We start from the raw sequence: 55,601 nt of genomic DNA on the forward strand, positions 1-55,601 counted from the left end.
GGAGCGGGGGGTCTGATGTTTGGGGGGTGGCCCCCCCCCCCCCCCCCCCCCCCCCCCCCCCCCCCCCCCCCCCCCCCAGACCAGCCCCCGGCCCGGCCAGGGTGCCGCCTAGGCCAGGGCCGCCCGCCACTGCGCGACCGCCTCCGCGGAGACCGGCCGGTCCCACCCGGAGGGACGGGCCGCGCCGCCGATGTGGAAGGCGTCGACGCCCCCCTCCCGCAGTGCCGGCAGGTGCGCGAGGCTCAGGCCGCCGCCGACCAGGATCCGCGGCCCGTAGCCCGGCTCACCGCGCCGGCCCGCCGCGGCTTCGGCCAGCAGCACCGGGAGCCCGTCCGTGACGCCGGTCGCCGCGCCCGCCGTCAGGTACGTGTCGAGCCCGGGCAGCTCCGCGAGGGCCTTGCGCAGGCCGTCGCGGTCCGCCGCGCGGTCGATGGCCCGGTGGAAGGTCCAGCGGCAGCCGTCCAGCTCCGCGAGCACCGCCTCGACCGCGTCGAGGTCGGGGCTGCCGTCCGGGTGCAGGAAGCCGAGTACGAACTCCTCCGCGCCCTCCGCCCGCAGCCCTCTCGCGGCCTCCACCAGCACGGAGACGTCGCCCGCCGCGAACCCGTCGGACTTGCGGAGCATCACGCGCAGCGGGATGTCGACCGCCGCCCGGATCGCCGCGAAGGTCTCGCGCGGCGGGGTGAGCCCGTCGGCGGCCATGTCGGTGACCAGTTCGAGTCGGTCCGCCCCACCCGCCTGGGCGGCGACCGCGTCCTCCACGTCGAGGGCGATCACCTCCAGGAGCGCACGGTTGCTCATGTGATCCCATCCTTCGAGAAGTGTACGAAAATAGGTCTAGTCCAATGTCCAGGGTACGGGCCCCGACCTGCCCGCAACCAGCAGAATCACCGAATCGGCCGGAAGGCGGTCCGGCCTTTAGGCCCGAGGGGAGGCCTGGGCCCGGTTGAGTCCCTCGTTCGTGGGATCGCCAGAGCCTCTGAACAGGCAGACGAAGCATCTGGCCTACGGTCGCTGCATGGCGACCGCGGAGATGGCCGGGGGTGCCGGGCACGCCCGGAACACCTTCAGGCTGCGCGTGTCGTCCGCAGCGGTCGCGGCACTGCTGGGTGAGTGGGATCGCTCCCGGTGGGTGTGGAACGAGTGTGTGGCCAAGTCCAAGCAGGTCCACGCCTGGAACCAGGCCCGCCCGGAGGGTGCGCAGAAGCGCACGTGTGGTCCGGCAGAGCTGGACAGGATGCTGACCGAAGCCCGTGCCCGTACACCTTGGCTGCGTGAGGGCAGCTCGGTCGCACAGCAGCAGTTGATCCGCGATTTCGGAAACTCGAAGGCCAAGGCGCAGAAAGACATCCGAGACCGAGTACCGATGGCGTGTCGGGCAGGAATGCCGCGGTGGAAGAAGAAGCGCGAAACACCGCCGAGCCTCAACTACACGCGGCGTGGCTTCCGGATCAAGGACGGACGGCTGCACCTGGCCGGGGGCGTCGTACTGACGGTGGTGTGGTCGCGGGAGCTGCAAGCGGCGCCGTCCAGCGTGCGCATCCATCAAGACGCTCTCGGGCATTGGTACGCCAGTTTCGTGGTCCCTGCGCAGGTTGAGCCGCTGTCCGAGACCGGGCGGGTGATCGGGATCGACTGGGGCGTGAAGGAGACCGCGACCACCACCAGCGATGGCCACGACCTCCCGCATGCCGGGCATGGCAGGAAGGCTGCCAAGAACCTGGCTCGCTATCAGCGAATGATGGCCCGCCGGAAGCCGAAGAAGGGGCAGGCCGCCTCGAAGCGCTATCAGGCAGCGAAGAAGAAGGCCGCGAAGCTGCACAAAAAGGTGGCCCGGCAGCGTCAGGACACGGCCCGTAAGTGGGCGAAGGCCGTGGTCCGCGACCACGATGTTCTTGCGGTGGAGGATTTCCGTCCGAAGTTCCTCGCGAAGTCGACCATGGCCAAGAAGGCCGCTGACGCCGCCATCGGCGCCACCAAGAGGGCCCTGATCGAGATGAGCCGCAAGCACGGCCGTGCCGTGCACCTTGTACATCCCGCGCACACCACGATGGACTGCGGGCGGTGCGGAGCGAGAGCCAAGCACGCACTGCCGCTGGGTGAGCGCACCTACACCTGCACCGCGTGCGGAGCTGTGTCCCCCAGGGACAAGAACTCCGCACGCGTCATGCTCGTCCGGGCAGGTCTGAACCCGGCTGGCACTGATCGCACAAGACCTGACCGGGCGCTGCCCGGCCGGGCAGCGTGAGCCAGAAATCCCCGCCCAGCCCGGGAGGGGAGCAGTCAAGTCACCCGCACAATGTCCGCATGGACACGCCCGACACCGCCGCCCAACGCGCCCTCCGCGCCCTCCGCGCCCGCTGGGACGCGACCGCCACCGCCGCCGGTGCCACCCGCGACCCCGCCCCCTACGCCGACCGGCTCCTCGCTGCCTGGGCCGAGCCGCAGCGGCGGTACCACACCACCGCCCACCTGGCCGACGTCCTCGCACGGATCGACGTACTCGCCGGCCACGCCGCCGACCCCGCCGCCGTCGAGCTCGCCGCCTGGTTCCACGACGCCGTCTACCGGCCCGACCGCTCCGAGAACGAGGAGCGCAGCGCCGCCCTCGCCGAGCGCGCCCTGCCCGAGCTCGGCGTCGGCACCGACCGCACCGCCGAGACCGCCCGCCTGGTGCGGCTCACCGTCACCCACGACCCCGCCCCCGGCGACACCAACGGCGAGGTCCTCTGCGACGCCGACCTCGGCGTCCTCGCCGGCACCCCGGACGCGTACGCCGCCTACGCCGCCGCCGTCCGCGCCGAGTACGGCTTCGTCCCCGACGAGGCCTTCCGCACCGGCCGCGCCGCCGTGCTGCGGCAGCTCCTCGCCCTCCCCCGCCTCTTCCGCACCCCGTACGGCACCGCCCACTGGGAGGCCCCGGCCCGCCGCAACCTGGAGGCCGAGCTGGCCGCCCTGACCTGACATACGGGACGGCGGCCGGGAATGCGCCCCACTTCGGGGCGGTTCGGGAAGAACATGCCCGCAGCCTCCGCACGACCCCCGTCCCGCATGCCCGTGGCCGTCTACGTCCTGGGCCTGTCCGTCTTCGCGCTCGGCACGAGCGAATTCATGCTGTCCGGCCTCCTCCCGCCCATCGCCGAGGACATGGGCGTCACCATCCCGCAGGCGGGCCTGCTGATATCCGCCTTCGCGATCGGCATGGTCGTCGGGGCGCCGCTGCTGGCGGTCGCCACCCTGCGCCTGCCGCGCCGCACCACCCTCGTCTCCCTCATCAGCCTCTTCGGCCTCGGCCAGGTGGCGGGCGCGCTGGCCCCCTCGTACGCGTTCCTCTTCGCCTCCCGCGTGGTGTCCGCCCTCGCCTGCGCCGGGTTCTGGGCCGTCGGCGCGGCCGTCGCCATCGCCATGGTCGACAAGGACCAGCGGGCCCGCGCCATGGCCGTCATGATCGGCGGCCTGTCCATCGCCAACGTCCTCGGCGTCCCGGCCGGCGCCTTCCTCGGCGAGCAGCTCGGCTGGCGTTCCGCGTTCTGGTCGGTCGGCGCCGCCTCGGCCGTCGCCCTGGCCGGCATCCTGGCGCTGATCCCGAAGATCCCCCTGCCCGACGAGAAGCCCCGCCTCGGCCGCGAGCTGCGCATCTACCGCGACCGCCAGGTGTGGCTGTCCATCGGCGTCACGGCCCTGGCCGCCGGCGGCGTCTTCTGCGCCTTCAGCTACCTGTCGCCGCTGCTCACGGACGTGGCCGGGCTGGACTCGAAGTGGGTGCCGTGGATCCTCGGCCTGTTCGGCGTCGGCGCGCTGATCGGCACCACCATCGGCGGGCGGATCGCCGACGCGCACCTGTTCGGGGTGATGCTCTGGGGCATCACCGCCTCGACGGTGTTCCTCGGGGCCCTCACCGTGCTGGCCTCCAGCGCCGCCGCCGCGATCGCCCTGTCGTTCCTGCTCGGCGTCTCGGCGTTCTTCACCGCGCCGGCGCTGAACGCCCGGATGTTCAACGTCGCGGGCGCCGCCCCCACCCTCGCCGGAGCCACCACCACCGCCGCGTTCAACCTCGGCAACACCGGCGGCCCCTGGCTCGGCGGCACGGTCATCGACTCCGGGTTCGGCTTCTCCTCCCCGGCATGGGCGGGCGCGGCCATGACCGTCACCGCGATCGCCCTCACGGTCATCGCCCTCCGCCTGGAACGGCGTACGCCGGCGCGCGGGACCCGCGTCGTCGCCGGGTCGGGCCCGCGCGAGGTGTCGGCGGACCCCGTCAGTAGGTGAACGGCATGGAGTGGCCCCGGACCGGATCGACCGTCGCGTTCTGCGTGCGGCCGAGCCCCTCCAGGGTGCCGAGGTGGACCTCGTAGCCGGAGCCGGACTTCAGCAGCCCCGTGTCGATCGGCGCCTCGAACCGCTGGGGGTCGCTGCCGATCTTGACCGACCAGGTCTTCGGCCCGTCGACGGGAAGTACGTATACGCCCTTTGGCCCCACCAGCCAGAGGTTCACCGTCACGTCCTTGGGCAGGGACGTCGACCGGACGATGGCCAGCATGCTGATCCGCCCGCCGTTCCGCACGAAGCAGACCCTGTGCATGACGTCCGCGACAGCGGTCGTGTGCTCGGCTCCGCAGGACTGCCCGGGGACGCTCGCCGGCAGCGGCGCGGCCGCCTTCGGCAGGGCGGACACGGTGCCTGAAGGCGCCGAGGGGGACGGGGACGCCGACGGCGCGGCGATCCCCTGCCCCGGCGCCGCCGCAGCGGTGGCCGTCGGGGCTTCGGGGGCCGCCTTGTCGGCGTCGTCCTGCCCCCGGGACAGGAACATCGCCACGATCGCGACCATCGCCACCAGCGCGAGCACCCCGCCCCCGGCCCACACCCCGGCCGCGCCGGACCGGTCGGCCGGCGCCCGCTTCGCCCGCTTCACCCCCGGAGCGCCGGGGCGCTCCCAGATCTCCACGTCGTCGCCACCGAGCGGCTTGATCACCAGCGTGACGGGGGTCTGCAGCTGCCGGTTGCCCAGGCGGTGACCCGTGAAGTGCTCCTTGACGTGCGCGACCAGCGCGTCGAGGTCCGTGTCCAGCCCCGGCGAGTGCTCCTCCAGCCAGTCCATGACGGCCGTCGAGAAGGCCCCGGTCCGCTGGGCACCGCGCTGCGTCGCCGCCTGTCCGGCCGCCGCGGCGAGCAGCAGGAACTGTTCCACCGCCGCCCGTCCACCCGCCGGCAGGGCGGCGACGTCCGGCCTCCTGTCGCCCGCCTGGACGAAGGTCGCGCAGGCGTCCACGAGGAAGACCTGGCGGCGGCAGCGCGCCACGTCCGGCCTGGTCAGGTAGTCCCGGAGGTCCATCAGGTCCAGGCTGCGCCGCTCGGCCGAGTCGTCCGGGCAGAGCAGCAGCCGGCGGTCACCGCGGTCCAGTACGCCGTGGCCTCCCCAGTAGACGTACAGCACGTCGCCCTCCGGCACGGTGGGCGGCGATGCGAGCCTGTCGATGATCTGGTCGCGGGAGGTGACGGGCTCGATGCCGACACCCAGTTCCCTCGCCCGGGTGTTCAGCTCGGGCCACGAGCCGGGCAGCGGTGCCAGCAGCAGCCTGATGTTCCCGCCCGGGACCCCGCGCCTGCGCAGCCAGCGGGCGAGCCGCATCGCGTCGGCCGCGGCGCCGGGCAGCTGCCCGTCCCCCATGTGCGGGTACTGCTCGATGCCGACCAGCAGCGCGTGCACGCGTTCCGGGTCGGGGGCGGTCATCTCAGCCATGCGTCGACCGCGCTCCAGACGTCGGGGTTGGACCAGTACGTGGTGTGCGCCCAGGGGAAGGGCTGCCGGTTGTCGACGCGGTGGTCGTCGGCCCGGCCCGGGAACACCTCCGAGGCCCGGTACGAGAGCAGGTCGCGGTCGTCGTAGAGGTTCAGCCACCGCGCCGGGAAGCCCGGCGGCAGGCCCTCCGGATGTTCGAGCGAGACCAGGGCGCCGATCTCGTAGAAGTACGGCGCCTGCGAGCCGACGGTGATCAGCTGGTCCACGCGTTCCAGCCGCTCGCGCACCAGCAGGTCGACGCAGGCGACCCCGCCGAGGCTGTGCGCGATCACGGTGACCGCGTCCCCGGGGGCGTTCTCGACCGACCTCTTGATCAGGTCGCGTACGCCCTGGCCGCGCGCCTGGTACCGCAGGATGTCGCCGACCGCCGGCAGGGCGGCGTCACCCCACGCCCCCCGGCGGTGGCGGCCGCGCCAGCCGACGGGCCGGGCGAGCGCCTTGGCGAGGAAGCCGCCGACGGACCTGCCCTCGGCGTACAGCTCGGTGCCGAGCAGGGTCAGCAGTTCGTCGCGCACGACGCCGGAGACCTCGCCGCCCCGGTCGAAGGAGAGCGCGATGGTCATGGCCACCACCGCGCGGGCGAAGGCGCGCCGGTGCTCGGTGCCGTCGGTGTCCGCGGTGGCGGCGGCGGCGTGGAGCTCCGGCGCGGCCACCACGGCCCGCAGGGCCTCGGTGAACTCCTCGGCCAGGCCGCGCGCGGCGAAGGCCGCGACCACCGCGGGCCCCGGCACGTATCCGGTGACCTCGGCAAGGAATTCGTCGGAGGGCGGCAGTCCGAAGCCGAAACCGGTCTCGGGGGCGGGCTGGAGCCCGAGCAGCCGCAGTTCGTGCCAGGGGTCCTCGTACAGGACCTCCCAGACCTCGATCTCGTCGTCCTCCGGCGCGCCGCCGCGCGAACGCCGGTAGTGCGGGACGGAGGCCCCGTCGAGGATCATGGACGCGCCCTGCTCCCTGCCCCAGAAGCAGCCGCGGACCTCCATCCCGGGGCGGATGTCCGCGAGCCGGGCCCGGACCGCGCCGAAGGTCTCCTTGTAGGACGCCTCCCGGACCCCGGTCCCGTGTACGAACAGCACTGACCGACGCACGATCCCCCTCATGCCCAATGCCTATGCGAGTGGCCGAACCGCGGTCATCCTAGTCCAGCAAATCGCCCTGCAAGCAGGAGAGATGACGGGCATTCAGGCCACGGGCGGGCGATGTTTCGGCCGTCTCAGCCCCGCTGCGGTCAGGCGGCGGACCAGCTCCTTGCTGCCGATCTCCACCGCGCCCGCCGCCACGGCGTCCGCGTAGCGGTGCGAGGGCACGTCGTAGTGGTCCCGCTCGAAGGCCCGCGGCGGGCAGCCGATGCCCGCCGCGAAGGCGTGCAGCTCCTCGAACGAGACGTCGCTGACCAGGTGCGACCACAGGCGGCCGTGGCCCGGCCAGACCGGCGGGTCGATGTACACCGTCACCGGCGGCTCACCGGCCCGGGTGGAAGACGGGGCCGAGACCGCCGACCGCCGCCACCCTCACCCCGGCCTCCGAGCACACCCAGTGCGGGTCGGGCCCCAGCTCCGGTTCCACGTCCAGCGCGTGCGGGTCCCCGTGCGCGCAGACGGGGCACAGCGGCCAGCGCCCGTACTTCTCCAGCAGGGCGTCCTTCACGTCCTGCGCGACGAGTCCGGCGAGGTAGTCGACCCCCTCCGGCCACTGCTCCACCCACCACCGGCGGTGCGTGACCGAGTCCTCGACGAGGGAGACGACATCGGCATCGGCGACCTCACCTGCGGCGAGATCGGCGAGAACGAGCGCACGGGCGACATGCAGCGCCTGCTCCAGGGGGGTCGCGTGGTCCATGGGGACATTGTGAACCCCGACCGGGCCCCAGACGAAGGGCCTCTTTACATGTAATTTGCTCGGATTTTCTATTATTTGTCCTCCTGCTTCGGCGCCGTCCCCCGGCCGGGGCGCGGCCGGGGCGTGCCTTCTTGCCCCCGGCCCCGCCGGGAAATACGTTCCAGCCGTGAGCGAGAACCGCACCACCGCCTACGCCGACCTCCGCGCGCAGCTCGACACGCTGACCACGGAGGCCTTCCGGCCCGAGCTGGCGGAGATCGACCGGCTCCCCACGCTGGAGATCGTGCGCGCCATGAACGCCGAGGACGCCACCGTCCCCGCCGCCGTCGCCGCGCAGCTGGAACCGATCGCCGCCGCCGTCGACGCGATCGCCGAGCGGATGGCCCGCGGCGGCCGGCTGGTCTACGCGGGCGCCGGGACCGCCGGCCGGCTCGGGGTGCTGGACGCCAGCGAGTGCCCGCCCACCTTCAACACCGACCCGGCGCAGGTCGTCGGCCTGATCGCGGGCGGCCCCGGGGCCATGGTGCGGGCCGTCGAGGGCGCCGAGGACTCGCGGGAGCTGGCCGCCGCCGACCTGGCCGCCCTCGGCCTGACCCGCGACGACACCGTCGTCGGCGTCTCCGCCTCGGGCCGCACCCCGTACGCGGTCGGCGCGGTCGAGTACGCCCGCGCGCGCGGCGCGCTCACCGTCGGCCTGTCCTGCAACGCCGGATCCGCCCTGGCCGCGGCCGCCGAACACGGCATCGAGGTGGTCGTCGGGCCCGAGCTGCTCACCGGCTCCACCCGGCTGAAGGCCGGCACGGCGCAGAAGCTCGTACTGAACCTGATCTCGACGGTCACGATGATCCGCCTCGGCAAGACGTACGGGAACCTCATGGTCGACGTGCGCGCGACGAACGAGAAGCTGCGCGCCCGCGCCCGCCGCATCGTCGCCCTGGCCACGGGCGCGCCCGACGCGGAGATCGAGGCGGCGCTCGCGGCGACGGGCGGCGAGGTGAAGGACGCCGTCCTCGTCGTGCTCGGCGGGGTCGACGGGCCGGAGGCCGCACGGCTGCTCGCCGAGTCCGGCGGGCACCTCCGCGAAGCCCTCGCCCGGACCCGGTAGGCCCCGGCAGGACCCGGTAGGACCCGGTAGGACCCGGTAGGACCCCGTTCGCCATCCCCCCACGCAAGGCGAGTACATGTCCGCTGAACCCGCTGAACCCACTGACAAGAACCGCGCCACCGCCGCCGCGCTCCTCCCCCTGGTCGGCGGCCCGGACAACATCACCTCCGTCGCGCACTGCATGACCCGCCTGCGGATCGGGCTGCGCGACCGCTCCCTCGTCGACGACGCCGCCCTGCGGGCGGTGCCCGGGGTGCTGGGCGTGGTCGAGGACGACGACACCTACCAGGTCGTGCTGGGGCCGGGCGTCGTCGCCCGGGTCACGCCCGAGTTCGAGGCGCTGGTGGAGGAGGGCCGCCCGGCCGGCCCGCAGCCCGTCACCGCCGGTGGCCTCGCCGAGCGGGGCGCCGCGCTGAAGGAGGCGCGGAAGGCGCGGAACGCCACCCCGTTCAAGCTGTTCCTGCGCCGCATCGCGAACGTGTTCGTCCCGCTGATCCCCGCCCTGATCGGCTGCGGGGTCATCGCGGGCCTGAACGGCCTGCTCACCAACCTCGGCTGGGCTCCGGCCCTGGTGCCGGCCCTCGCGGCGATCGCGTCCGGGTTCATGTCGCTGATCGCGGTGTTCGTCGGCTTCAACACCGCCAAGGAGTTCGGCGGCACCCCCGTGCTCGGCGGGGCCGTCGCCGCCGTCATCGTCTTCCCGGGCGTGGCGAAGATCGACGCCTTCGGCGCGCACCTCTCCCCCGGCCAGGGCGGGGTCCTCGGCGCGCTGGCGGCGGCGCTGCTCGCGGTGCACGTGGAGCGGTGGTGCCGGCGCCGGGTGCCGGAGACGCTGGACGTGCTGGTCACGCCGACCCTCACGGTCCTCGTCACCGGGCTGGTCACCCTCTACGGGCTGATGTTCCTCGCCGGTGAGGCCGCCGCCGCGATCGGCGCCTTCGCGAACTGGCTGCTGGCCGCCGGCGGGGCCTTCGCCGGGCTGGTGCTGGGCGGGCTGTTCCTGCCGCTGGTGATGCTGGGGCTGCACCAGGCGCTGATCCCCATCCACACCACCCTCATCGAGCAGTCCGGCCACACCGTCCTGCTGCCGATCCTCGCCATGGCCGGCGCCGGCCAGGTCGGGGCGGCCCTCGCCGTCTACTGCCGCCTCCCGCGCAACGGCTCCGTCCGCGCCACCGTCAAGTCCGCGCTCCCGGCCGGCCTCCTGGGGGTGGGCGAGCCGCTGATCTACGGGGTCTCGCTGCCGCTGGGCCGCCCGTTCGTCACCGCCTGCGTCGGCGGCGCGGCGGGCGGGGCCTTCGTCGGGCTGTGCAACCAGCTGGGCGTGGCGTTCGGCTCGAAGGCCATCGGCCCGTCGGGCTGGGCGCTGTTCCCGCTGCTGGACGGTACGGCGGGCATGGGCGTGACCGTCGCCGTCTACGCGGGCGGCCTCGCGGTCGGGTACCTGGCCGGCTTCGCCGCGACGTACTTCTTCGGGTTCACGAAGCGGATGCTGGCCGACCTGGACACCGACGCGGGAGCCGGCGCCCCGCCCGCCCCGGCCGGCCCCGCCTCCGCGAAGGAGCCGGTGCCGGCCTGATCAGCCGCCGCGGTGTTCCTGGAGCACGGCGGCCAGCCGCAGCGCGGTGTCGATGTTGCAGCGCCCCAGGTCGACGAGCGGCAGCCCGTACGACCCGGCGGCCGAGACCCGCTCGACGTCCAGGGACGGGAAGACCACCCCCACCCCGTGGAGGGCGTCCTTCAGCTGCCGTACGGCCTCCTCGGCCGCCCGCATCCGCTCCTGCGGGGTGAACGTCATGACGTGCCGCCTTCCACTCCGGGTGTTGGGGTCAGGCACACAGAGTGGCGATCATGGGCGCGGCCTTCAACCGGCCCCCCGACCCGCCCGGGTCGTCCGGGTCGTCCGACGGGCCGGGTCACCAGCCCCAGACGGGCCTGACCTCGAAGGTCGGGAACAGGGCGTCGTCGGCGTCCAGGTTGACGAAGACGTAGAAGCCGGGCGGGCCCGCACGGAACACGAAGCGGCTGCCCAGCGGCATCTCGCGCAGGATCGTCGCCTCCTCCCGGCGCCCGCCGTCGCCCTCGCCGAGCCTGGTCAGGTACGTCCACCAGTGGTCGGAGGTGACCACCGCGACCTCCCCCGGCCCGGCCGCCGCCGCCAGGCCCAGCACCTGCTCCTCCCCGAAACCCCGGTGCCAGGCGCGGCGGCCGTCGGTGAGGGAGTACGCGGACACCCCCGACTTCTTCCCGGCCCCCACCGCGCTGACCAGCAGGCCGCCCGTCACCAGCGGCTCCCCTTGCAGCTCGGCGGCCGCCACCGTGCCCCGCGCACGACCCCCGGCGTCGAAGAGCAGGACGGCGTCCGTTCCCCGCGGGGCGGACTCCTTGACGCGGACCGCGAGCGGCTCGGCCGACAGCACCCGCACCTCGCCGAGCGCGCTCGCCGTCGGCAGGGCGGCCTCCCACGCGCGGGCCCCCGTACGGGCGTCGACGGCGAAGAGCCGCGCCTTCGTCCGGCCCGCGCACTCCTCGACGTACACGGCCCGCTCCCCGGCCCCTCCCACGCCCGCGACCCGGCAGTCGGCGGCGACGGGCAGCCGCCAGCGCTCCCCGCCCCCGCGCAGGTCGAGTCCGGCCACGGAGTCCGGCTGCGTCAGGACGGCGGTGTCACCGACGGCGGCGACCTGCGCCGAGGACGCGTCCCGCGTCCAGAGGCGGCGGCCTTCCTTCAGGTCCACGGCGGCGACCTGCTTCCCGCAGCCCCCCGTGCCCCCGTCGTAGGCCATCAGCCCGATGCCCCGGGAGGTGTCGCGGCTCAGCGCGCACACGGCCGTGCGCTCCGGGGCCGGCAGCCGCCAGCCGTGGCGGCCCTCCCCGTCGAAGGCGACGAGCCCGTCCACCCGGGCCCGTACGAGCATCCCGCCTCCCGAATCCGGCAGCGCCCACACCCCCACCGGCTTCGCCGCGCCCGAGCCGTCGGCCATCTGCCAGCCGGAGACGTACATCTGCGGGCCGCGCATCCACTCATAGGCCCGCCAGCCGGGCCACAGCGCGGCCAGCGCCACGGCACCGGCGACCAGGGTCACCAGGCAGGAGCGCCGCCGCACCCCCTCCGGGACGGCCTTCCACAGCAGCACCGCGGCCGTCCCGAGGGCCGGAGTGAAGAGCATCAGCCAGCCCATGCCACGCGGGCAGGTGTCGGAGCCGCACTCGTTGCCGGGCATGTCGACGAACGACAGCTTCCAGAAGAGCACGAAGTACATCAGCGTCACCACGCCGAACGCCGCGGCGGCACAGATCAGGAGCAGCGCCCAGAGCCGCTCCGACAGTGGTGTCCCCTTGTTTCCCTTGTTTCCCTTGTTTCCCTTGTTCATGATCCCCCCGGCCGCAGCCTAACGACCGGGACCGGGCCGGTACTACGCCCGGTGGACGCGCAGTTGGGACACCTCGTACGACATCTCCGTGAGCCCCGGGCCCGGGGCGGGGTGGTGGCGGCCGGCGCAGACGGACAGGTTGACGATCAGGTACGCGTGCCAGCCGCGGCCGACGCCCCGGCCGTCGGAGTAGACGCGCAGGCCGTTCACCCACCAGATGACGGACCTGCGGCCGAACTCCACCTTCAGGTCGAGCCAGGCGCCGGGGTGCACGGTCGGGTCGCGGAGGTAGCGGTGCGCCTCTCGGACGTGGTTGGACAGTTCCAGCAGGTCGGGGTTGTCGGGGTGGTACTCGAAGACGTCGATCTCCTGGCCGCCGTCCCGCCAGGTCCAGATGGCGGGCCAGGCGCCGATCTCCTCCGGCAGCCGGACGCGGGCCTCCAGCACGTCGCCGGTGCGGACCTCGAAGCCCTCGTCACTGCCCTCGGTGGTGAGCAGCCCGGCGTCCCAGTTCCCGTCGGGGCGCAGGGTCGCGCGGAAGGTGCCGGAGCGGCTGTAGGCGGGGTCGGCGGTGAGGTGGTCGAGCTTGTTGTCGCCGGGATTGACGGGGCCGCCGTCGGGATAGGCCCAGGAGCGGCCGGCCACCCATTGGGTGGTGGAGGTGAAGTCGGCGGTGAAGACGGGGGTGAGGCGCGGGGTGAACACGGGCAGCAGCCCCCCGCCGCCGCCCGCGGGGGCGAGGCGGCGGGTCAGGCGCCGCAGCCAGCCGTGCGTTTCCGGTTCCGGGTCCATGCGGCGGTTGTGCCCGCCCGGCCCGCCCCGAACCCCCCGTTCTCACTCAGAGTAATCATACGATCGCGCGCGCGGCCTCGATGAAGGCGCGGATCAGCTCGGGGGACTTCACCCCGCGTTCCCGCTCGACCCCGCTGGAGACGTCCACGCCCCAGGCGCCGGTGGCACAGACGGCCTCGCGCACATTGGCCGGGCTCAGCCCGCCGGCCAGCAGCCACCGCCCCTCGGGCGCCGTGAACTGCGCGGATCCCCAGTTCCAGGGCTTGCCGGAGCCCGGGTCGGGGGCGTCGATGAGGAGCAGGTCCTCCCCGTACTCCCCGCAGCGCGCGACGTGCTCGGCGGTGGCGCGCAGCAGCGTGCGCCCCGGAGCTCGCAGGCGCGCGTAGTGGTCGGCGGGTTCGTCGCCGTGCAGCTGTACGCCGCGCACGCCGCTCTCCTCGGCGAGCCGGCGCACCTCCTCGACGGGCTGCCCGCGGAACACCCCGACGGTCAGCACCCCGTCGGGCACCCGCGCGGCCAGCTCCCGGGCCAGCGCGGCGTCGACGGTCCGGGGGCTGCCCGGGGCGAAGACGAACCCGACGGCGTCGGCCCCGGCCTCCACGGCCACGTCGACGTCGTGGGGGGTCTTCAGCCCGCAGATCTTGACGAACACGCTCTTCCCGTCGCTCATGCCGTCAAGTCAACCAAACACCGCTCTGCCGCGCCGATACGTCCCACGCTCCGGGCACTCCCCGGGCACTCCCCGGGCACCCGCGCGGCCCCGGGGCTCAAGTCCCGAGAGTCCGAGCCCTTTGTCTGTGGAATGGGTGGTGGGCGGAGCCCACCACCACCCACCGCCCTCCCCAACGCCCGCCCATACCAGGCGGGATGACGATCCGTGACCGGCTTGCCACGCAGGGCCATCAGGGCCTACCTTGCGGCTGGAAACGTAAATCGGCCCCCGCTGGTGCGGCAACACCAAACGAGGGCCTGACCATCGAGATCGAAAGCGCACGATCCTATGGATGTCGTTCAGCTTAGTGCTGCCCCGCACCCCCTGGCCAAGCCCGGCTACGGCAAAATCGCCGCGCCGGAGCAAGCGCCCCGCACCGCCCGCGACTTCGCGCACCTCCCGGCCCGTGAGGCGGCCGTCGCCGGGTACCTCGACCGGCTGCCGGACGGCGCCGACATCAGCGTGAAGACCCTCGCCGCCGTCCTGCCCCTGTGGGGCCAGTGCGCCCTGCGCACCGCCCTCAACCGGCTGGCCACCGCCGGGCACCTGCACCGCGTACGGGAGCGGCTGCCCGGACCGGTCACCCGCTGGGTCACCCGTACGTTCTTCTCCCGCACGGCCCGCGACGGCGCCTGGTGGGCCCGGTTCACCCAGAGGGATTGCCCCGCACCGACGGCCCCGCCACCACCCACACCGGTGCCCCCGGCCCGGACCGATGCCCCGGATGACGCGTACGCCATCCTCTCCTCCCTCGGCCGCACCGCCCCCGCCCTGGCACTGTCCAAGGCCGACTGCACGGCCCTCGCCCCGCTCCTCGTCCCCTGGCTGGCCCAGGGAGCCTCCCCCGACCGGATCCGGCTCGCCCTCACCGCCGGCCTGCCGCCCGTGGTCCACCACCCGGCGGCCCTGGTCCGCAAACGCCTGGAGTCCAAACTCCCCGCCGCACCGGCCCCGGCAGACGCTCCACCCCCACCCCCACCCCGCGCCGAGTGCACCGAATGCCGCGCCCCCGGCCCGCCCGGCGCCTTCACCGAGGGCCGCTGCCGCGCCTGCCGCCCCGAAGCCCCCCGCCCGCCGGTCTTCACCCCGCCCCTCACCCCGGCCGAGGTCCGCGCCCGTGCGGCACTCGTCCGCGAAAGGAACCGCCGATGACCAGTCCGCCCCTCCACCGTCGCCGAACCGGGGCACCATGGTGTCGAGGAGGCAACGCCATGACCCCCAGCACCGCCGCGCACGCCCAGATGTCCCTGACGGACTTCGAGACGCTGGCCCGCCGCGCACCCGAGACAGTGACGCTCGAATTCATCAAAGGAAAGCTGGAGGTCAAGCCGGTGCCCGACGGCGACCACGACGAGATCATCATGTGGGTCGCGGACCAGTGCATGGCGCACCGCCCCGATCTGCGCCTGTACCGCGAGCGTGGGCTCCGCATCGAGCAGTACCGCAACGGTCGCGCCCGGCCGGACGGGGTTCTCGCGCCGAAGCGTCATTTCTCCGGGCACGGCGAATGGTCCGACCCCGCTGGAGTGCTGATGGCCGTCGAGGTGGCCTCGCACGACCACGACACCGAGCGTCGCGACCGGCAGGACAAGCGCGAGGGTTACGCACAGGCGGGCATTCCCGTGTTCTTGCTGATCGATCGCGACAGCGACACGCTCACCGTGCACAGCGAGCCGGAGGGCGGACGCTACCGCCAGGAGAGGTCCTGCGCCTACGGCGGGACCCTCGCCCTCCCCGAGCCGGTCGGATTCTCGCTCGCCACCGAGGAACTCCAGGACTACGCCGCCCACTGACCCCCGCCCCCAACGCCCGAGGGCGGCACCCCTTGCGGGGTACCGCCCTCGTTCGAGAACAGCCGATCAGCCAGGGGCCGATCAGAAGTCCATGTCACCGCCCGGCATGCCGCCCGGAGCGGCGGCGGCCTTCTCCGGCTTGTCGGCGATGACGGCCTCGGTGGTCAGGAAGAGCGCGGCGATGGACGCGGCGTTCTGCAGCGCGGAGCGCGTGACCTTCGCCGGGTCGATGATGCCCTCGGCGATCATGTCGACGTACTCGCCGGTCGCGGCGTTCAGGCCGTGGCCGACGGTCAGGTTGCGCACCTTCTCGACGACGACGCCACCCTCGAGACCACCGTTGACGGCGATCTGCTTCAGCGGGGCCTCCAGCGCGAGCTTCACGGCGTTGGCGCCGGTCGCCTCGTCACCGGTGAGCTCCAGCTTCTCGAAGACCGAGGAGGCCTGCAGCAGGGCCACGCCACCGCCGGCGACGATGCCCTCTTCGACGGCCGCCTTCGCGTTGCGGACGGCGTCCTCGATGCGGTGCTTGCGCTCCTTGAGCTCGACCTCGGTCGCGGCACCGGCCTTGATGACGGCCACGCCGCCGGCCAGCTTCGCGAGGCGCTCCTGGAGCTTCTCGCGGTCGTAGTCCGAGTCGGAGTTCTCGATCTCGGCGCGGATCTGGTTGACGCGGCCCTGGACCTGGTCGCTGTCACCGGCACCGTCGACGATGGTGGTCTCGTCCTTGGTGATGACGACCTTGCGGGCGCGGCCGAGCAGGTCGAGACCGGCGTTCTCCAGCTTGAGGCCGACCTCCTCGGAGATGACCGTGCCGCCCGTGAGGATGGCGATGTCGCCGAGCATGGCCTTGCGGCGGTCGCCGAAGCCCGGGGCCTTGACGGCGACGGACTTGAAGGTGCCGCGGATCTTGTTGACGACCAGGGTCGACAGGGCCTCGCCCTCGACGTCCTCGGCGATGATCAGCAGCGGCTTGCCGGACTGCATGACCTTCTCCAGGAGCGGCAGCAGGTCCTTGACCGAGCCGATCTTGGAGTTGACGATCAGGATGTACGGGTCGTCGAGGGACGCCTCCATACGCTCCATGTCGGTGGCGAAGTACGCCGAGATGTAGCCCTTGTCGAAGCGCATGCCCTCGGTGAGCTCCAGCTCCAGACCGAAGGTCTGGGACTCCTCGACGGTGATGACGCCTTCCTTGCCGACCTTGTCCATGGCCTCGGCGATGAGCTCGCCGATCTGGGTGTCGGCGGCGGAGATGGAGGCCGTGGAAGCGATCTGCTCCTTGGTCTCGACATCCTTGGCCTGGGCCAGCAGGGCGGCGGAGACGGCCTCGACGGCCTTCTCGATACCGCGCTTGAGGGCCATCGGGTTGGCGCCGGCGGCCACGTTGCGCAGACCCTCGCGGACGAGCGCCTGGGCGAGGACGGTCGCGGTGGTCGTACCGTCACCGGCGACGTCGTCCGTCTTCTTGGCGACTTCCTTGACCAGCTCGGCGCCGATCTTCTCGTACGGGTCCTCGAGCTCGATCTCCTTGGCGATGGAGACACCGTCGTTGGTGATCGTGGGGGCGCCCCACTTCTTCTCAAGGACGACGTTGCGACCCTTGGGGCCAAGGGTGACCTTGACGGCGTCGGCGAGCTGGTTCATGCCACGCTCGAGACCGCGCCGGGCCTCCTCGTTGAACGCGATGATCTTGGCCATCTGAAGTGGTCCTCCAGGACTGGGGTTCCCCCTGCGCCGCCAGGCGTGAGGGGAGGGTGGATTGCTCCGGACCGCGCCCGCGCCCGCGACGGACGGCCTGCGGATCCAGCGGTTCCGTCCCGCCGGACCCTGCGGGCCTCACCGACCCGGTCCTCGTTTTGGTAGCACTCTCACCGGGAGAGTGCTAACGCCAATGATTAGCACTCGACCCCCACGAGTGCAAGCGGCTTCAGGCAACACGCGGGCGGCGCGGCGGCGACACGGCAATGACGCGGGGCGACACGCAGGAGGGGCCCACATCCCTGTCCAGGATGTGGGCCCCTCAAGCGTCTGTGCGTGCGTCGGTGGCCGATCGCGTTCGCTCCGACTCAGCCGGCCGCGAGCTTGACCATGTCCGCCTGCGGACCCTTCTGGCCCTGCGAGATCTCGAACTCGACCCGCTGACCCTCTTCAAGGGTGCGGTACCCGTCCATCTGGATGGCGCTGTAGTGGACGAACACATCCGCACCACCGTCGACCGCGATGAAGCCGTAGCCCTTCTCCGCGTTGAACCACTTGACGGTGCCCTGAGCCATGCCTAACTCCCCTATTACTGGCCCTTGCGCAGGACCGCACTTCGCGGTCCCGGGTCAGAACTTGCGCCGGAACGCCTCGACCGCGGCTGAATGTATCCGCACCGGTGCTGTCAGCAACAGGTCAATCCGACGAGAAATCTGGACACACGGAAACCTGGAAATAAGGTGAAATCCTGGCTTATTCCAGGGCAACTCGGGCCAGACAAGCGGCACCAAAGGCCCAAAAGGCACGCTCATGTTGACTCAATGTCAACCATCCGTCCGCCCGCTCATATGCGGCGGGCATGGACAACGGAGGGGACTGCCCCAACTCTACCGCGCCCAATCAAGCAGAATTGCCCCCTCCGCTTTTAGCGGAGGGGGCAATTCTGATCTGAACGCGTCAGCCGCGAACCGGGCCGCGAATCAGCAGCCGCCGGCCACGGCCGGAATGATCGAGACGCCGGCGCCGTCCGGCGTCGCCGTCTGCAGGCCGCCCTCGAAGCGCACGTCGTCGTCGTTGACGTAGACGTTCACGAAGCGGCGCAGCTTGCCCTGGTCATCCAGGACGCGCGCGGCGATGCCCGGGTGGTTCTTCTCCAGGGACTCGATGACCTCGGCGAGGGTCGCGCCCTCGGCCGGGACCTCGGCGACGCCGCCGGTGTAGGTGCGCAGGATGGTGGGGATGCGGACGTTGACGCTCATGGCGCTACCGCCTTTCCGGGTGTGTCAGGGGGAAGCAGGTGGGGGTCAGGCCAGGCCGGCGGCGCGGAACGCGTCCAGGCTCGGGCGGATGGTGGCCGTCTGGCCGCTGTCCGCGGCCACCGCCTCCAGGGTCTTGAGTCCGTCACCGGTGTTCAGGACCACCGTGGTCAGCGCCGGGTCGAGCTGCCCGTTCTCGATCAACTTCTTCGTCACGCCGACGGTCACGCCGCCCGCGGTCTCGGCGAAGATGCCCTCGGTGCGCGCGAGGATCTTGATGGCCTCGACGACCTGCTCGTCGTTGACGTCCTCGACGTAGCCGCCGGTGCGCCGCGCGATGTCCAAGACGTACGGGCCGTCCGCCGGGTTGCCGATGGCCAGCGACTTGGCGATGGTGTTCGGCTTCTGCGGGCGGACCACGTCGTGGCCGGCCTTGAAGGCGGTGGACACCGGGGAGCAGCCCTCGGCCTGGGCGCCGAAGATCTTGTACGGCTTGTCCTCGACGAGGCCGAGCTTGATCAGCTCCTGGAGACCCTTGTCGATCTTCGTCAGCTGGGAGCCGGACGCGATCGGGATGACGATCTGGTCGGGCAGCTGCCAGCCGAGCTGCTCGCAGATCTCGTACGCCAGCGTCTTGGAGCCCTCGCCGTAGTAGGGGCGCAGGTTGACGTTGACGAAGCCCCAGCCCTCGCCCAGCGGGTCGCCGATGAGCTCGGAGCAGAAGCGGTTGACGTCGTCGTAGTTGCCCTCGATGCCGACCAGGTCGCCGCCGTAGACACCGGCCATGACGACCTTGCCCTGCTCCAGGTCGTGCGGGATGAACACGCAGGACCGCAGGCCCGCCCGGGCGGCCGCGGCGCCGACGGCGCCGGCCAGGTTGCCGGTGGAGGAGCAGGACAGGGTGGTGAAGCCGAAGGCACGGGCGGCCTCGACGGCGATGGCCACGACACGGTCCTTGAAGGAGTGCGTCGGGTTGCCGGAGTCGTCCTTGACGTAGAGCTTGCCGGTGACGCCCAGCTCCTTGGCCAGGTTCTCGGCGTCCACCAGCTTGGTGAAGCCGGGGTTCAGGTTCGGCTTGGCGGCCACGTCCGCCGGGACGGGCAGCAGCGGCGCGTAGCGCCAGATGTTGTTCGGACCGGCCTCGATCGCGGCGCGCAGGGCCTCCGGGTCGCCGAGCGGCAGCTCATAGGCGACTTCCAGGGGGCCGAAGCACTCGACGCAGGCGAAGATGGGGCCGAGCTCGAAGCGGGTACCGCACTCGCGACAGGAAAGTCCGGTGGCGGGTCCGAGGTCGACAGAGGTGGCGACAGTCTGTGCAGCCATGATGGCGAGGCCCTTTCTCCTCATCTTCCCCATGGCGCACTTCGCCATGAGACGGAATTGGCACCTTCCCTAGCCGGGGCCTCGCGCTGGCGAGAACCGACTGGAGGGTTGCCGGGGCTTCAACGGGCCGTGTCCCTCTGCCCCTCTGGATGAGCGGTATGGCACCGGACACACGCGCTCTGTGGCGCGCCGGTGCGTTTGTGCGCGGGACCCCCGGCATGCGGTGGTCTCTCGCGTTGTTCAAGACTGTAACCGACGGGACGGGTGGTTGAGACAGCCGTCCGAACCGCGAGATGGATCACAATTCGGCCCAAATAGGCCGAGTGCCACAGAGACCGCGGAACCCGCGGAGAGATGCCCAAGGGGTGCTGAGAGTGCTGGATGAGGTGGAGCGCTGGCTGGCAGACCGCTCCTGGTCCGCCGCCGACCGACCGCTCGACCAGCTGCTCGACCGGAAACGGGCGGCCGGGACGACGGTGAGCGTGGTGCTGCCCGCGCTCGACGAGGAGGCCACCGTCGGGGAGATCGTCGAGACCATCCGGCGCGACCTGATCGAGGCCCCGCCCGTCCCCCTGGTGGACGAGCTGGTGGTCGTCGACTCCGGCTCCACCGACCGTACGGCCGAGGTCGCGGCCAAGGCCGGCGCCCGCGTCGTGCACCGCGACTCGATCCTGCCCCGCATCCCGGCCCTGCCCGGCAAGGGCGAGGTGCTGTGGCGCTCCCTGCTGGCCACCACCGGCGACATCGTCTGCTTCGTCGACGCCGACCTGCGGGACTTCGACTCCGCCTTCGTCTCCGGGATCGTCGGACCGCTGCTCACCGACCCGCAGGTGCAGTTCGTCAAGGCCATGTACGACCGGCCCCTCGGCGACGCGCCCGGCCAGGGCGGGCGCGTCACGGAGCTGGTGGCCCGCCCGCTCCTCAACCTCCACTGGCCCCAGCTGGCCGGCTTCGTCCAGCCGCTGGGCGGCGAGTACGCCGTACGCCGCTCCCTGCTGGAACGCCTCCCCTTCCCCGTCGGGTACGGGGTGGAGCTGGGCCTGCTCGTGGACGCGCTGCACACGGTCGGACTGGACGCGCTCGCCCAGGTGGACGTGGGGGTCCGGCTGCACCGGCACCAGGACGGGCAGGCCCTGGGCCGGATGGCCGCCGCGATCTACCGCACCGCGCAGCTGAGGCTCTCGCGCGGGCACCTCGTACGGCCGGAGCTGACGCAGTTCGAGCGCGGGCCGGACGGGTTCGTGCCGCGCACGTACGCCGTGGACACGGAGGAGCGGCCGCCGATGGCGGAGGTCCAGGAGTACGCGGTCCGGCGCGTGGCGTGACGAACCCGGCGTGACGAAGCGGCGTGACGAACCGGACATTTCCCGGACGTTTGAGCGAGCGGGCCCCGGGCTAGGTTCGCGGCATGGCTTCCCCCGTGGCTCCCCAGGTACTCGTCGCCGCCAACCGCGGCCCGCTCTCGTACACCCTCGACACCGACGGCACCCTCAGCGCCCGGCGCGGCGGCGGCGGCCTCGTCTCCGGCCTGTCCGCGGCGCTCGCGGCCCAGCCGGAGGCCCTGTGGATCTGCGCGGCCCTCTCCGACGCCGACCGGGAGGCGGTCCGCCGCGGCGTCTCCGAGCCGGGCGTCCGGATGCTGGACATCGACCCCGCCGTGTACGACGACGCCTACAACGGCATCGCGAACTCCGTGCTCTGGTTCACCCACCACCACCTCTACGACGTCCCCCGCGAACCCGTCTTCGACGCGGAGTTCCGGCGGCGCTGGGACTCGTACACCGCCTACAACCGGGCCTTCGCCGAAGCCCTCGCCGAGGAGGCCGCCGAGGGCGCCCGCGTCCTCGTCCAGGACTACCACCTCGCCCTGGTCCCGGGGCAGCTGCGCGCACTGCGCCCGGACCTGCGGATCGCGCACTTCACGCACACGCCGTGGGGGTCCCACGAGTTCCTGGGGATGCTCCCGGACGACATCAGGAGCGACCTGGTGTGGGGGATGCTGGGGGCGGACCTGCTGGGGTTCCACACCGAGCTCTGGGCGGTCAGCTTCGTCAGCGGCGCGCACGCCGACGACGAGCGCGGCATCGCGGAACCGTCCATCCCCCGGAACAGCGGCCCCGGGGTCCACCACCGCAGGATGACGGAGACCGGCTGGTACGGGGAGAGGCGGTTCACCCCGGTGAACGCCTACCCCCTCGGCGTCGACGGGGACGACCTGCGGGCACTGGCCCACCGGCCGGAGGTCGACGACAAGCTCGCCGCGCTCCGGGCCGAGGTGGGCGACCGCAAGACGATCGTCCGCGTCGACCGCACGGAACTGTCGAAGAACATCCTGCGCGGCCTCCTCGCCTACCGCGAGCTCCTGACCGCCCACCCCGAGTGGCGCGGCCGCGTCGTCCACCTGGCGTCCGCCTACCCGTCCCGGCAGGACCTCAAGGTGTACCGGGACTACACCGAGTCGGTGCGCGAACTGGCCGAGGAGATCAACGCGGAGTTCGGCACGGACGACTGGCAGCCGGTCCTGGTCTCCGTCCAGGACGACTTCGCCCGCTCCCTCGCCGCCTACCGGCTGGCGGACGTGGCCCTGATCAACCCGGTGCGGGACGGCATGAACCTCGTCGCGAAGGAGATCCCGGTCGTCTCGGAGGCGGGCTGCGCGCTGGTCCTCTCCACGGGGGCGGGAGCGTACGAGGAACTCCACACGAACGCCCTGACGGTCAACCCGTACGACGTCACGGCGACGGCCGAAGCCCTCCACGAGGCCCTCACGATGCCGGCGGACGAGCGGGCGGAACGCACGAAGCGCCTGGCGGCCGCCGCCACGGCCCTCCCCCCGGCGGCCTGGTTCGAAGCCCAGCTGGAGGCGCTGGGGGAGTGAGCACTCCCGCTGGGGGCCCGCTATCTCCCCCTCGACCCCGTGGGGTCGAGGGGGAGATAGCGGGCCCGCACCGTCGGCCCCGCCCCCTCACCCCCGCAGGGCCCCCGCCAGCTGTGCCAGGAATGCCGTTACCGCTGCCGGGCCGGGGAGGACGAGGTCGGCTCGGGCTGCGAGTTCGGGGACTTCCGCCGAGCCGCTGCAGACCAGGAGGCCCGGGAGGCCGTCGGCCCGGCGCTTCTCGACCGCCGAGTACGCCGCGAGGTCGCCCAGGTCGTCGCCCGCGTACAGGACGGCTTCGGCTCCGCGCTCCGTGAGGAACTCGGTCAGTGCGACGCCCTTGTCCATGCCCGGCGGGCGCAGTTCCAGGACGGCGCGGCCCGGCTCGACCATCAGGCCGTGGCGGGCGGCGAGTTCCGCGAGGGGTTCGCGGAGGGCGTCGAAGGCGGCCGCGGGGTCTTCGGCGCGGCGGGTGTGGACGGCGAGGGCCTGGCCCTTCTCCTCGATCCAGGTCCCGCGCCACGCGCCGATGGCGTCGAGGAAGCCCGGCAGTTCGGCCCGTACGGCGGCGACGCCGGGGTGTTCGGCGGGGGCGCGGACGATGCCGGTGACGGCGTCCCAGCGCTCGGCTCCGTAGTGGCCGAGGACGACGAGGTGCTCCAGGCCGGGTATACCGGCGAAGCCGCCGTGGCGTACGGCGACGCCGGCGGGCCGGCCGGTGACGACGGCGACGGCTTCGACCTGGGGCGCGAGCGCGGCGAGCGCGGGGACGGCGTCGGGGTGGGCGCGGGCCTGGTCGGGGTCGGGGACGATCTCGGCGAGGGTGCCGTCGAAGTCGAGGGCGATGACGGCTCTGCGGGGTGCGCGGAGGAGGGCTTCGAGTCCCTCGCGTCCGGCTGCGGTGGCGGGCACGGGCATCGGCTGCGGATCATGCGGCTGGCTCCCCATACGGTCGACCCTACCGGCGGGGCGCGAAGCCCGCCCAGCCTTCGCGGAGGCCGCTCCGGGCGGGCTCCGGCAGGTCCGGCCCGGCCGCCCGCCGGAGCGTCGGCGCCCCCGCCCCCGCCCCCTACCGCCGGGCGCGCTGGGCGGCGCGGATGCGGCGGAGGCGGTTGACGGTGCCGGGGGCGTGGGCGAGGGCGCGGGGGTCGTCCATGAGGGCGTTGAGGAGCTGGTAGTAGCTGACCGGGGTGAGGCCGAGGGCCTCGCGTATCGCGCGCTCCTTGGCGCCGGGGCCGGGCCAGCTGCGGCCTTCGTAGGCGAGTACGGCGGCCTCGGCGGCGGTCAGCGGCCCGGGGGCCCGGTCCGCCGCCGCGCCGCCCGTGTCACCCGCCTGCCCGCCGTCCGTCATACGGCCAGATTAACGCCGCCCACCGACACCGCCCCGGCCCGTGTCCCGCGGGGCTACTTCTCCCCGTCCGCCTTGCGCGCGGCGACGGCGATCTCCTCCAGGACCTTCGCGGGCTGTCCGCCCGGTGCGACGGTCTTGCCGATGTTCTGCTTGACGTCCTCGCTGACCCCGGCCCAGGACTTCTTGCCGACGGGGTAGAGCCGGGCGTTGGGGAGGGCGGCGAGGAAGGTCCTCAGCTGTGTGGCCGAGCCGCCGGTGCTGCCGGCCATGGCCCGGTAGCCGCTGGTGGTGACGGGCAGGAGGTCGTACTGGTTGGTGAAGGTGGTCACGTTCTTCGCGGAGAAGAGGAGGTCCAGGAACTTCCCGGACTCCTTCTTGTGGCCGTTCTTGAACGCCATGACCCAGTCGGCGACGCCCATGGTGGAGTGGTCGGTGCCGTCGATGGTGGGCATGGCGACCATGCCGAACTTCACGCCCTTGCCGGCGGCCTGCTTCAGCAGGGTGGGGTGGCCGTTGAGCATGCCGACCTCGCCGCGCGTGAAGGCGTCGAAGGCGGCCTGGCGGTCGAGCTTGGCCGGTTCGACGGGGCCGGTGAGCTGCTGGCCGACCATCTTGTCGCGGAGGAACTCCAGCGACTTGACGTTCTCCGCGGAGTCGATCGAGTACGCCTCCTCGTTGTCGGTGTAGCCGCCGCCGCCCGCGAGCATCCACATCATCGTCTCGGCCTGGGCCTCTTCGCGGCCGAGCGGCAGTGCGAAGGGGGTGGGGACGTTGGCGGCCTTGAGCTTCTTGGCGGCGGCTTCGATGTCCGCCCAGCTCTTGGGCTGCCAGGGGGTGCTGCCGTCCTTGGGGATGATGCCGGCGTCGCCGAGGAGCTTGGTGTTGTAGAAGAGCAGCCGGGTGCTGGCGACGAACGGCATCCCGTACTGGACCCGCTTGACCTTGCCCGCGTCGGCGAGGGGGGCGAGGAAGTCGGCCTCGGTGGTGACGGAGAGCAGTTCGTCGGCGGTGTAGAGCTTGCCGGCTTCGGCGTAGTCGGCGTAGGCGCCGATCTGGGCGATGTCGGGGGCCTTGCCGGCCTTGACCATCGCGGCGACCTTGGCGTCGACCTCCGACCAGGAGTAGACGCTGACCTCGACGTGGACGCCGGGGTTGTCCTTCTCGAAGGCGGTGGCGAGGTTCTTCCAGTAGCCGGCGGAGGAGTTCTGCGGATTGTCCCCGTAGTCGGCCGCCACGACCCGCAGGGTCACGTCGTTGTCCCCGGTGAGGCCGGACACGGTTCCGCAGCCCGCCAGCGTCGCCAGGGTCAGGGACAGTGCGGCGCCGGTCGCGGCCGGCCTCAGGTAACGGCCCTTCACAGTTCTTGATCCACCCCAGGTTGTACGTACGATCCGACGTAAGGTCTACACCACTTTGGCGGCTCCTCCACATCCGGAACGGGGTCTGCCGCGGACTGTTTCCGGACTGTGTCACTTGGGCGGTCCGAATTTGTATGGCCGGTCAACAATCCCCTCCAATGGACTAGACCTTTCCCCGCCGAGCACGCGAGACTGTCTGCTGTGAAACCCGTGAAACACGTCATCGCCCTCGATGTGGGCGGCACCGGGATCAAGGCCGCCCTGATCGGGGCGGACGGCACCCTGCTGCACGAGGCACGCCGCGCCACCGGCCGCGAGCGGGGCCCCGACGCCGTCGTCGAGACGATCCTGGACTTCGCCGCCGAGCTCCTCGACCTCGGCCGGGAACGCTTCGGCGCGCCCGCCTCCGCCGCCGGCGTCGCCGTCCCCGGCATCGTCGACGCCGAGCGCGGCACCGCCGTGTACGCGGCGAACCTGGGCTGGCGGGACGTACCGATGCGCGACCTGCTCACCGCCCGCCTCGGCGGGATCCCGGTCGCCCTCGGCCACGACGTCCGCACGGGCGGACTCGCCGAGGGCCGCATCGGCGCGGGCCTGGGCGCCCAGCGCTTCCTCTTCGTCCCGCTCGGCACCGGCATCGCCGGCGCCATCGGCATCGCCGGCCGCATCGAGGCCGGCGCCCACGGCTACGCGGGCGAGATCGGGCACATCGTGGTCCGCCCCGGCGGCCCCGCCTGCGGCTGCGGCCAGCACGGCTGCCTGGAGACCCTCGCCTCCGCCTCCGCCGTCAGCCGCGCCTGGGCCACCGCCTCCGGCGACCCCGACGCCGACGCCGCCGACTGCGCCAAGGCCGTCGAGTCCGGCGACCCGGCCGCCCGCGAGGTCTGGCTGGCCGCCATCGGCGCCCTCGCCGACGGCCTGGTCACCGCGATCACCCTGCTGGACCCGAGCACGCTGATCATCGGTGGCGGGCTCGCCGAGGCGGGGGAAACCTTGTTCACACCACTGAGGACGGCCGTCGAGGAGCGCGTGACGTTCCAGCGGCTGCCCGAGATCGTTCCGGCTGCCCTCGGGGACACCGCCGGATGCCTGGGCGCAGGACTCCTCGCCTGGGACCTACTCGCCACGGAGGTACCTGCCTGATGTCCGGAAGCGCACAGAGCACCGTTCTCTCCGGCGCGAGGGTGGTGCTGCCCACCGGGATCGTGGCGGGCGGCCGCGTCATCGTCGAGGGCGCCCGGATCGCGGGCAGCGCCCCCGAGGACGCCACGGTCGTCGACCTGTCCGGGCACTGGATCGTCCCGGGCTTCGTGGACATGCACAACCACGGCGGCGGCGGCGCCTCCTTCACCTCCGGCACCGCCGAGGAGGTCCTCACGGGCGTACGGACCCACCGCGAGCACGGCACCACCACCCTCGTCGCCTCCACCGTCACCGGCGACCTGGACGAACTGGCCCGCCGCGCCGGGCTGCTCGCCGAGCTCACCCAGCAGGGCGAGATCGCCGGCATCCACTTCGAGGGCCCGTTCATCAACCCGTGCCGCAAGGGCGCCCACAAGGCCGACCTGCTGCGCGACCCCGACCCGGCCGAGGTCCGCAAGCTCGTCGACGCCGCGCACGGCGCCGCCCGCATGGTCACCCTCGCCACCGAACTCCCCGGCGGCCTGGACTCCGTACGGCTGCTGGCCGAGCACGGGGTCATCGCCGCGATCGGCCACACCGACTCCACGTACGACCAGACCCGCCAGGCCATCGACGCCGGCGCGACCGTCGCCACCCACCTGTACAACGCCATGCCCGGCTTGGAGCACCGCGCGCCCGGCCCGATCGCGGCACTGCTGGAGGACGAGCGGGTCACCGTCGAGCTGATCAACGACGGCACCCACCTGCACCCGGCGATGCTGGAGCTGGCCTTCCACCACGCGGGCGCGCACCGCGTCGCGCTGATCACCGACGCGATGGACGCGGCCGGCTTCGGCGACGGCACCTACCACCTCGGCCCGCTGGAGGTGGAGGTCAAGGACGGCGTCGCCCGGCTCGTCGAGGGCGGTTCCATCGCCGGCTCGACGCTGACTCTGGACACCGCGTTCAAGCGGTCGGTGACGGTGGACCGGCTGCCCGTCGAGTCCGTGGTCCAGGCGATCTCGGCCAACCCGGCCAAGCTGCTCGGCCTCTACGACGAGGTCGGCTCGCTGGAGCCCGGCAAGTACGCCGACCTGGTGGTCCTCGACGCCGCGTTCGACGTCAAGGGCGTCATGCGGCGCGGCGAATGGATCGTCAGCCCGCTGGACTGAACCGGCCTTTCATACGGCGCAAAGGGGGCGGCCCGCCCACGGGGCTGGGATGGCCGCCCTCGATTTGGCATGATCCCGGCACACACCAAGACCGGGGCTGGCCATGATCCTCACCGTGACGCTCAACACCGCGCTCGACGTCACCCACCGCGTGCCGCGCATGCTGCCGCACACCTCCCACCGGGTCACCGGTGTCACCGAACGCGCCGGCGGCAAGGGCCTGAACGTGGCCCGGGTGCTCGGCGCGCTCGGCGAGGAGGTCACGGCGACGGGCTTCGCGGGCGGCCCCGCCGGGCAGACCGTACGCGAACTCCTCGCCGCCGCACCCGGGGTGACCGACGCCCTCGTCCCCTGCGCGGGCACCACCCGGCGCACCCTGGCCGTCGTCGACGAGAGCACCGGCGACACCACCCAGTTCAACGAGCCCGGCCCGCTGATCTCCGCGGCCGAATGGGCCGCCTTCCTGGAGCGGTACGCCGAACTCCTCACCGGCGCCCGCGCGGTGGCCCTGTGCGGCAGCCTGCCCCCGGGCGTCCCGGTCGGCGCGTACGCGGCCCTCGTGCGGGCGGCCCGCGCGGCCGGGCTCCCCGTGCTGCTCGACACCAGCGGCGAGGCCCTGCGCCGCGGCGTCGCCGCCCGGCCGGACATCATCAAGCCGAACGCGGCCGAACTGGCGGAGCTGACCGGCGCCCGCGACCCGCTCCCCGCGACCCGTGACGCCCGCCGCCGGGGCGCCCAGGCGGTGGTGACCTCCCTGGGCCCCGCCGGGCTGCTCGCCGCCACCCCCGACGGCACCTGGGAGGCGGCCCCGCCCCGCGCGCTGCGCGGCAACCCCACCGGAGCGGGCGACTCCGCCGTCGCGGGCCTGCTCTCCGCCCTGACCCAGGGCCTGGACTGGCCCGGACGCCTGGCCCGCGCGGTGGCCCTCTCCGCGGCCACCGTGCACGCCCCGACGGCGGGGGACTTCGACCCGCGTACGTACGAGGAGATCGCCCCGCAGGTCAGGGCCGTGCCGCTGCCCGCCCCGTAGGCGCGTCGCGGGAACGGCCGAGGGGGAGACGCACCCGGTGCGTCTCCCCCTCGTGGCTTCCGTCGCCGGCCGGCCCTCGCCGACCGACCGTCGCCGGCCGGCCGTCAGCCCTTGGCCCAGCCGGAGGTGAGGCGCAGCTGATCGAATATGGCGTCGCACTGGTTGCCGGCCTCACACGAGATCTTCATCGTGTTCGTACCCTTCTTGAGGGTGACGAAGGCGTAGGTCCGGGTCCAGCCCTTGTCCCAGACGCCCGCCTCGGCCTTGGAGAAGTTGGCCAGGTTCAGGGACTGCGTGGGGGTCTGCCCGTTGACCGTCAGCGTGACCTTCGCGTCCTTGCCCGGCACCGCGTAGTTGACGTTCAGCGTGTAGTCGCCGGCTTCGGGCAGCTCGGCCGTCCAGGTCAGGGCGGCGCCCTCATGGTTGAAGTTGCCGACGTACTGGCCGCCCGAGCTCTTGGACCCGGCGACGCTGTTCTGCAGCGTCGCCCCGCCGGTGAGGGCCATGCCGGCGCCGGCGGCCTCGCCCTTGGGCAGCGGGGTCTTGGAGGGCTCCGGGGAGGCGCTCGTCTGGGGCTCGGAGTTCTTCGAGGGCTGCGCCGCCGGGGTCGGGCCGACCGCCTGGTTCTTGTCGCCCTTGTCCTTGTCCTTGCCGAAGACCACGGCCGCGCCGATGCCGATGCCGATGGCCGCCACGACCGCGACGGCCGCGATCAGCAGGCCCCGGCGGCTGGAGCCGCCACCGCCGCCACCGCCGCGGCCGCCGCGGCGGGGCGGGACCGGCTGGGTGTGCGCGGTCTGCGCGGACGGCTGCTGCGGGACGCCGTAGCCGTTCGCCTGGAGGGCTTCGGGGGCCTGGTACTGGGCCTGGTAGGCCTGCGGGGGCTGCTGCTGCGGGACGGCGCCGCGCTGGCCGCCGTACGTACGCTCGCCGACCGTGCGCACCTGGTTGTACGAGGTCCGGGGGACGCCGGGCTGTGTGCCGGGCGGTCCGCCGGCCGTCGGGCCGGGGTAGCCGTATCCGCCGCCCTGACCGGGCGGGGTGGCTCCGGCGGCCTGGCCGTCCGCGTAGAGGTAGCCGAACGGGTCATCGTCCCCGGGCTGGTTGGCCCCACCGTGCGGGCCGTTGTTCGCGGGCGTCGTCATCGCAGGTCACTCCTTTCGACCCACGGGAGCCTACCCCGAACACGTGCGCACACGGGTGGCCATCGGACTCAGCCGGCCCGCCGGTGCGCCTTGGAACGGGACCGCTTCTCGATGTACATCCGCTGGTCGGCGGAGCGCAGCACCTCGTCCGCGGACATTCCGCAGCTGGCCCAGCCGATGCCGAAACTCGCGCCCACGCGGACCGCGCGGCCGTCGACCCGGATCGGCGGGATGATCGCGTTGCGCAGCCGTACGGCGAGGTCGGCGGCGTCGGCGGCGCCCAGGCCGTCGGCGAGGACGACGAACTCGTCACCACCCAGCCGGGCGACGGTGTCACCGTCCCTGACGCCCGTCGTCAGGCGGCGGGCGACCTCGATGAGGACGGCGTCGCCGGTGTGGTGGCCGAACCGGTCGTTGATCGACTTGAAGCCGTCGAGGTCGCAGAAGAGGACGGCGAGGCCCTTCGTGCCGTCGTCGACGTCGGTGGCGGGCGCCACCGTGTGCACGTGGTGGTCGTACGGGCCGTCCGGGCTGCCCGGGAAGGCGCCGGGGAAGTCGAAGGGGTCGGCCGCCTGCCCGGCGGCGGGGGCGGCGGGGAAGCCGTTGTCGTAGGCGTGGTGCTGCCCGGGGTGCTGCCCCTCGGGTGGAAAGCCGTGCTCGCCGGCACCACCCGCCTCGGGGCGGCCCTCGTACGCCGCGTCCAGCGCCTCGACCGCGCCGGCCCGTACGGACTGGGGGCGGCGGCACAGGCGTGCGCCGAGCCGGGAGCGCAGTTCGGCGCTGTTGGGCAGGCCGGTGAGGGAGTCGTGGCTGGCCCGGTGCGCGAGCTGGAGCTCGTGCCGCTTGCGCTCCTCGATGTCCTCGACGTGCGTGAGCAGGAAGCGGGGGCCGTCGGCGGCGTCGGCGACGACGGAGTTGCGCAGCGAGACCCACACGTACGTGCCGTCGCGCCGTCCGAGGCGCAGTTCGGCGCGGCCGCCCTCGGCGGAGGTGCGCAGCAGGGTGCCGATGTCCTCGGGGTGGACGAGGTCGGAGAAGGAGTAGCGGCGCAGGACGGAGGCGGGCCGGCCCAGCAGGCGGCACAGGGCGTCGTTGGTCCGCAGCAGCCGTCCGTGCTGGTCGCCGCCCATCTCGGCGATGGCCATGCCGCTGGGTGCGTACTCGAAGGCCTGCCGGAACGACTCTTCACTCGCCCGCAGGGCCTGCTGCTCGCGCTCCAGCCGGACGAGGGCCCGTTGCATGTTCGCGCGCAGCCTCGCGTTGCTGATCGCAATGGCGGCCTGGAAGGCGTACATCTGGAGCGCTTCGCGGCCCCAGGCGCCGGGGCGGCGCCCGTTGCGCGGCCTGTCCACCGAAATGACACCCAGAAGTTCCCCGCCGGTCGCGTACATGGGGGCGTAGAGCCGGTCCTCGGGGTGCCACTCGTCCAGGAAGCGCGGATCGGGGCCGTCGGTGTGCCACTGGGGGACGTCGTCCTCCATCAGGACCCAGCCCTCGGTGTGCGGGATGAAGCGCAGGCCGTCCCAGTCCTCGCCCATGGTCAGGCGGCGTTCCCAGGCGGCGCGGGAGCCGACGCGGCCGGTGATCAGGGCCTCGGCGGCGGGGTCACCTGCGAAGGCGGCGACGACGAGATCGCCGTCGGGGCGTACGAGGTTGACACAGGCGAGTTCGTAGCCGAGGCCCCTGACGATGCCGTCCACGACGGTCTGCAGGGTGTCCGCCAGGCTGCGGGCCGTGTTGAGCTCGGCCACCACCTGGTGCAGCTGCCGCAGGGTCGCAAGACGGACGTACGGCTCCGACTCGGTCTCCATTGCTCGCTCTCCCCGAGACCTCGACAGCAACTCCAGGTTTGTCATCGGCGTTTCGTTGCGGTGTCCCGTCCACTGAATCACAGTGAGCTGTGCGGCAGGTACACAGGGTCAACAAATCTTGCCCTCTGTGACTCAAGTCACATGAGATGAAGAAGGGCCGTGCCGAGAGGGGCGTACGGAGTGGGAGCGCTCCCCCTCCTTCCCGGACGCAAACGATACGCCCGGCCTAGGGCGCGGGGCGGGGACACGGCTCGGACCAGGGGCCGATGTGCGCCGCACGGGGGCGGGACTAGCGTTCGGTACGTGCCCAATACGACCCCCGTACACCCAGCCGTACACCCGTCCGTACACCCGGCCCCCGCGCTCACCACCCCCCATCCTGAGGGGGTGAGCAACGACGAGTTCCGGGCCGCCATGTCCCGGCTGGCGGCGGGCGTGTGCCTGATCACCGCGCACGAGCCGCCCCTGAGCGCCGACGGCCCGCGCGGCGAGGACGTCGGCATGACGGCCACCGCGTTCATGTCGGTCTCCCTGGACCCGCCGCTCGTCCTGGTCAGCGTGCGCGAGGGGTCCCGGATGGACGACCTGCTCGCCGAGCAGCCGCTGTGGGCGGTCTCCCTCCTCGCGGACAGCCAGCTCCAGGTGGCCGGCCGGTTCTCGATGAAGGGCCGGATCAGCGACCGGCTGCTGTTCGAGGGGCTGCCCTACGTACGCGGCGCCCTGTCCGGCGCACCGCTGCTGAGCGGCGCGCTCGCCACCCTGGAGTGCCGCACCGAGTCCCGCGTCACCGCGGGCGACCACACCCTCGTCGTCGGCCGCGTCCTCGGCGCCGGCCTGCCGGTCCCGGACGCGCCGCCGCTGACGTACTTCCGCGGCCGCTACCGCCACCTGGCGCCGTAGGCACCCGGGCGCGGCCGCTACCAGTCGCGCGAGCTGCGGTTCCGCTTGGTCTCGCCGCGGGCCTTCTTCTCCCGCAGGCGCCGCTCGTTGATGCCCCGGGGGATCTTCGTCGCCCGGCGCGGCTTCGGCGGCGGGGCCGTGGCCTCCGCCAGCAGCGAGGCCAGCCGGACCAGCGCCATCTCCCGGTTGCGGAACTGCGAGCGGTGCTCGGAGGCCCGTACCGTCACCACCCCGTCCACCAGCCGGGACGCGAGCCGCTCCAGCGCCCGCTCCTTCCACACCTCCGGCAGCGCCTTGGTCGCCGCCAGGTCGAACAGCAGCTCCACGCGCGAGTCGGAGGTGTTGACGTGCTGGCCGCCCGGCCCGGAGGAACGCGAGAACCGCCAGGCGAGCTCCGCCTCGGGGAGCACGACGGAACCACGGATGACATAGGGACCAGGCATGGCCCTATGATCGGCCCCCGCCCGCGCCCCCGTCACCCTCATTTCCGTGTCCAGGAACCTCCGCGCCCCCTCCCCGCGTTATGAAGGGCAGCGGTAACTTGACCCCATATCGCGGTCAACCGTCGAGGAAGGACACCAGTCAAAATGGCAGTAAGCCTGTCCAAGGGCGGCAACGTCTCGCTCTCGAAGGAGGCCCCGGGCCTCAGCGCCGTCACGGTCGGCCTCGGCTGGGACGTGCGCACGACGACCGGTGTCGACTTCGACCTCGACGCCTCGGCCATCGCGGTCAACGCGATGGGCAAGGTCGTCTCCGACGGCCACTTCGTCTTCTTCAACAACAAGTCCACCCCGGACCAGACCATCGTCCACACCGGCGACAACCGCACGGGCGCGGGCGCGGGCGACGACGAGGCCATCAACGTCAACCTCGCGGGCCTGCCCGCCGACGTCGACAAGATCGTCTTCCCGGTGTCGATCTACGACGCCGAGACCCGCAGCCAGAACTTCGGCCAGGTCCGCAACGCCTACATCCGCGTCGTGAACCAGGCCGGCGGCGCCGAGATCGCCCGCTACGACCTCTCCGAGGACGCGGCCACCGAGACCGCCATGGTCTTCGGCGAGCTCTACCGCAACGGCGCCGAGTGGAAGTTCCGCGCCGTCGGCCAGGGCTACGCCTCCGGCCTCGTCGGCATCGCCCAGGACTTCGGCGTCAACGTCTGACCCGCGTCCCACCGGGCCGAAGCCCCCTCCCCGGCCACGCCGGAGAGGGGGCTTCGCCGCCTTCCGGCCGCCCGCTCCGGGCCGCGGCCTACGCCTATGCCTACGCCTTGGGGCGGCCCTCCCCGTACAGCCACACGTCCCACACCTTCTTCAGGTCATGGCCCGTGCGCCGCTCCGCGTACGCCGTGAAGTCCGCGGTGCTCGCGTTGCCGTACCGGTGGTCGGCCGCCCAGCCGCGCAGCAGATCGAAGAACTTCTCGTCCCCCACCTCCTGCCGGATCCGGTGCAGGACCATCGCACCCCGGTAGTACACGGGCGCGTCCGAGACGTGATCGGCACCGGGCGGCGCGGCGGGCGGGAACGCCGCCCAGTCCCCGCCGGCCTGGTCGTCGACCGAGGTGTCACCCGCCAGGAACGCCTCGAAGCGGCGCTGCGCGCTCACCCCGCCGTGGTCCTCGGACCACAGCCACTCCGCGTACGTGGCGAAGCCCTCGTTGAGCCACATGTCCTTCCAGGTCTTCGGCGAGACCGAGTTCCCGAACCACTGGTGGGCCAGCTCGTGCAGCACGAGCTCCTCGTCGGGCGCGCCCGAGTAGACGGGCTTGGTCTGCGTCTCCAGCGCGTACGCGAGGGTCCGCGCGGGCATCACGATCGAACCGGCGGTGCCGAAGGGGTACGGGCCGAACTTCGCGCCGCCCCACTCCACGATCTCCGGCAGCCGCTTCAGCGCGGCCTCGCTGCCCGCCGCCTCACCAGGAGCGACGGCGTCGTACACCGCGACCCCCGACGGGGTCCGCCCGGTGGTCACCTTGAACTTCCCGATGGCCACGGTCGCCAGGTAGCTCGCCATCGGCTCCGGGCTGTGCCACGCGAACTCGGTCTGCCCGTCCCCCACCTCCCGGCGGGAGCGCAGCTGCCCGTTGGACACGGCCTCGTAGCCGTCCGGGACGGTGACCGTCACGTCGTACGCGGCCTTGTCGCTCGGGTGGTGGTTGCCGGGGAACCAGCCCATCGACCCGACCGGTTCGCCGACGGCGACCGCACCGTCCTCGGTGGTGATCCAGCCCTCGTGCGAGCCGTCGGGATCGACGACGGGCTTCGGCCGCCCGGTGTAGTCCACCGTCGTACGGAAGACCTCGCCCTTCTTCAGGTCCTTGGCCGGGCGCACCGTCAGCTCGTTGCCGGTCCGGTTGTACCGCGCCGCCGCGCCCTGCACGTCCACGCCCTCGACCTTCAGCCCGCTCAGGTCGAGGTTGAAGGAGCTGAGCCCCTGCTCGGCGCGGGCGGTGATGACGGCCGTGCCGTGCAGCTGCCCGTCGGCGGGGTCGTAGGCCAGGTCCAGCGCGTAGTGCTCGACCTGGTAGCCGCCGTTGCCCGCCCGCGGGAAGAACGGGTCCCGCAGCCCGGACGCACCGGGCCGCCCCTGCACCGTCGCGCCCGTACATCCCGTCGCGAGGACGAGCAGGGCGGTGACGGCGGGGACGGCCAGGCGCTTGAGTTCCACGCCCCGATCCTAAGGAGCGGAGCGGGAACTCACTGCTGCAGGGACTCCACGCCAGCCTTGGCGAACTTCTCGTCCAGGTCGCCGCTCGGGGCGCCGGCCACGCCGATGCCGGCGACCGGGGCGCCGTTCGCCTGCACGGGGGCGCCGCCGCCGAGGAAGAGCGTGCCGGGGATGTCCTTCAGGTTCGGGGCCTGCGCGAGGCGGCCCGCGAGGACGGAGGTCGGGGCGTTCCAGGACACGGCGGTGAAGGCCTTGCGCTGCGCCGACTCGTAGGACTGCGGGCCCGCACCGTCGCCGCGGAGGGTGACGATCGTGTTGCCGTTGCGGTCGACGACGGCCACGGTGACCTTCTGGTTCTCCTTCTGGGCGGCCTCCAGCGCGGCCTGCGCGGCGCGGGTGGCGGCGTCGATGGTGAGGTGCGTGGAGGTGGTGAAGTTCTTGTCCGCGTCCTTCTTGGCCGGCGCGGCGGGGGTGGCGCTGGCGCTGACGGCGCCGAAGGTCCCGGCGCCGAGGACGACGGCGACGGCGGTACCGGTGAGAACGCGGGTGCGGGTGTTCATGTCAGCTCCTGTTGGGACGTCGGCTTGGCTCCCTCCAAGCCTGTGCCCGGACCGGGCCCCGACCCGTCCCCGTACCGGCTCGGCCCGCCGACCGCACCGGTTGACCCGGGGGTCATCCGATCGGCCGATGCGGTGGGGCCGGCCGCCCGTTTTGCTGTTCCTGACGCGCCGCCTGCGCGGCTCGCGCCGCCCGCGTGGCTCGCCCGGGCCGGTGCCCGTGGTCCGGGCCGGTGCCCGTGGTCCGGACCGGTGGGTCGGGTGCGGGTGGGTGTGCCGCTGCGCGGGGCTGTTCCCCTACCCTCCCTTCGCCCGTTCCCCGGGCTCCGCCCGGACCCGATACCGGGCGCTCCGCGCCCGGTGCGCTCAAACGCCGCGCGGGCTGGATACATCCAGCCTCGCCGGCGTTTGAGGCGCGGGGGTCTGGGGGCGGAGCCCCCAGGGAGCCCCGCGCAGCGGCACACCCGGCAACCGCCCGGCCAGGGCAAAGGCAAAGGCAAAGGCAGTATGGATACCACCGCCCCACCCACAGGAGCCACGCAGTGACCCGGGCACCCGACACCCGCACCCTCGCCACCGTCATGCACACGGCGTTCTTCCTCCTGCTCGGCGCATCGGTGGCCCGCTTCCTGCTCCGGCACCCCGGCGAACCCCGCACCCCCTGGGTGATCTCCCTCGGCATCGCCCTCGCCCTGCTGTACGTCCTCGGCCCCGCCGTCGGCGTCACCCAGGCCGCCGATCGGCACACCCCCGCCCCCACCCTGCGCCGCAGGCTCTGGCTCGGGCTCGTCGTCGCCACCTGGGTGGTCCTCGTCGTGCTCGCGCCGAGCTTCGCCTGGTGCGCCGTACCGCTGTTCTTCACCGCCCTGCGCACCCTCCCCCCGCGCGCCGCCGTGGCCCTGGTCGCCGTACTCACCGTCTTCGTCGTCGCGGCCCAGATGAAGCTCTCCACCGCCTTCGACCCCAACCTCCTCCTGGCCCCGCCCGCCATCGCCGCGCTCGCCACGGCCGTCTTCGTCCACATGGAGCGCCAGGCCCGCGCCCAGCGCGCGCTGATCGACGACCTGATCCGCACCCGCCGGGAACTCGCCGCCACCGAACGCCGCGAGGGCACCCTCGCCGAACGGCAGCGGCTGTCCATGGAGATCCACGACACCCTGGCCCAGAACCTGTCCAGCCAGCAGATGCTGCTCCAGGCCGCCGACCGCACCTGGGACAGCGACCCGGCCACCGCCCGCGCGCACGTCCGCACCGCCAACGGCATCGCGGCCCGCGGCCTCGCCGAGGCCCGCCGCCTGGTCCACGACCTGGCCCCGCCCGAGCTGGACAACGGCGCCGGCCTCCCCGAGGCCCTCAGCGCGCTGGACGCCGGGCCCGGCGTCGAGGTCCGCTTCCACCTGGAGGGCGTCCCGGCACCCCTGCCGGACCGCACCGAGTCGGCCCTCCTGCGCATCGCCCAGGGCGCCCTGGCCAACATCCGCGAGCACGCGCACGCGCACACCGCCGCCCTCACCCTGAGCTTCCTCGGCGACCAGGTCGTCCTGGACATCGCGGACGACGGCGACGGCTTCACCGCCACCGCCACCGCCTCCGGTCCCGGACGCGGTCACGGCCTCCCGGCCATGCGCGCCCGCGTGCGCCAGCTCGGCGGCACCCTGACGATCGAATCCGCCCCCGGCGAAGGCACCGTCCTCTCCGCCTCGATCCCCCTGGAGCCCACAGGATGACGACGATCCTCCTCTGCGACGACCACGTGGTGGTCCGCGCCGGACTCCTCGCGCTCCTCGGCAGCGAGCCGGACATCGAGGTGCTCGGCGAGGCCGGCAGCGGCGAGGAGGCGGTCGCACTGGCCGCCAAGCTCCGCCCGGACGTGGTCCTGATGGACCTCCAGCTGGGCGAGGGCATCGACGGCGTCGAAGCCACCCGCCGCATCACGGCCCTCCCCGGCCCGCCGCACGTCCTGGTCCTCACCACGTACGACACGGACGCCGACATCACCCGGGCGATCGGCGCGGGAGCGACCGGCTACCTGCTGAAGGCGGAGCGCCCCGAGGAGCTGTTCGCCGCCATCCACTCGGCGGCGGCCGGCCGCACCACGCTGTCCGCGCCCGTCGCGAGCCGGGTCATGGCCCACATGCGCGGTACGCGGCCCACCCTCACCGACCGCGAACTCGACATCCTGGGCCAGCTGGCCCGGGGCCTGGGCAACCGCGACATCGCCCGGGCCCTGTTCATCAGCGAGGCCACCGTCAAGACCCACCTGGGCCGCATCTACGACAAGCTCGGCGTCGACACCCGCGCGGGCGCGGTCGCGGTGGCCAAGGAACAGCGCCTCCTGCCCTCCTAGGCCGTACCCGTACCCGTACCCGTACCCGTATCCGTGTCCGTGTCCGCGGCGCGCTCGGCCAGCCTCAGCCGCCACTGCTCCATGACCGCGCGCAGGGACTCGTTCACGAGCGTCAGCAGCTCGACGGAGGACTCGAAGCGCGCCCCCGCCGGAGTCGTGGCCCCGAGGACCTCGGCTCCGCGCTGCGACGCCGCGACCAGTACGTCGTTCATCTGCGCGGCCGCGAGCAGCGACCGGAGCCAGAGTTCGTCGTCGATGGCGTAGCGCTCGCGGCGCGCCCCGGGAATCCGTTCACGCCTGAGCATCCCCTGCCCTTCGAGCCAGGCGACGGCGTGCGAGACGGACGCCGGGCTGACGCGGAGCCGCTCGACCAGCTCGGCGGCGGTGAGGGCGCCGGAGTCGGTGGTGTAGAGGCAGGCCAGCACCCTGGAGACCATCGGCGGCAGCCCCTGCCCGGCCAGCAGCCCGGTGAAGGACTCGGTGAACTCCCGCACCGCCTGCGGGTCCCGCCCGTGGCCGGCGTCGGGGACCGGCGGCGCCGCCGTCGCCGGCCGCACCTCCTTGCGCCGGCGCGCACGGTGCTGCGTGGCCTCCTGCGCCCGGTCCGCGCCGTAGCCCTCGGGGCCGCCGTTGCGGGTGACCTCCCGCATGACGGTGGAGGCGGGCCGCCGCAGCCGCCGGCCTATCTCCGTGTATCCGAGGCCCTCGGCCAGCCAGGTGGCGATGTGCCGGCGTTCCTCGCCGGTGAGCCGTCCTCCGGGCATCGGTGCTCGTCTCCCCTCGTCGACAGCCGCAGTATGCATCCGCCCCCACCCCATTGCAATCCACCCCCCGCCATGCCATTGCATTCACCGCCACAGCCATTGCAATACACACTCCAATCACCATAACCACCAGGGAGATTCACCCCACCAACCTCGTTGACGCATCCATAAACGCAATGTAGCTTCGAGCGAGTTCAGAGGTTCTCAAACACTCACGGGGAGATCGACGATGGGACAGAACGGCTTCACCGAGGCGGGCCTGCGCAAGATGCGCGACGTGCTGACCCGGCACGTCGAGTCGGGGAAGATCCCCGGCCTCGTCGCCCTCGTCAGCCGCGGCGACGAGACGCACGTCGAGGCGATCGGGACCATGCACCACGACGGCGGTGCCCCGATGCGGCGGGACACGATCTTCCGGATGGCCTCCACGTCCAAGCCGGTCGCGATGGCGGCCGCGATGGCCCTCGTCGACGACTGCGAGATCCGGCTGGACGACGCCGTCGAGGAGTGGCTGCCCGAACTCGCCGGCCGCCAGGTCCTGGCGCGGATCGACGGCCCGCTGGACGAGACCGTCCCCGCCCGGCGGCCGATCACCGTACGGGACCTGCTGAACTCCACCTTCGGACTCGGCATCGACCTGACGGCGATGGGCTCCCCGATCACGGCAGCCCTCTTCGAGCGGGGCGTCTTCACCCAGGGCGGCGAGCCCGCACCCGAGCAGGACGAGTGGATGCGCCGCCTCGGCACGCTCCCCCTGATGCGCCAGCCCGGGGAGCAGTGGCAGTACCACATCAGCCACGACGTGCTCGGCGTCCTCGTCTCCCGGGTCACGGGCAAGCCGTTCGAGACGTTCCTGCGCGAGCGCGTCCTCGACCCGCTGGGCATGAAGGACACGGGCTTCCACGTGCCCGCCGACAAGATCGACCGGCTGCCCCCCAGCTACGCCCCCGACCCGCAGACCGGGGAGTTCCACGTGTGGGACGAGGCGGCGGGCGGCCGGTACAGCGCGCCCCCGGCGTTCCAGTCCGGCGGCGGCGGCCTGGTCTCCACCGTCGACGACTACCACGCGTACTTCCGCATGCTGCTGAACCAGGGCACGCACGGCGGCGAGCGGATCCTGTCCCGGCCCGCCGTCGAGCTGATGACCACCAACGGCCTCACGGCCGAGCAGGAGGCCACCCGGTCCGCCCTGGCCCGGAACAGCGTCCACGTGTCCTTCGGCCAGGGCCAGCAGGGCGGCTGGGGCTTCGGCATGGCGGTCCGCACCTACCGCGGCGACTACGCGCCCGTCGGCCAGTTCGGCTGGGACGGCGGCACCGGCACCTCGGCCTACGCCGACCCGCACAACCAGCTCACCGGCGTCCTCCTCATGCAGGTGGGCCTCACCAACCCGGCCCCGGCCCGGGTCATCCACGACTTCTGGACCACGACGTACCAGGCCCTGGAGAACTGACCCAGCCGAACCCGGGGCTCCGCCCCCAGCCCCGCCGGCCAAATCCAGCCCCGCCGGCGTTTGAGGCGCGGGGGTCTGGGGGCGGAGCCCCCAGAAGGGGTCCGGGCGCAGCCCGGGGAACGGGCGAAGGGCGGGTGGGGGACCTCGCCCCGCGCGGCAGGGGCCCGGCGCCCCGTCAGGAGGCGGCGGCAGCCGGGGCCGGGGTCGGGACCCCGATGCGCTCCAGCGCGTCCTGCGCCCCGTACGGCTGGAGGTACGGCATCCAGCGCGGATCCCGGTGCCCCGTACCGATGATCCGCCAGGCCAGCCCCGACGGCGGAGCCGGCTGGTGGCGCAGCCGCCAGCCGAGTTCCAGCAGGTGCCGGTCCGCCTTCACGTGGTTGCACCGCCGGCATGCGGCGACCACGTTGTCCCAGACGTGCTGGCCCCCGCGGCTGCGCGGGATGACGTGGTCCACGCTCGTGGCGACGGCTCCGCAGTACATGCAGCGGCCGCCGTCGCGGGCGAACAGCGCGCGGCGGGTGAGTGGAACGGGCCCCCGGTAGGGGACCCGCACGAAGCGCTTGAGCCTGACCACGCTGGGCGCGGGGACGGCTCGTGTCGCGCTGTGCAGGAAGGCGCCCGATTCCTCCAGGGAGATTGCCTTGTTCTCCAGGACGAGGACGAGCGCGCGGCGGAGCGGTACGACGCCGAGGGGCTCGTACGACGCGTTGAGGACCAGGACGTGCGGCACGGACTGCCTCCTTGTACGTCGGCGGCGCGTGGCTCGCGCCGGGACGATCTGCTCTCAGTCTCCCCTTACGGCTGGTCGAAGCGCCACCACGCGCCGGTAACGGGCCCGGGGTGTTTTCAACCACACTTCCTTTCATCCCCAGGTGAGTCCGGTCTCTCCCTCGAACAACGCAACGAGGTCGGTCCTGTGCCCCGTTAGTGTGGATGGAGCCTGCCCGCACAGCCAGCACGACCGTACGACCGTTCCGCGGGCGGCCCGCTATGCCCTGGAGGTTCCCGCCGTGCCCTCGCCCGCCACCCTGCTACCGCAGGCAGCGTCCACCACCGACGACGCCGCCGAGAGCGTGACGAACGCCGCGAGCTTCGTCGAGGAGAACTGGGCCACCTGGCTGAGCATCGGCCTGCGGATCCTGCTGATCATCGTGATCGCGGTGGCGCTGCGCAGCGTGGTCCGCAAGGCCCTGACGAAGCTGATAAGCCGGATGAACACCAGTGCGGAGGCCGTGGAGGGCACGGCGCTGGGCGGGCTGCTGGTCAACGCCGAGCGGCGGCGCCAGCGGTCGGAGGCGATCGGCTCCGTGCTGCGTTCGGTGTCCTCGTTCCTGATCCTCGGTACGGCCGCGCTGATGGTGCTGGCGGCGCTGAAGATCGACCTGGGGCCGCTGCTGGCGAGTGCCGGTGTGGCCGGTGTGGCGATCGGTTTCGGTGCCCGCAACCTGGTGACGGACTTCCTCTCCGGCGTGTTCATGATCATGGAGGACCAGTACGGCGTGGGCGACAAGATCGATGCCGGGGTGGCCTCCGGCGAGGTGATCGAGGTCGGCCTGCGCGTGACCAAGCTGCGCGGCGACAACGGTGAGATCTGGTACGTCCGCAACGGCGAGATCAAGCGCATCGGGAACCTGAGCCAGGGCTGGGCGACGGCGGGCGTGGCCGTGCAGGTCAAGCCGACGGAGAACCTGGCGCACATCCGCGAGGTGGTCCAGGGGGTCGCGGACACCCTGGCGAAGGAGACCCCGTGGGACGAGCGCCTGTGGGGTCCGGTGGAGGTGCTGGGCCTGGACGAGGTGCTGCTGGCCTCGATGACGGTGAAGGTGTCGGCGAAGACCATGCCGGGCCAGCAGTTCGCGGTGGAGCGCGAGCTGCGCTGGCGGATCAAGGACGCCTTCGACGCGGCGGGCATCCGGATCATCGGCGGCGCGCCGGCCCCCGGTGAGGACGAGGCCGCCCCGGCCGACCCGGCGGCGGCCGTCGCGGCGCCGTCCGCGCTGGCCAACCCGGCCTCCCCGCAGTCCCTGGCCACCGCCCCGATACCGCCGGCGCCCGCCCCCGCGCCGGGGGTCCGGCTGCCCAAGTAGGCTCCCGCGCCCACGCCGTACGCTGCCCCGCCGGTCCGTTCCGGCGGGGCAGCGGCATTGACAGGCCTCCGAAGCCGATAGGAAACTTACCTAACAGTCTCCTCGGTGAGGGAGGGACCCCGCCATGCCCGCCGCCACTCCGGGAACGCCCAGCCTGCTCCGCGCCATGAACGACCGCGCCGCCCTGGAGCTGCTGCTGGCGCACGGCCCCCTGTCCCGGACCCGGATCGGGCACCTCACCGGGCTGTCGAAGCCCACCGCCTCCCAGCTGCTGGCCCGGCTGGAGGCCGCCGGGCTCGTCGTCGCCACCGGCACCGACGGCGGCCGCCCCGGCCCGAACGCCCAGCTGTACGCGCTCAACGCCCGCGCCGCCCACGTCGGCGGCCTCGACGTGACCCCCGACCGGGTGCTCGCCGCCGTCGCCGACCTGGCCGGCACCGTGGTCGGCGGCTTCGAGCTCCCCTACACCGAGGGCGCCGACGCCGTCGGCCAGGTCACCCGCGCCCTCGGCGGAGCCCTGGAGGACGCCGGGCTGGCCCTGCCCGACCTGCACCGCCTGGTCATCGCCACCCCCGGCGCCTTCGACCCGCGCTCCGGCCGGCTGCGCTACGCCAGCCACCTGCCCGGCTGGCACTCCCCCACCCTCCTCGACGAACTGGCCGCGGCCCTGCCCCTGCCGGTCGAGTACGAGAACGACGTCAACCTCGCCGCGGTCGCCGAGCAGCGCCTCGGCGCGGCCCGCGGCCACGAGGACTTCGTCCTGCTCTGGAACGAGGAGGGCCTCGGCGCCGCCCTCGTCCTCGGCGGACGGCTGCACCGCGGCTGGACGGGCGGCGCGGGCGAGGTGGGCTTCCTGCCCGTGCCCGGCCACCCCCTGGTCCGCCAGGTCACCCGGGCCAACACCGGCGGCTACCAGGAGCTGGCCGGCGTACAGGTGCTGCCCGCGCTCGCCGCCGCGGCCGGCCTCGGCCCCGCCCCCGACGCCCCCGACGCCCCGCACACCGCGCAGGTGGCCGCCGGTGCCGAGCTGCTGCGGCGGGCCGCCGCCGAACCGGAGGGCGCCCGCCTGGCCTTCCTCCGGTCGTACGCCACCGCGCTCGCGACCGGTCTCGCCTCGCTGGTCGCCGTACTGGACCCGGAGATCGTGGTCCTGTCGGGCGCCCTGATCACCGCGGGCGGCGACCCGCTGCGCGCCCTGCTGGAGGACGAGCTCGCCGAACTGGCCCCCTCCCGGCCGCGGCTGGTCACCGGCGAGGTGCGCGAGCGGCCCGTACTGCGCGGCGCCCTGGAGAGCGCACTGGCCGCCACCCGCGAGGAAGTCTTCGACACCTCCCGCTGACACCCCCAGCCCGTCCCCCTCATCCGGAGTTCTCCCCCAGAGAGCGAGCACCGCCATGCCCCGAGCCGCACGCCTGACCACCACCGCGGCCGCCCTTGCCGCCATATCCGTACTCGCTACCGCCTGCACCGGCCAGGGCGGCGCCGGCGCCGCCGACGATCCCAAGGCCGACGTCACCATCGCCTTCTGGCACGGCTGGTCCGCGCCCTCCGAAGTCAAGGCGATCCAGGACGGCATCGACCGCTTCGAGAAGGCCCACCCGAACATCAAGGTCAAGGCCACCGGCAACATGACCGACGACAAGATCAACCAGGCACTGCGCGCGGGCGGGGACAAGGCCCCCGACGTGGTCTCCTCCTTCGCCACCGACAGCGTCGGCAAGTTCTGCAACTCCGGCGCCTTCGCCGACCTGAACCCCTTCATGGAGAAGTCCGGGATCGACGGGGCGAAGGTCTTCCCCGCGACCCTGCTGGAGTACACGCGCTACAAGGGCAACCAGTGCACCCTGCCCCTGCTGCACGACGCCTACGGCCTCGTCTACAACAAGACCGCCTTCGCCGCCGCCGGGATCACCGAAGCTCCCGTGACGTGGAGCGAGTTCACCGAGGTCGCGCAGAAGCTGACCAAGCCCAAGGGCGACTCGTACGAGCAGCTCGGCGTGATGCCCACCTTCCACGGCTACGAGACCACCCCGATGCGCCTCGCCGCGCAGTGGAGCCCGACCTACTTCACCGCCGACGGCAAGTCCAACCTGGCCGGCGACCCGGCCTTCGCGAAGATGCTGACCGCCCAGAAGGACCTGGTGGCCAAGCTCGGCGGCCACGAGAAGCTGGAACGGTTCCGCGCCGGCTTCGGCGACGAGTGGAGCGCCGAACACCCCTTCCACAAGGGGCTCGTCGCCATGCAGATCGACGGCGAGTGGCGCCCGGCCATGGCCAGGGCCGCCGGCGTCCCCTTCGAGATCGGCACCGCCCCGCTGCCCGTGCCCGACGACCAGCGGGCCGACTACGGCAAGGGCTACCTCTCCGGCACCATCATGGGCATCTCCTCCGCGAGCCGGAAGCAGAACGCCGCCTGGGAGCTGGTCCGCTACATGACCACCGACACCGAGGCCGTCGTCGCCTTCGCCAACGCCATCCACAACATCCCGTCCACGCTGGCCGCACTGCAGTCCCCGCAGCTCCAGGTCACCCCCGAGTCGAAGACGTTCCTCGACATCGCCCGGCACGCGAAGTCGAACACCACCCCCGCCCGGGCCGACGGCGGCGCCTACCAGCTGACCTTCCAGGACTTCGCGTACGCCGTCGAGAAGGGCGACGTACCCGACCTCGCCGCCGGGCTCGCCAGGACCGACCGGCAGATCGACACGGACATCGCGAAGGCCGAGTAGCCCCGATGACCCCGGCCGCGGACACCCCGCGCACCCCCGCCCTGCGGGCCAGGCACCGGCGCGCCGCCCTGCGGACCCTCGCCTTCCTGTCGCCCTGGCTGATCGGCTCCGCCGTTTTCTTCGCCTACCCGCTGCTGTCCACCGTCTACTTCTCCTTCACCCGCTACGACGGCTTCCGGCCCCCGGTCTTCAACGGCCTGGACAACTGGAGCTACGTCTTCACCGACTATCCGCTGTTCTGGCCGGCCATGCGCAACACCCTGTGGCTCGTCGTGGTCATGGTGAGCTGCCGGGTCGTCTTCGGCCTCGGCGTCGGACTGCTCGTCACCAAGGTCAAGACCGGCGCCGGTCTCTTCCGGACCCTGTTCTACCTGCCCTACCTGGCCCCGCCGGTGGCCGCGACCCTCGCCTTCGTCTTCCTCCTCAACCCCGGCACGGGCCCGGTCAACACCCTGCTGGACGCCGCCGGGCTGCCCGCGCCCGGCTGGTTCACCGACGCCGGCTGGTCCAAGCCCGCGCTCACCGCCCTCGCGCTGTGGGGCACCGGCGACCTGATGGTGATCTTCATGGCCGCGCTGCTCGACGTACCGAAGGAGCAGTACGAGGCCGCGGAGCTGGACGGCGCCGGGGCCTGGGCCCGCTTCCGGCACATCACCCTGCCGAACATCTCCCCCGTCGTGCTGTTCGCCGTGGTCACCGGGGTGATCCAGGCCATGCAGTACTACACGCAGCCGACGGTCGCCTCGAAGGCCGCCGCCGGGATCATCGGCGGCTCCGGCCAGCAGACCGAGCCGGGCTACCCCGGCAAGTCCACGCTGACCCTCCCCCAGACCGTCTACCACCTCGGCTTCCAGCGCTTCGACTACGGCTCCGCCTGCGTCCTGGCCCTGGTGCTGTTCGCCCTCTCCATGGCCTTCACCGCGCTCCTGATGCGCCGCCGGGGCGGACTGATCGGAACGGGTGACTGATACATGCGCGCACACCGCCGCAAGGCCGCACTGCACTGGGTCGGGGTGCACTCCCTGGCCGTCGCCGCCGCCCTGTTCTTCGTCCTCCCCTTCGTCTTCCTCCTCCTCACCTCCCTGATGAGCGACCAGCAGGCGCTCACCCGCGAGCTGTGGCCGCGCACCTGGGAATGGGGCAACTACGCGCAGGTCTGGCACACCCCCGGCTTCCTGACCTGGTGGCGCAACACCCTGCTGTACGCCGGGCTCGGCACCGTGCTGACCGTGGTGTCCTCGGTGCCCGTCGCCTACGCCCTCGCCAAGTTCCGCTTCCGCGGACGGCGCACGGTGCTGCTCCTGGTGATCGCCGCGATGATGCTGCCGCCGCAGGTGGTCGTCATCCCCATGTACCTCTTCTGGGCGAAGCAGCTCGACCTGTCCGGCACCCTGTGGCCGCTGATCGTCCCGCTGGCCTTCGGCGACGCGTTCGCGGTCTTCCTGCTGCGCCAGTTCCTGCTGACCATCCCCGACGAGTACCTCGACGCGGCCCGCGTCGACGGCTGCGGCGAGGTCCGCACCCTGCTGCGCGTCGTCCTGCCCATGGCGAAGCCGGGCATCGCGGCCGTCGCCCTGTTCCAGTTCTTCTACGCCTGGAACGACTACTTCGGCCCGCAGATCTACGCCTCCGACAACCCGGCCGCCTGGACCCTCAGCTACGGCCTGGAGTCCTTCAAGGGGGCGCACCACACCAACTGGAACCTGACCATGGCGGCGACGGTGCTCGTCATGGCCCCGGTGATCGTCCTCTTCTTCTTCGCCCAGAAGGCGTTCGTCGAGGGAGTCACCCTGACCGGAGTGAAAGGCTGATCCCGATGAAACTCGCAGTGGTGGGCGGCGGTTCCACCTACACGCCCGAGCTGGCCGACGGCTTCGCACGGCTGCGCGACACCCTGCCCGTCAGCGAACTCGTGCTGGTCGACCCGGCCGCCGAACGGCTGGAGCTGGTCGGCGGCCTGGCCCGGCGGATCTTCGCCCGGCAGGGGCACCCGGGGCGCGTCACCACCACCTCCGACCTGGACGCGGGCGTCGCCGGCGCCGACGCGGTGCTGCTGCAGCTGCGCGTCGGCGGGCAGGCGGCCCGGCTGCAGGACGAGACGTGGCCGCTGGAGTGCGGCTGCGTCGGCCAGGAGACCACCGGCGCGGGCGGGCTCGCCAAGGCCCTGCGGACGGTCCCGGTGGTCCTGGACATCGCCGAACGGGTCCGCCGGGCCGCCCCCGACGCCTGGATCATCGACTTCACCAACCCGGTGGGGATCGTCACCCGGGCCCTGCTCCAGGCCGGGCACAAGGCCGTCGGGCTGTGCAACGTCGCCATCGGCTTCCAGCGCAAGTTCGCGCGGCTGCTGGACGTGGCGCCCGCCGAGGTCCACCTCGACCACGTCGGCCTCAACCACCTGACCTGGGAACTCGGGGTCCGGCTCGGCGGCCCGGACGGAACCGACGTGCTGCCGCGGCTGCTGGCCGAGCACGGGGACGCCGTCGCCGCCGACCTGCACCTGCCCCGGGCGCTGCTGGACCGGCTCGGCGCGGTGCCCTCGTACTACCTGCGCTACTTCTACGCCCACGACGAGGTGGTCCGGGAACTCGGCGAGAAGCCCTCGCGGGCCGCCGAGGTCGCCGCGATGGAACGTGAACTCCTCGCCCTGTACGCCGACCCCGCGCTCGACGAGAAGCCCGCACTGCTGGCCAAGCGGGGCGGGGCCTTCTACTCCGAGGCCGCCGTGGACCTCGCCGCGGCCCTGCTGGGCGGCGGCGGGCCGTCCGTCCAGGTGGTCAACGCCCGCAACGGCGGCACGCTGCCGTTCCTGGCGGACGACGCCGTGATCGAGGTCCAGGCACGGGTCGACGGCGGCGGCCCGGTACCGCTGCCCGCACCCCGGCTCGACCCCCTGTACGCCGGGCTGGTCGCGCACGTCGCCGCGTACGAGGACCTCGCCCTGGACGCGGCCCTGCGCGGCGGGCGCGAGCGGGTCTTCAAGGCCCTGCTGGCCCATCCGCTCGTCGGACAGCACGACCTCGCGGAGGGGCTGGCCGACCGGCTCCTCGCGCACAACAAGGAGCACCTGCCGTGGGCGTAGCCGTCGTCGCGATCGACGCGGGCAACAGCAAGACCGACGCCGCGCTGGTCGCCGCCGACGGCACGGTCCTCGGCACCGGGCGCGCCGGGGGCTTCCAGCCGCCCGTGTCCGGTGTGGAGGCGGCCGTGGACGTCCTCGCGGAGGCGGTGGCCCGGGCGGCGGCGGCCGCCGGGCTGCCCGGGGTGCCGCGCGCGGCCCGGGTCTCGGCCTGTCTGGCCAACGCCGACCTGCCGGTGGAGGAGCGCCGGCTCACCGAGGCGGTGGCGGCGCGGGGCTGGGGCGCGGCCACCGAGGTGCGCAACGACACCTTCGCGATCCTGCGGGCGGGCGCGGACGGCCCGCTCGGGGTCGCCGTGGTCTGCGGGGCCGGCATCAACTGCGTGGGCATGCTGCCCGACGGGCGGACCGCCCGCTTCGCCGCCCTCGGGCAGATCTCCGGCGACTGGGGCGGCGGGGGCGGCCTGGCCCAGGAGGCCCTGTGGTGGGCGGCCCGCGCCGAGGACGGGCGGGGCGGGCCGACCGCCCTGGCGGCGGCGCTGCCGGGGCACTTCGGGCTGGCTTCGATGGCGGCGCTGATCGAGGCGGTGCACCTGGGCGTGCTGGACCGGGGGCGGCTGCACGAGCTGGTGCCGGTGCTGTTCGCGGTGGCGGCGGCGGGGGACGCGGTGGCGGCGTCGCTGGTGGAGCGGCAGGCCGAGGAGGTGGTGGCGCTGGCGTCGGTGGCGCTGGAGCGGCTCGGCCTGCTGGAGCGGGAGGTGCCCGTGCTGCTGGGCGGTGGTGTGCTCGCGGCCCGGCACCCGGGCCTGAACGGCCGGATCGGGGAGCTGCTGGCCGTGCGCGCCCCGCTGGCCCGGCTCTCGGTGGTCACGGCCCCGCCGGTGCTGGGTGCGGCCCTGCTGGGCCTGGACGCGCTGGGCGCGCCGCCCGCGGCGATGGCGAGGCTGCGTGCCCGGTTCGGGTGAACCCGGGGCGCGGGCGCGCGTGTCTGGAACCACGGGGGCCGCTGCGGCGTATTGACGGTGAAGGGTGACGGGGGAACGGCCGGGGGCAGGAGCCGGGGGCGGCGGCCGGAGGTCCGGCGAGGGGGTCCGGGAGGGGGATCGTCCAAGATCGGGCACCGGGTGCTGTGGTCGGGCGCCGCTACGGCCATACTGCTGCGGAGCAGAGGGACCGAGGGGGAGGTCACGGTGGCCATCACGACACGCGCGTCCGCGCCCGGGGGCGGTACCTCCGGGGCGCCCGCCGGACCGGACGGGAGACCGTCCGCGCCGCCGGGGCGCAGTACGGCCTGGGCCGAGGGTGTGGAGCGGGTGCGCGCCGCGGCGACGACCGAGCCGGGCCGGCTGCGGATCATCGGCGCGGTACTGGCCGCCCTGGTCGTGCTGTTCGGGACGGTCGCGGTGTGGGAGGTGTCCGGCCGGGTCACCGCCGCGGAGGACGTGGTGGGCCGCAGCCAGCCGCTGAGCGCGGACGCCGCGAGCATCTACCGCTCCCTCGCCGACGCCGACACGGCCTCCTCCAGCGGTTTCCTCGCGGGCGCCCAGGAGCCCCGGGAGGTCCGCCAGCGGTACGAGAAGGACATCGCGAACGCCTCCCGGCTGCTGGTGAGCGCGGCCGCCAACACCGGGGCCGGCGGGGAGTCCCGCAAGGAGATCGCGCTGCTCGGCGAGCAGCTGCCCCGGTACACCGGTCTGATCGAGCAGGCCCGCGCCACGAACCGGCAGGGCCTGCCGCTGGGCGGTGCCTACCTGCGCTACGCGAACGAGCAGATGAGCACGGTGCTGCTGCCGGCGGCGCAGCGGCTGTACGAGGCGGAGACGGGCCGGCTGTACACGGACTACGACCGGGCCCGGTCCTGGCCGGTGGCGGCGACGGGCGCGGGCGTGCTCGCGCTGGGCGCCCTGGTGTGGGCGCAGCGGCGCAACTACCGTCGTACCAACCGGGTCTTCAACCACGGGCTGCTGGCGGCGACGGCCGCGGCGGCGGTGGTGCTGCTGTGGCTGGCGGTGGGGCAGTCGGTCGCGCGGGCGGGGCTGGGCGAGGCCCGGGCCGACGGCCAGGAGTCCCTGAAGGTGCTGAACGACGCGCGGATCGCCTCGCTCCAGGCGCGGGCGAACGAGAACCTGACGCTGATCGCGCGGGGTGCCGTACTGGCCGAGGACAAGAAGTCCGACAAGTACGACGTGGACTACGAGAAGAACATGAAGCAGCTCGACGCCGGGCTGGCGCGGGCGCTGCGGCTGGCCGACGACGCGAGCGGCCGGGAGCCGGTCTCGAAGGCCGTCGAGGGTGTGGCGCAGTGGAAGCAGCGGCACGCGGCGGCCCGGGACGCCGACATGAAGGGCGACTACGAGCAGGCCCTGCCGCGGGTCATCGGGGACGCGCAGCACAAGGACAGCAGCGGGGCCTCGTTCGACACGGTGGACGCCTCCCTGGAGCGGGCCGTGGCCCATGAGCAGAAGCAGTTCACCCTGGCCGCCCGGGACGGGCTCGGTGCGCTGGGCGGGCTGGTGACGGGCTCGGCGGGGCTGGCGGTCGCCGGCGCGGTGGCGGCCCTCCTCGGCATCGGTCGCAGGCTTTCGGAGTACAGGTGAGTTCGATGCGGATACGAGGCACACGGGTGCGGCGCGCGGCGGGCCGGCTGCGCGGCTGGGGCGGGGTGAGCGCGATGGCCGCGGCATGCGCGGTGACGGCCGCGGCGGTGCTGCTGCCGCTGGCCGGGTCCTCGCCGTCCGGTGGTTCCGGGGTGGTGCACGATCCGGCTTCGGTGGCGGTGGTCCCGTACGCGCCGGCCGACACCTGCCAGGATCCGGAGGCCAGTCTGCGCCCGTCGGGGCTGGACGGGCCGGCGATCGAGCGGATCCGCAAGGCGGGCAAGCTCGTGGCGGGCGTGGACCAGAACAGCTTCAAGTGGGGCTACCGCAATCCGGACGGCCACCTGGACGGTTTCGACATCGACCTGGTCAAGGCCATAGCGAAGGACATCCTGGGGAACGAGGACCTGGTCATCTACCGGGCGATCCCGACCAGTCAGCGCGTCCCGGCGCTCCAGGAGGGGCGGGTCGACATCGTGGTGCGGACCATGACGATCAACTGCAAGCGGCTGGAGGACGTCGCGTTCTCGACGGCCTACTTCGAGGCGGGCCAGCAGGTGCTGGCCCCCAAGGGTTCGCCGATCACCGGCTACGACGCCTCGCTGAAGGGCCGCCGGATCTGCACGGCGGCCGGTTCCACGGCGGAGGCGGCCCTGAGGTCCCAGTCGTACGGGTCGGTCGGGGTGTCGGTGGCGAACCAGCTGGACTGCCTGGTGCGGCTCCAGCTGGGCGAGGTGGACGGGATCATCACGGACAACGCGCTGGCCGCCGGGCAGGCGGCGCAGGACCCGTCGGTGCAGCTGGTCGGGGCGCCGTTCACCCGCGAGTTCTACGGGGTGGCGATGAACAAGGACGCCCCGGACCTGGTGCGCCGGGTGAACAAGGTGCTGGAGAACTACCGGGCGGGCGGTGACCAGAGCCCGTGGGCGACCTCCTACAAGAAGCACTTCGAGGACGTCCTGCCGAAGGCGAGCGTGCCGCCGGCGCCCAAGTACCGGGACGGCTGAGGCCCATGGCGGATTCGGAGCGGTACGTGAGCGAGCGGGGCGGACTTCATGCGGCGGACGGTGCCCGGGCGGGCGGGTTCCGTGCGGGGCGGCCGGGGGCGGGGGCCGCGGTGATGGACCGGGACGACGTGGACCGTGCGCTGGCCCGTCTGGGCGCGGAGCACGAGGCCGTGGAGACGTCCCTGCTCGCGCTGCAGGACCACGCGGGCCGGCGGCTGCTCGAGGGCGCGGCGCTGAGCGGGGTCACCAAGGAGCGGTGGGCGGCCGCGGACGCGTCGGTGACCCGGCTGTGGACGTACTTCGACGCGTACAGCGGGGCGCTCGCGGCGGCCCGGGAGATCCGCGAGCGGCGCCGCTGGCCGAGCCGGGAGGACCTGGCGGAGCTGACGGAGCGGCTGCGCGGGCCCGGGGTGACGATCGCCGGGGCCGGGGTGGAGGGCATCGCGCTGGCGGAGCGCTTCTCGCTGGCGGAGCTGGTGTCCCGGATGAACGAGCTGTACGCGGCCTCCCTGGACGTGGTGGTCGCCGCGGACGCGGTGTGGTCGGCGCTGCCCGCGCGGATCGACCTGCTCGCCGCCGAGCTGCACCGGACGCGTTCGCTGGCGCATTCGGTGGGGGTCCGGCCGGGCGAGCACCCCTCGGGGGACGACCTGGAGGAGATCACCGCCGAGCTGGCGGAGCTGCGGGAGGCGGTGATCGCGGATCCGCTGGCGTTCTGGGTGGCGGTGGCGGGGAGTTCCGCGCCGGGCGGGGGCCGTCCGGACACCGCCCGCTACGACCGGGCGGCGCGCGCGCTGGACGACGTACGCCGTGAGGTCGAGGCGGTCCTGACGGTGCGGCAGGACGCGGAGCAGCGGCTGATCGCGGTGCGGGACCTGCTGTCGCGGGCGGACCGGACCCTGGCGGAGGCGCGGACGGCGCGCGGCGAGGTGCTGGCGAAGATCGCGGCGTCGGAGGTGCCGGCGGTCAGCGGTCCGCCGACGGCCTTGCAGGAGCAGCTGGCGGCGGCGGCCGAGTACCGGCGGCAGTCGCAGTGGCACCGGCTGTCCCCGCTGCTCGACGCGCTGGAGGACCGGGCCGAGGAGGAACTGCGGCGGGCCCGTGAATCGTTGACCGCGGTGACGGCGCCGCTGGCGGTCCGGGCGGAGCTGCGCGGGCGGCTCGACGCGTACAAGGCGAAGGCGGCCCGGCACGGCCTGGCGGAGGACCCGCTGCTGATCGAGCGGTACGACGCGGCCCGGCGGATGCTGTGGAGCGCGCCCTGCGACCTGCGGGCCGCCGAGCAGGCGGTGTGGCGCTACCAGCAGGCGACGGCGGAGGCGCTGGCGCCGCAGGACCACCGGCCCGGACGGCCGGGGGAGGAGGAGGCATGAGCCTGATCGGATCGCCCTGCCTTCGTCCGGGCTGCCCGGGGTCGTACGAGGACATGGGCGGCGGCGAGGTGTACTGCGACACCTGCGGGCTCGCGCCGGTGGGCGCGGTCGCGGCGGGTGCGGAGGAGCTGGTGTCGCCGCCGACGGGGATGACGAGCGCCGCCCGGCAGGGCGACTCCCGGGGTTCGGCGGGTTCGCGCGGTTCGGGGCGTTCCTCGGCGTCGGCCCGTTCGTCGCGGTCCTCGCGTTCCTCGTCCTCGCGGCGTTCGGTGTCGGGGCGGCTGTCGCGCGCGCTGCCCGGTTCGGTGTCCACCCGGTCGGTGTCGGTGCGCAGTTCGGGCTCTTCGGCGTCGTCGTCGGGGCGCAGCCGGCTGGGCGCGGGGCTGGTCAGCGTCCCGGAGGTGCCGCGTCCGGATCCTTCGGCGGCGGTGCTGGAGAACCCGGAGGTGCCGGAGCGCAAGCGGTTCTGCTCGCGCTCGGACTGCGGTGCGCCGGTGGGCCGGGCGCGCGGTGACCGGCCGGGGCGCACGGAGGGGTTCTGCACCAAGTGCGGGCACCCGTACTCGTTCGTGCCGAAGCTGCGCGCCGGGGACGTGGTGCACGGCCAGTACGAGGTGGCGGGCTGTCTGGCGCACGGCGGGCTCGGCTGGGTCTACCTGGCGGTGGACCGGGCGGTGTCGGACCGGTGGGTGGTACTCAAGGGTCTGCTCGACACCGGGGACCAGGACGCGATGGAGGCCGCGATCTCCGAGCGGCGCTTCCTCGCGGAGATCGAGCACTCGAACATCGTGCGGATCTACAACTTCGTGGAGCACCTGGACCAGCGGACGGGGTCGCTGGACGGGTACATCGTCATGGAGTACGTGGGCGGCAAGTCGCTGAAGGAGATCGCCAACGAGCGGCGGCGGCCGGACGGGCGGCGCGATCCGCTGCCGGTGGAGCAGGCGTGCGCGTACGGGATCGAGGCCCTGGAGGCGCTCGGGCACCTGCACAGCCGGAACCTGCTGTACTGCGACTTCAAGGTGGACAACGCGATCCAGCAGCAGGACCAGCTGAAGCTGATCGACATGGGCGCGGTGCGGCGGATGGACGACGAGGAGTCGGCCATCTACGGCACGGTGGGCTACCAGGCGCCGGAGGTGGCGGAGCTGGGGCCCTCGGTGGCCTCGGACCTGTACACGGTGGCGCGCACGCTGGCGGTGCTGACGTTCGACTTCCAGGGCTACACGAACGTGTTCGTGGACTCGCTGCCCGATCCGGAGCACATCGAGGTGTTCCAGCGGTACGAGTCCTTCTACCGGCTGCTGGTGCGGGCGACGGATCCGGATCCGGGGCGGCGGTTCGCGTCGGCGCAGGAGATGGCCGACCAGCTGACGGGTGTGCTGCGGGAGGTCGTGGCGCTGCAGACGGGCCGGCCGCGGCCGTGGCTGTCGGCCCTGTTCGGGCCGGAACTGCGGGTTCCGGACACTGGGTTGTACGCGGACGCGCCGGGGGCGGAGGTGTCCCGGCTGGGCGTGCGGTCCGTGGCCCCCCGGCGGGGCGGGGGCCTGTTCGGCCGGCGCTCCGGCGGCGCGGGCGGCGCGGGTGCGGCCGGTGCCGTGTCGGCTCCGTCGGCAGGTGTCGCGGCGGTCGGCTCGGGCGGCGGTGCCGTCGCCGGGGGCGCGGGGGCCGTGGCTCCGGCCGGGGTCGTGGCTCCGGCTGCGGCCGAGGGCGCCGGTGCGGCAGGAAGCGGGGCGGCGTACGCCGGGGGCGGGGCGTTGCCCTCGCTCGGGACCACCGCCACGCACGTCGCCGGGGCCCCGGTTCCCGGGCCGCGGCACGCCGCCGCGGCGCCCGCGCAGGCGTTCGCGCCGCTCCCCGTGCCGCGTACGGCCGTGCCGGCGGCGGCTGGGCTGGCGGTGCTCGACGCCCGTGACACCGCGCTCGCCCTGCCGGTGCCGCTGGTGGACCCGGCCGACCCCAATGCCGGGTTCCTCGCCGGACTCCTCGCCTCCGCGCCCGCCGACCTGCTGGGCGCCCTGGCCGCGGCCCCCGCCGACTCCGCCGAGCTGCGGCTGCGGGAGCTGCGCGCCCGGCTCGAACTGGGCGAACTGGCCGTGGCCGGCGAAGCCCTGGCCGAGCTGGAGGCCCGCCATCCGGACGACTGGCGGGTGGTGTGGGCGCGCGGGATCGCCTCGCTGGCCACCGGGGACGACGAGATAGCGGCCCTGTCCTTCGACGCCGTCTACGACGCCTTCCCGGGCGAGCCGGCGCCGAAGCTGGCGCTCGGGCTGTGCGCCGAGGTCCTGGGCCAGCTGGACAACGCCGCCGAGTACTACCGGCTCGTCTGGATCACCGATCCGGGCTTCGTGAGCGCGGCCTTCGGGCTGGCCCGGGTCCAACTGGCCGCCGGGGACCGGGACGCGGCGGTGCGCACCCTGGAATCCGTACCGGAGGCGTCGATCCACTACACCGCCGCACGGGTGGCGGCGGTACGGGCACG

51 protein-coding genes and 1 riboswitch (1 of these 52 only partly in view) are annotated in these 55,601 nt (G+C 73.2%); of the genes, 28 read left to right on the forward strand and 23 right to left on the reverse strand.

The annotated features are described in order from the left end of the window. Positions 1-108: 108 nt before the first annotated feature. Positions 109-801 carry a copper homeostasis protein CutC gene (locus AC07A6_RS23660; RefSeq protein WP_478778415.1) on the reverse strand — a complete coding sequence of 231 codons (693 nt, stop codon included), beginning with the start codon at positions 799-801 and terminating at the stop codon, positions 109-111. Positions 802-1,018: 217 nt separating this feature from the next. Here AC07A6_RS23660 and AC07A6_RS23665 point away from each other — a divergent pair, with 217 nt between their 5' ends. From AC07A6_RS23665 to AC07A6_RS23675, 3 genes are all read left to right on the forward strand, one after another. Continuing rightward, the gene (locus AC07A6_RS23665) at positions 1,019-2,248 is read left to right on the forward strand and encodes an RNA-guided endonuclease InsQ/TnpB family protein (RefSeq protein ID WP_478778416.1); all 1,230 of its coding nucleotides are present in this window, start codon (positions 1,019-1,021) and stop codon (positions 2,246-2,248) included. Between the two features lie 59 nt (positions 2,249-2,307). Continuing rightward, a complete protein-coding gene (locus AC07A6_RS23670; protein WP_478778417.1) occupies positions 2,308-2,964 on the forward strand; it encodes an HD domain-containing protein in 657 nt (218 codons plus the stop codon). Positions 2,965-3,051: 87 nt separating this feature from the next. After that, on the forward strand, positions 3,052-4,269 hold the full coding sequence (locus AC07A6_RS23675; RefSeq protein ID WP_478778418.1) for a Cmx/CmrA family chloramphenicol efflux MFS transporter: 1,218 nt from the start codon (positions 3,052-3,054) through the stop codon (positions 4,267-4,269). On the opposite strand, the gene AC07A6_RS23680 is transcribed toward AC07A6_RS23675, so the two are convergent. The 4 genes from AC07A6_RS23680 to AC07A6_RS23695 form a co-directional block, all read right to left on the reverse strand. Then, on the reverse strand, positions 4,259-5,740 hold the full coding sequence (locus AC07A6_RS23680) for a caspase family protein (protein ID WP_478778419.1): 1,482 nt from the start codon (positions 5,738-5,740) through the stop codon (positions 4,259-4,261). The genes AC07A6_RS23675 and AC07A6_RS23680 overlap by 11 nt on opposite strands. Further along, positions 5,728-6,885, reverse strand: a complete 1,158-nt coding sequence (locus AC07A6_RS23685; RefSeq protein ID WP_478778420.1) for a lipase family protein — start codon at positions 6,883-6,885, stop codon at positions 5,728-5,730. Before AC07A6_RS23685 ends, AC07A6_RS23680 begins: the two co-directional genes overlap by 13 nt. A gap of 93 nt (positions 6,886-6,978) precedes the next feature. Then, positions 6,979-7,251, reverse strand: a complete 273-nt coding sequence (locus tag AC07A6_RS23690) for a DUF4031 domain-containing protein (RefSeq protein ID WP_478778421.1) — start codon at positions 7,249-7,251, stop codon at positions 6,979-6,981. Positions 7,252-7,258: 7 nt separating this feature from the next. After that, positions 7,259-7,636 (reverse strand): hypothetical protein, encoded by a 378-nt coding sequence (locus AC07A6_RS23695; protein ID WP_125604175.1) that lies wholly within the window; start codon positions 7,634-7,636, stop codon positions 7,259-7,261. A 166-nt stretch (positions 7,637-7,802) separates the two neighbouring features. On the opposite strand from AC07A6_RS23695, the gene murQ reads away from it, so the two are divergent. Next, entirely contained in the window at positions 7,803-8,741 is a 939-nt protein-coding gene (gene murQ / locus AC07A6_RS23700) for an N-acetylmuramic acid 6-phosphate etherase (protein WP_478778422.1), read from the forward strand. A gap of 76 nt (positions 8,742-8,817) precedes the next feature. After that, on the forward strand, positions 8,818-10,320 hold the full coding sequence (locus AC07A6_RS23705; RefSeq protein WP_478778423.1) for a PTS transporter subunit EIIC: 1,503 nt from the start codon (positions 8,818-8,820) through the stop codon (positions 10,318-10,320). Here AC07A6_RS23705 and AC07A6_RS23710 read toward each other — a convergent pair whose 3' ends face one another. The 4 genes from AC07A6_RS23710 to AC07A6_RS23725 all read right to left on the reverse strand — a co-directional run bounded on the left by AC07A6_RS23710 (position 10,321) and on the right by AC07A6_RS23725 (position 13,577). Next, a complete protein-coding gene (locus AC07A6_RS23710; RefSeq protein WP_125813877.1) occupies positions 10,321-10,539 on the reverse strand; it encodes a hypothetical protein in 219 nt (72 codons plus the stop codon). 118 nt (positions 10,540-10,657) lie between these two features. Next, positions 10,658-12,115, reverse strand: coding sequence for an outer membrane protein assembly factor BamB family protein (locus AC07A6_RS23715; RefSeq protein ID WP_478778424.1), 1,458 nt, complete (start codon positions 12,113-12,115; stop codon positions 10,658-10,660). A gap of 42 nt (positions 12,116-12,157) precedes the next feature. Further along, the gene (locus AC07A6_RS23720; protein WP_478778425.1) at positions 12,158-12,907 is read right to left on the reverse strand and encodes a LamG domain-containing protein; all 750 of its coding nucleotides are present in this window, start codon (positions 12,905-12,907) and stop codon (positions 12,158-12,160) included. 55 nt (positions 12,908-12,962) lie between these two features. Further along, positions 12,963-13,577, reverse strand: coding sequence for a phosphoribosylanthranilate isomerase (locus AC07A6_RS23725; protein WP_478778426.1), 615 nt, complete (start codon positions 13,575-13,577; stop codon positions 12,963-12,965). A 330-nt stretch (positions 13,578-13,907) separates the two neighbouring features. On the opposite strand from AC07A6_RS23725, the gene AC07A6_RS23730 reads away from it, so the two are divergent. Both AC07A6_RS23730 and AC07A6_RS23735 read left to right on the forward strand, forming a co-directional pair. After that, complete coding sequence (locus tag AC07A6_RS23730) at positions 13,908-14,771, forward strand: hypothetical protein (RefSeq protein WP_478778427.1); 864 nt, start codon at positions 13,908-13,910, stop codon at positions 14,769-14,771. A 59-nt stretch (positions 14,772-14,830) separates the two neighbouring features. After that, positions 14,831-15,412 carry a Uma2 family endonuclease gene (locus AC07A6_RS23735; RefSeq protein ID WP_478778428.1) on the forward strand — a complete coding sequence of 194 codons (582 nt, stop codon included), beginning with the start codon at positions 14,831-14,833 and terminating at the stop codon, positions 15,410-15,412. 81 nt (positions 15,413-15,493) lie between these two features. On the opposite strand, the gene groL is transcribed toward AC07A6_RS23735, so the two are convergent. From groL to thrC, 4 genes are all read right to left on the reverse strand, one after another. Continuing rightward, entirely contained in the window at positions 15,494-17,113 is a 1,620-nt protein-coding gene (gene groL / locus AC07A6_RS23740; RefSeq protein WP_362469583.1) for a chaperonin GroEL, read from the reverse strand. 368 nt (positions 17,114-17,481) lie between these two features. Continuing rightward, positions 17,482-17,688 (reverse strand): cold-shock protein, encoded by a 207-nt coding sequence (locus tag AC07A6_RS23745; protein WP_008743607.1) that lies wholly within the window; start codon positions 17,686-17,688, stop codon positions 17,482-17,484. A gap of 405 nt (positions 17,689-18,093) precedes the next feature. Further along, positions 18,094-18,372 carry a MoaD/ThiS family protein gene (locus AC07A6_RS23750; protein ID WP_249767117.1) on the reverse strand — a complete coding sequence of 93 codons (279 nt, stop codon included), beginning with the start codon at positions 18,370-18,372 and terminating at the stop codon, positions 18,094-18,096. A gap of 45 nt (positions 18,373-18,417) precedes the next feature. Continuing rightward, complete coding sequence (thrC, locus tag AC07A6_RS23755; protein WP_362469589.1) at positions 18,418-19,692, reverse strand: threonine synthase; 1,275 nt, start codon at positions 19,690-19,692, stop codon at positions 18,418-18,420. Between the two features lie 17 nt (positions 19,693-19,709). Beyond that, positions 19,710-19,848: riboswitch (SAM riboswitch) on the reverse strand. Positions 19,849-20,066: 218 nt separating this feature from the next. Here thrC and AC07A6_RS23760 point away from each other — a divergent pair. Together AC07A6_RS23760 and AC07A6_RS23765 are read left to right on the forward strand one after the other, a co-directional pair. Next, positions 20,067-21,017: a glucosyl-3-phosphoglycerate synthase gene (locus AC07A6_RS23760; protein WP_478778429.1), complete on the forward strand. Its 951-nt coding sequence runs from the start codon at positions 20,067-20,069 to the stop codon at positions 21,015-21,017. Positions 21,018-21,100: 83 nt separating this feature from the next. Next, entirely contained in the window at positions 21,101-22,570 is a 1,470-nt protein-coding gene (locus tag AC07A6_RS23765) for an alpha,alpha-trehalose-phosphate synthase (UDP-forming) (RefSeq protein WP_478778430.1), read from the forward strand. 87 nt (positions 22,571-22,657) lie between these two features. Here AC07A6_RS23765 and otsB read toward each other — a convergent pair whose 3' ends face one another. The 3 genes from otsB to AC07A6_RS23780 form a co-directional block, all read right to left on the reverse strand. Further along, the gene (gene otsB, locus AC07A6_RS23770; protein WP_478778431.1) at positions 22,658-23,515 is read right to left on the reverse strand and encodes a trehalose-phosphatase; all 858 of its coding nucleotides are present in this window, start codon (positions 23,513-23,515) and stop codon (positions 22,658-22,660) included. 121 nt (positions 23,516-23,636) lie between these two features. After that, on the reverse strand, positions 23,637-23,918 hold the full coding sequence (locus tag AC07A6_RS23775) for a DUF3263 domain-containing protein (protein ID WP_386272873.1): 282 nt from the start codon (positions 23,916-23,918) through the stop codon (positions 23,637-23,639). 53 nt (positions 23,919-23,971) lie between these two features. Further along, the gene (locus tag AC07A6_RS23780; protein WP_478778432.1) at positions 23,972-25,276 is read right to left on the reverse strand and encodes an extracellular solute-binding protein; all 1,305 of its coding nucleotides are present in this window, start codon (positions 25,274-25,276) and stop codon (positions 23,972-23,974) included. Positions 25,277-25,486: 210 nt separating this feature from the next. Here AC07A6_RS23780 and AC07A6_RS23785 point away from each other — a divergent pair, with 210 nt between their 5' ends. The 3 genes from AC07A6_RS23785 to AC07A6_RS23795 all read left to right on the forward strand — a co-directional run bounded on the left by AC07A6_RS23785 (position 25,487) and on the right by AC07A6_RS23795 (position 28,600). Next, positions 25,487-26,419 carry an ROK family protein gene (locus AC07A6_RS23785; RefSeq protein ID WP_362469638.1) on the forward strand — a complete coding sequence of 311 codons (933 nt, stop codon included), beginning with the start codon at positions 25,487-25,489 and terminating at the stop codon, positions 26,417-26,419. Further along, on the forward strand, positions 26,419-27,570 hold the full coding sequence (gene nagA, locus AC07A6_RS23790) for an N-acetylglucosamine-6-phosphate deacetylase (protein WP_478778433.1): 1,152 nt from the start codon (positions 26,419-26,421) through the stop codon (positions 27,568-27,570). The genes AC07A6_RS23785 and nagA overlap by 1 nt, the downstream gene beginning before the upstream one ends. Before the next feature lie 103 nt (positions 27,571-27,673). Continuing rightward, a complete protein-coding gene (locus AC07A6_RS23795; RefSeq protein ID WP_362469610.1) occupies positions 27,674-28,600 on the forward strand; it encodes a 1-phosphofructokinase family hexose kinase in 927 nt (308 codons plus the stop codon). A 104-nt stretch (positions 28,601-28,704) separates the two neighbouring features. On the opposite strand, the gene AC07A6_RS23800 is transcribed toward AC07A6_RS23795, so the two are convergent. Further along, positions 28,705-29,745 (reverse strand): CBM35 domain-containing protein, encoded by a 1,041-nt coding sequence (locus AC07A6_RS23800; RefSeq protein ID WP_362469613.1) that lies wholly within the window; start codon positions 29,743-29,745, stop codon positions 28,705-28,707. Positions 29,746-29,813: 68 nt separating this feature from the next. Then, a complete protein-coding gene (gene cdgB / locus AC07A6_RS23805) occupies positions 29,814-31,556 on the reverse strand; it encodes a diguanylate cyclase CdgB (RefSeq protein WP_362469616.1) in 1,743 nt (580 codons plus the stop codon). Between the two features lie 303 nt (positions 31,557-31,859). Here cdgB and AC07A6_RS23810 point away from each other — a divergent pair, with 303 nt between their 5' ends. After that, on the forward strand, positions 31,860-32,456 hold the full coding sequence (locus AC07A6_RS23810) for a flavin reductase family protein (RefSeq protein WP_478778434.1): 597 nt from the start codon (positions 31,860-31,862) through the stop codon (positions 32,454-32,456). Between the two features lie 17 nt (positions 32,457-32,473). Here AC07A6_RS23810 and arfB read toward each other — a convergent pair whose 3' ends face one another. Then, positions 32,474-32,899, reverse strand: a complete 426-nt coding sequence (gene arfB / locus AC07A6_RS23815; protein ID WP_362469623.1) for an alternative ribosome rescue aminoacyl-tRNA hydrolase ArfB — start codon at positions 32,897-32,899, stop codon at positions 32,474-32,476. A gap of 144 nt (positions 32,900-33,043) precedes the next feature. Between arfB and AC07A6_RS23820 the strand changes: the two genes are divergently transcribed. Next, the gene (locus AC07A6_RS23820; RefSeq protein ID WP_362469626.1) at positions 33,044-33,619 is read left to right on the forward strand and encodes a TerD family protein; all 576 of its coding nucleotides are present in this window, start codon (positions 33,044-33,046) and stop codon (positions 33,617-33,619) included. Positions 33,620-33,719: 100 nt separating this feature from the next. Here the strand turns inward: AC07A6_RS23820 and AC07A6_RS23825 are convergent, their stop codons facing one another. Then, positions 33,720-35,123, reverse strand: coding sequence for a M1 family metallopeptidase (locus tag AC07A6_RS23825; RefSeq protein ID WP_478778435.1), 1,404 nt, complete (start codon positions 35,121-35,123; stop codon positions 33,720-33,722). Positions 35,124-35,152: 29 nt separating this feature from the next. After that, the gene (locus AC07A6_RS23830) at positions 35,153-35,683 is read right to left on the reverse strand and encodes a GlcG/HbpS family heme-binding protein (protein ID WP_386272878.1); all 531 of its coding nucleotides are present in this window, start codon (positions 35,681-35,683) and stop codon (positions 35,153-35,155) included. A 578-nt stretch (positions 35,684-36,261) separates the two neighbouring features. On the opposite strand from AC07A6_RS23830, the gene AC07A6_RS23835 reads away from it, so the two are divergent. Both AC07A6_RS23835 and AC07A6_RS23840 read left to right on the forward strand, forming a co-directional pair. Then, positions 36,262-37,407, forward strand: coding sequence for a sensor histidine kinase (locus tag AC07A6_RS23835; protein ID WP_478778456.1), 1,146 nt, complete (start codon positions 36,262-36,264; stop codon positions 37,405-37,407). After that, a complete protein-coding gene (locus tag AC07A6_RS23840) occupies positions 37,404-38,027 on the forward strand; it encodes a response regulator (RefSeq protein ID WP_007265532.1) in 624 nt (207 codons plus the stop codon). Before AC07A6_RS23835 ends, AC07A6_RS23840 begins: the two co-directional genes overlap by 4 nt. Here AC07A6_RS23840 and AC07A6_RS23845 read toward each other — a convergent pair. Further along, positions 38,024-38,791 (reverse strand): GbsR/MarR family transcriptional regulator, encoded by a 768-nt coding sequence (locus AC07A6_RS23845; RefSeq protein WP_478778436.1) that lies wholly within the window; start codon positions 38,789-38,791, stop codon positions 38,024-38,026. The two genes, AC07A6_RS23840 and AC07A6_RS23845, sit on opposite strands and share 4 nt — an antisense overlap. A 229-nt stretch (positions 38,792-39,020) precedes the next feature. Here AC07A6_RS23845 and AC07A6_RS23850 point away from each other — a divergent pair, with 229 nt between their 5' ends. Further along, on the forward strand, positions 39,021-40,244 hold the full coding sequence (locus AC07A6_RS23850; protein ID WP_478778437.1) for a serine hydrolase domain-containing protein: 1,224 nt from the start codon (positions 39,021-39,023) through the stop codon (positions 40,242-40,244). A 175-nt stretch (positions 40,245-40,419) separates the two neighbouring features. On the opposite strand, the gene AC07A6_RS23855 is transcribed toward AC07A6_RS23850, so the two are convergent. Next, complete coding sequence (locus tag AC07A6_RS23855) at positions 40,420-40,977, reverse strand: HNH endonuclease (protein ID WP_362463105.1); 558 nt, start codon at positions 40,975-40,977, stop codon at positions 40,420-40,422. A gap of 280 nt (positions 40,978-41,257) precedes the next feature. On the opposite strand from AC07A6_RS23855, the gene AC07A6_RS23860 reads away from it, so the two are divergent. The 11 genes from AC07A6_RS23860 to AC07A6_RS23910 all read left to right on the forward strand — a co-directional run. Beyond that, positions 41,258-42,334, forward strand: coding sequence for a mechanosensitive ion channel family protein (locus tag AC07A6_RS23860; protein ID WP_478778438.1), 1,077 nt, complete (start codon positions 41,258-41,260; stop codon positions 42,332-42,334). Between the two features lie 124 nt (positions 42,335-42,458). Then, the gene (locus tag AC07A6_RS23865; RefSeq protein WP_478778439.1) at positions 42,459-43,673 is read left to right on the forward strand and encodes an ROK family transcriptional regulator; all 1,215 of its coding nucleotides are present in this window, start codon (positions 42,459-42,461) and stop codon (positions 43,671-43,673) included. A 55-nt stretch (positions 43,674-43,728) separates the two neighbouring features. Further along, positions 43,729-45,063 (forward strand): ABC transporter substrate-binding protein, encoded by a 1,335-nt coding sequence (locus AC07A6_RS23870; RefSeq protein WP_478778440.1) that lies wholly within the window; start codon positions 43,729-43,731, stop codon positions 45,061-45,063. A 5-nt stretch (positions 45,064-45,068) separates the two neighbouring features. Continuing rightward, on the forward strand, positions 45,069-46,031 hold the full coding sequence (locus AC07A6_RS23875; protein ID WP_478778441.1) for a carbohydrate ABC transporter permease: 963 nt from the start codon (positions 45,069-45,071) through the stop codon (positions 46,029-46,031). Between the two features lie 3 nt (positions 46,032-46,034). Further along, entirely contained in the window at positions 46,035-46,874 is an 840-nt protein-coding gene (locus AC07A6_RS23880) for a carbohydrate ABC transporter permease (protein ID WP_478778442.1), read from the forward strand. A 5-nt stretch (positions 46,875-46,879) separates the two neighbouring features. Beyond that, on the forward strand, positions 46,880-48,145 hold the full coding sequence (locus AC07A6_RS23885) for a 6-phospho-beta-glucosidase (RefSeq protein WP_478778443.1): 1,266 nt from the start codon (positions 46,880-46,882) through the stop codon (positions 48,143-48,145). Continuing rightward, positions 48,136-49,107 (forward strand): N-acetylglucosamine kinase, encoded by a 972-nt coding sequence (locus AC07A6_RS23890; protein WP_478778444.1) that lies wholly within the window; start codon positions 48,136-48,138, stop codon positions 49,105-49,107. Before AC07A6_RS23885 ends, AC07A6_RS23890 begins: the two co-directional genes overlap by 10 nt. Before the next feature lie 225 nt (positions 49,108-49,332). Further along, complete coding sequence (locus tag AC07A6_RS23895) at positions 49,333-50,739, forward strand: hypothetical protein (RefSeq protein ID WP_478778445.1); 1,407 nt, start codon at positions 49,333-49,335, stop codon at positions 50,737-50,739. Between the two features lie 5 nt (positions 50,740-50,744). Next, positions 50,745-51,746, forward strand: a complete 1,002-nt coding sequence (locus AC07A6_RS23900; RefSeq protein ID WP_362463078.1) for a glutamate ABC transporter substrate-binding protein — start codon at positions 50,745-50,747, stop codon at positions 51,744-51,746. Between the two features lie 113 nt (positions 51,747-51,859). After that, positions 51,860-53,119 carry a hypothetical protein gene (locus AC07A6_RS23905; protein ID WP_478778446.1) on the forward strand — a complete coding sequence of 420 codons (1,260 nt, stop codon included), beginning with the start codon at positions 51,860-51,862 and terminating at the stop codon, positions 53,117-53,119. A gap of 5 nt (positions 53,120-53,124) precedes the next feature. Beyond that, positions 53,125-55,601, forward strand: the 5' portion of a protein-coding gene (locus tag AC07A6_RS23910) for a serine/threonine-protein kinase (protein ID WP_478778457.1). Its footprint extends 334 nt past the window's final position; only the first 2,477 of its 2,811 coding nucleotides appear in the window; its start codon is at positions 53,125-53,127; its stop codon lies beyond the right edge, outside the window.

This window comes from Streptomyces sp. NPDC044002, from assembly GCF_056434525.1.

What these genes read in the sequence shown, in the direction of transcription:
- AC07A6_RS23660 (WP_478778415.1), bottom strand. Translation starts at nt 801, where the DNA reads ATGAGCAACCGTGCGCTCCTGGAGGTGATCGCCCTCGACGTGGAGGAC.
- AC07A6_RS23665 (WP_478778416.1), top strand. Translation starts at nt 1,019, where the DNA reads ATGGCGACCGCGGAGATGGCCGGGGGTGCCGGGCACGCCCGGAACACC.
- AC07A6_RS23670 (WP_478778417.1), top strand. Translation starts at nt 2,308, where the DNA reads ATGGACACGCCCGACACCGCCGCCCAACGCGCCCTCCGCGCCCTCCGC.
- AC07A6_RS23675 (WP_478778418.1), top strand. Translation starts at nt 3,052, where the DNA reads ATGCCCGTGGCCGTCTACGTCCTGGGCCTGTCCGTCTTCGCGCTCGGC.
- AC07A6_RS23680 (WP_478778419.1), bottom strand. Translation starts at nt 5,740, where the DNA reads ATGGCTGAGATGACCGCCCCCGACCCGGAACGCGTGCACGCGCTGCTG.
- AC07A6_RS23695 (WP_125604175.1), bottom strand. Translation starts at nt 7,636, where the DNA reads ATGGACCACGCGACCCCCCTGGAGCAGGCGCTGCATGTCGCCCGTGCG.
- AC07A6_RS23705 (WP_478778423.1), top strand. Translation starts at nt 8,818, where the DNA reads ATGTCCGCTGAACCCGCTGAACCCACTGACAAGAACCGCGCCACCGCC.
- AC07A6_RS23710 (WP_125813877.1), bottom strand. Translation starts at nt 10,539, where the DNA reads ATGACGTTCACCCCGCAGGAGCGGATGCGGGCGGCCGAGGAGGCCGTA.
- AC07A6_RS23715 (WP_478778424.1), bottom strand. Translation starts at nt 12,115, where the DNA reads ATGAACAAGGGAAACAAGGGAAACAAGGGAAACAAGGGGACACCACTG.
- AC07A6_RS23720 (WP_478778425.1), bottom strand. Translation starts at nt 12,907, where the DNA reads ATGGACCCGGAACCGGAAACGCACGGCTGGCTGCGGCGCCTGACCCGC.
- AC07A6_RS23725 (WP_478778426.1), bottom strand. Translation starts at nt 13,577, where the DNA reads ATGAGCGACGGGAAGAGCGTGTTCGTCAAGATCTGCGGGCTGAAGACC.
- AC07A6_RS23730 (WP_478778427.1), top strand. Translation starts at nt 13,908, where the DNA reads ATGGATGTCGTTCAGCTTAGTGCTGCCCCGCACCCCCTGGCCAAGCCC.
- AC07A6_RS23735 (WP_478778428.1), top strand. Translation starts at nt 14,831, where the DNA reads ATGACCCCCAGCACCGCCGCGCACGCCCAGATGTCCCTGACGGACTTC.
- groL (WP_362469583.1), bottom strand. Translation starts at nt 17,113, where the DNA reads ATGGCCAAGATCATCGCGTTCAACGAGGAGGCCCGGCGCGGTCTCGAG.
- AC07A6_RS23745 (WP_008743607.1), bottom strand. Translation starts at nt 17,688, where the DNA reads ATGGCTCAGGGCACCGTCAAGTGGTTCAACGCGGAGAAGGGCTACGGC.
- AC07A6_RS23750 (WP_249767117.1), bottom strand. Translation starts at nt 18,372, where the DNA reads ATGAGCGTCAACGTCCGCATCCCCACCATCCTGCGCACCTACACCGGC.
- thrC (WP_362469589.1), bottom strand. Translation starts at nt 19,692, where the DNA reads ATGGCTGCACAGACTGTCGCCACCTCTGTCGACCTCGGACCCGCCACC.
- AC07A6_RS23765 (WP_478778430.1), top strand. Translation starts at nt 21,101, where the DNA reads ATGGCTTCCCCCGTGGCTCCCCAGGTACTCGTCGCCGCCAACCGCGGC.
- otsB (WP_478778431.1), bottom strand. Translation starts at nt 23,515, where the DNA reads ATGGGGAGCCAGCCGCATGATCCGCAGCCGATGCCCGTGCCCGCCACC.
- AC07A6_RS23775 (WP_386272873.1), bottom strand. Translation starts at nt 23,918, where the DNA reads ATGACGGACGGCGGGCAGGCGGGTGACACGGGCGGCGCGGCGGCGGAC.
- nagA (WP_478778433.1), top strand. Translation starts at nt 26,419, where the DNA reads ATGTCCGGAAGCGCACAGAGCACCGTTCTCTCCGGCGCGAGGGTGGTG.
- AC07A6_RS23795 (WP_362469610.1), top strand. Translation starts at nt 27,674, where the DNA reads ATGATCCTCACCGTGACGCTCAACACCGCGCTCGACGTCACCCACCGC.
- AC07A6_RS23800 (WP_362469613.1), bottom strand. Translation starts at nt 29,745, where the DNA reads ATGACGACGCCCGCGAACAACGGCCCGCACGGTGGGGCCAACCAGCCC.
- cdgB (WP_362469616.1), bottom strand. Translation starts at nt 31,556, where the DNA reads ATGGAGACCGAGTCGGAGCCGTACGTCCGTCTTGCGACCCTGCGGCAG.
- arfB (WP_362469623.1), bottom strand. Translation starts at nt 32,899, where the DNA reads ATGCCTGGTCCCTATGTCATCCGTGGTTCCGTCGTGCTCCCCGAGGCG.
- AC07A6_RS23820 (WP_362469626.1), top strand. Translation starts at nt 33,044, where the DNA reads ATGGCAGTAAGCCTGTCCAAGGGCGGCAACGTCTCGCTCTCGAAGGAG.
- AC07A6_RS23830 (WP_386272878.1), bottom strand. Translation starts at nt 35,683, where the DNA reads ATGAACACCCGCACCCGCGTTCTCACCGGTACCGCCGTCGCCGTCGTC.
- AC07A6_RS23835 (WP_478778456.1), top strand. Translation starts at nt 36,262, where the DNA reads ATGCACACGGCGTTCTTCCTCCTGCTCGGCGCATCGGTGGCCCGCTTC.
- AC07A6_RS23840 (WP_007265532.1), top strand. Translation starts at nt 37,404, where the DNA reads ATGACGACGATCCTCCTCTGCGACGACCACGTGGTGGTCCGCGCCGGA.
- AC07A6_RS23845 (WP_478778436.1), bottom strand. Translation starts at nt 38,791, where the DNA reads ATGCCCGGAGGACGGCTCACCGGCGAGGAACGCCGGCACATCGCCACC.
- AC07A6_RS23850 (WP_478778437.1), top strand. Translation starts at nt 39,021, where the DNA reads ATGGGACAGAACGGCTTCACCGAGGCGGGCCTGCGCAAGATGCGCGAC.
- AC07A6_RS23865 (WP_478778439.1), top strand. Translation starts at nt 42,459, where the DNA reads ATGCCCGCCGCCACTCCGGGAACGCCCAGCCTGCTCCGCGCCATGAAC.
- AC07A6_RS23870 (WP_478778440.1), top strand. Translation starts at nt 43,729, where the DNA reads ATGCCCCGAGCCGCACGCCTGACCACCACCGCGGCCGCCCTTGCCGCC.
- AC07A6_RS23875 (WP_478778441.1), top strand. Translation starts at nt 45,069, where the DNA reads ATGACCCCGGCCGCGGACACCCCGCGCACCCCCGCCCTGCGGGCCAGG.
- AC07A6_RS23880 (WP_478778442.1), top strand. Translation starts at nt 46,035, where the DNA reads ATGCGCGCACACCGCCGCAAGGCCGCACTGCACTGGGTCGGGGTGCAC.
- AC07A6_RS23885 (WP_478778443.1), top strand. Translation starts at nt 46,880, where the DNA reads ATGAAACTCGCAGTGGTGGGCGGCGGTTCCACCTACACGCCCGAGCTG.
- AC07A6_RS23900 (WP_362463078.1), top strand. Translation starts at nt 50,745, where the DNA reads ATGCGGATACGAGGCACACGGGTGCGGCGCGCGGCGGGCCGGCTGCGC.
- AC07A6_RS23905 (WP_478778446.1), top strand. Translation starts at nt 51,860, where the DNA reads ATGGACCGGGACGACGTGGACCGTGCGCTGGCCCGTCTGGGCGCGGAG.